43 protein-coding genes and 3 pseudogenes (1 of these 46 cut by a window edge) are annotated in these 57671 nt (G+C 71.6%); 22 read left to right on the forward strand and 24 right to left on the reverse strand.

The features are described from left to right. Window positions 1-56 precede the first annotated feature (56 nt). The 4 genes from C8250_RS27025 to C8250_RS27040 form a co-directional block, all read right to left on the reverse strand. Window positions 57-2387 (reverse strand): SpoIIE family protein phosphatase, encoded by a 2331-nt coding sequence (locus C8250_RS27025; RefSeq protein ID WP_244809378.1) that lies wholly within the window; start codon window positions 2385-2387, stop codon window positions 57-59. Continuing rightward, window positions 2320-2988: a class I SAM-dependent methyltransferase gene (locus C8250_RS27030; RefSeq protein ID WP_138358591.1), complete on the reverse strand. Its 669-nt coding sequence runs from the start codon at window positions 2986-2988 to the stop codon at window positions 2320-2322. The genes C8250_RS27025 and C8250_RS27030 overlap by 68 nt, the downstream gene beginning before the upstream one ends. 133 nt (window positions 2989-3121) lie before the next feature. After that, entirely contained in the window at window positions 3122-3799 is a 678-nt protein-coding gene (locus C8250_RS27035; RefSeq protein WP_138358593.1) for a DUF402 domain-containing protein, read from the reverse strand. A gap of 23 nt (window positions 3800-3822) precedes the next feature. Next, complete coding sequence (locus tag C8250_RS27040) at window positions 3823-5229, reverse strand: class II fumarate hydratase (RefSeq protein WP_138358595.1); 1407 nt, start codon at window positions 5227-5229, stop codon at window positions 3823-3825. Window positions 5230-5349: 120 nt separating this feature from the next. Here C8250_RS27040 and C8250_RS27045 point away from each other — a divergent pair, with 120 nt between their 5' ends. Continuing rightward, on the forward strand, window positions 5350-6873 hold the full coding sequence (locus C8250_RS27045; protein WP_232484660.1) for a ricin-type beta-trefoil lectin domain protein: 1524 nt from the start codon (window positions 5350-5352) through the stop codon (window positions 6871-6873). An 83-nt stretch (window positions 6874-6956) separates the two neighbouring features. On the opposite strand, the gene C8250_RS27050 is transcribed toward C8250_RS27045, so the two are convergent. Then, on the reverse strand, window positions 6957-8600 hold the full coding sequence (locus C8250_RS27050; RefSeq protein WP_138358597.1) for a fumarate hydratase: 1644 nt from the start codon (window positions 8598-8600) through the stop codon (window positions 6957-6959). 189 nt (window positions 8601-8789) lie between these two features. On the opposite strand from C8250_RS27050, the gene C8250_RS27055 reads away from it, so the two are divergent. Both C8250_RS27055 and C8250_RS27060 read left to right on the forward strand, forming a co-directional pair. Next, entirely contained in the window at window positions 8790-9413 is a 624-nt protein-coding gene (locus C8250_RS27055; RefSeq protein ID WP_138358627.1) for a DUF1707 domain-containing protein, read from the forward strand. Between the two features lie 351 nt (window positions 9414-9764). Next, window positions 9765-10115 (forward strand): WhiB family transcriptional regulator, encoded by a 351-nt coding sequence (locus C8250_RS27060; protein WP_138358599.1) that lies wholly within the window; start codon window positions 9765-9767, stop codon window positions 10113-10115. A gap of 157 nt (window positions 10116-10272) precedes the next feature. On the opposite strand, the gene glpX is transcribed toward C8250_RS27060, so the two are convergent. Next, window positions 10273-11304, reverse strand: a complete 1032-nt coding sequence (gene glpX / locus C8250_RS27065) for a class II fructose-bisphosphatase (RefSeq protein ID WP_138358601.1) — start codon at window positions 11302-11304, stop codon at window positions 10273-10275. Between the two features lie 212 nt (window positions 11305-11516). On the opposite strand from glpX, the gene C8250_RS27070 reads away from it, so the two are divergent. Next, window positions 11517-12044, forward strand: a complete 528-nt coding sequence (locus C8250_RS27070; protein ID WP_244809380.1) for a DUF4245 domain-containing protein — start codon at window positions 11517-11519, stop codon at window positions 12042-12044. 130 nt (window positions 12045-12174) lie between these two features. Here the strand turns inward: C8250_RS27070 and C8250_RS27075 are convergent, their stop codons facing one another. From C8250_RS27075 to C8250_RS27090, 4 genes are all read right to left on the reverse strand, one after another. Next, window positions 12175-12771, reverse strand: coding sequence for a malonic semialdehyde reductase (locus tag C8250_RS27075; protein ID WP_138358605.1), 597 nt, complete (start codon window positions 12769-12771; stop codon window positions 12175-12177). A 164-nt stretch (window positions 12772-12935) separates the two neighbouring features. Continuing rightward, window positions 12936-13157, reverse strand: coding sequence for an exodeoxyribonuclease VII small subunit (locus tag C8250_RS27080; protein ID WP_138358607.1), 222 nt, complete (start codon window positions 13155-13157; stop codon window positions 12936-12938). 9 nt (window positions 13158-13166) lie between these two features. After that, window positions 13167-14393, reverse strand: a complete 1227-nt coding sequence (gene xseA, locus C8250_RS27085) for an exodeoxyribonuclease VII large subunit (RefSeq protein WP_138358609.1) — start codon at window positions 14391-14393, stop codon at window positions 13167-13169. An 89-nt stretch (window positions 14394-14482) separates the two neighbouring features. After that, window positions 14483-15865, reverse strand: a complete 1383-nt coding sequence (locus C8250_RS27090) for an APC family permease (protein ID WP_138358611.1) — start codon at window positions 15863-15865, stop codon at window positions 14483-14485. Between the two features lie 112 nt (window positions 15866-15977). On the opposite strand from C8250_RS27090, the gene C8250_RS27095 reads away from it, so the two are divergent. Together C8250_RS27095 and C8250_RS27100 are read left to right on the forward strand one after the other, a co-directional pair. Further along, window positions 15978-16973, forward strand: a complete 996-nt coding sequence (locus C8250_RS27095) for a 4-hydroxy-3-methylbut-2-enyl diphosphate reductase (RefSeq protein WP_138358613.1) — start codon at window positions 15978-15980, stop codon at window positions 16971-16973. A 58-nt stretch (window positions 16974-17031) separates the two neighbouring features. Beyond that, entirely contained in the window at window positions 17032-17769 is a 738-nt protein-coding gene (locus C8250_RS27100) for a polyphosphate--glucose phosphotransferase (protein WP_138358615.1), read from the forward strand. Here C8250_RS27100 and C8250_RS27105 read toward each other — a convergent pair. Beyond that, window positions 17690-18325 (reverse strand): DUF6542 domain-containing protein, encoded by a 636-nt coding sequence (locus C8250_RS27105; RefSeq protein ID WP_232484659.1) that lies wholly within the window; start codon window positions 18323-18325, stop codon window positions 17690-17692. The genes C8250_RS27100 and C8250_RS27105 overlap by 80 nt on opposite strands. Before the next feature lie 174 nt (window positions 18326-18499). On the opposite strand from C8250_RS27105, the gene ychF reads away from it, so the two are divergent. Beyond that, complete coding sequence (gene ychF, locus C8250_RS27110) at window positions 18500-19588, forward strand: redox-regulated ATPase YchF (protein WP_138358617.1); 1089 nt, start codon at window positions 18500-18502, stop codon at window positions 19586-19588. A 512-nt stretch (window positions 19589-20100) separates the two neighbouring features. Here the strand turns inward: ychF and C8250_RS27115 are convergent. Both C8250_RS27115 and C8250_RS27120 read right to left on the reverse strand, forming a co-directional pair. After that, complete coding sequence (locus C8250_RS27115) at window positions 20101-20370, reverse strand: Txe/YoeB family addiction module toxin (protein ID WP_138358619.1); 270 nt, start codon at window positions 20368-20370, stop codon at window positions 20101-20103. Then, window positions 20367-20627 carry a type II toxin-antitoxin system prevent-host-death family antitoxin gene (locus C8250_RS27120; protein ID WP_138358631.1) on the reverse strand — a complete coding sequence of 87 codons (261 nt, stop codon included), beginning with the start codon at window positions 20625-20627 and terminating at the stop codon, window positions 20367-20369. Before C8250_RS27120 ends, C8250_RS27115 begins: the two co-directional genes overlap by 4 nt. 563 nt (window positions 20628-21190) lie before the next feature. Between C8250_RS27120 and C8250_RS27125 the strand changes: the two genes are divergently transcribed. The 3 genes and pseudogenes from C8250_RS27125 to C8250_RS43715 all read left to right on the forward strand — a co-directional run. Then, window positions 21191-24127 (forward strand): DEAD/DEAH box helicase, encoded by a 2937-nt coding sequence (locus C8250_RS27125; protein WP_244809382.1) that lies wholly within the window; start codon window positions 21191-21193, stop codon window positions 24125-24127. After that, on the forward strand, window positions 24124-25521 hold the full coding sequence (locus C8250_RS27130; protein ID WP_138358623.1) for an SWIM zinc finger family protein: 1398 nt from the start codon (window positions 24124-24126) through the stop codon (window positions 25519-25521). Before C8250_RS27125 ends, C8250_RS27130 begins: the two co-directional genes overlap by 4 nt. A gap of 33 nt (window positions 25522-25554) precedes the next feature. Next, window positions 25555-25704: pseudogene (locus C8250_RS43715) on the forward strand (ATP-binding protein); the annotation flags it as partial. Window positions 25705-26284: 580 nt separating this feature from the next. On the opposite strand, the gene C8250_RS27135 reads toward C8250_RS43715, so the two are convergent. Continuing rightward, window positions 26285-27199, reverse strand: a complete 915-nt coding sequence (locus C8250_RS27135; RefSeq protein WP_187144996.1) for a DUF6777 domain-containing protein — start codon at window positions 27197-27199, stop codon at window positions 26285-26287. Between the two features lie 493 nt (window positions 27200-27692). On the opposite strand from C8250_RS27135, the gene C8250_RS27140 reads away from it, so the two are divergent. After that, complete coding sequence (locus tag C8250_RS27140; RefSeq protein WP_244809852.1) at window positions 27693-28889, forward strand: streptophobe family protein; 1197 nt, start codon at window positions 27693-27695, stop codon at window positions 28887-28889. A gap of 46 nt (window positions 28890-28935) precedes the next feature. Here the strand turns inward: C8250_RS27140 and C8250_RS27145 are convergent, their stop codons facing one another. From C8250_RS27145 to C8250_RS27155, 3 genes are all read right to left on the reverse strand, one after another. Then, window positions 28936-29961: a serine/threonine-protein kinase gene (locus C8250_RS27145; RefSeq protein ID WP_138351061.1), complete on the reverse strand. Its 1026-nt coding sequence runs from the start codon at window positions 29959-29961 to the stop codon at window positions 28936-28938. After that, the gene (locus C8250_RS27150) at window positions 29958-30581 is read right to left on the reverse strand and encodes a hypothetical protein (protein WP_244809854.1); all 624 of its coding nucleotides are present in this window, start codon (window positions 30579-30581) and stop codon (window positions 29958-29960) included. Before C8250_RS27150 ends, C8250_RS27145 begins: the two co-directional genes overlap by 4 nt. 129 nt (window positions 30582-30710) lie before the next feature. Next, window positions 30711-33062 carry an FHA domain-containing protein gene (locus C8250_RS27155; protein WP_138351059.1) on the reverse strand — a complete coding sequence of 784 codons (2352 nt, stop codon included), beginning with the start codon at window positions 33060-33062 and terminating at the stop codon, window positions 30711-30713. A gap of 201 nt (window positions 33063-33263) precedes the next feature. Between C8250_RS27155 and C8250_RS27160 the strand changes: the two are divergent. The 3 genes and pseudogenes from C8250_RS27160 to C8250_RS27170 all read left to right on the forward strand — a co-directional run bounded on the left by C8250_RS27160 (window position 33264) and on the right by C8250_RS27170 (window position 37556). After that, window positions 33264-35908 (forward strand): annotated as a pseudogene (locus C8250_RS27160) (BTAD domain-containing putative transcriptional regulator). Window positions 35909-35998: 90 nt separating this feature from the next. Next, window positions 35999-36700: a DUF4232 domain-containing protein gene (locus tag C8250_RS27165; RefSeq protein WP_138351058.1), complete on the forward strand. Its 702-nt coding sequence runs from the start codon at window positions 35999-36001 to the stop codon at window positions 36698-36700. 94 nt (window positions 36701-36794) lie between these two features. After that, window positions 36795-37556 (forward strand): SDR family oxidoreductase, encoded by a 762-nt coding sequence (locus C8250_RS27170; protein ID WP_138351093.1) that lies wholly within the window; start codon window positions 36795-36797, stop codon window positions 37554-37556. Between the two features lie 18 nt (window positions 37557-37574). On the opposite strand, the gene C8250_RS27175 is transcribed toward C8250_RS27170, so the two are convergent. From C8250_RS27175 to C8250_RS27185, 3 genes are all read right to left on the reverse strand, one after another. Further along, a complete protein-coding gene (locus C8250_RS27175) occupies window positions 37575-38096 on the reverse strand; it encodes an ATP-binding protein (protein WP_138351057.1) in 522 nt (173 codons plus the stop codon). Continuing rightward, the gene (locus C8250_RS27180) at window positions 38093-40105 is read right to left on the reverse strand and encodes a SpoIIE family protein phosphatase (RefSeq protein WP_187144997.1); all 2013 of its coding nucleotides are present in this window, start codon (window positions 40103-40105) and stop codon (window positions 38093-38095) included. The genes C8250_RS27175 and C8250_RS27180 overlap by 4 nt, the downstream gene beginning before the upstream one ends. Window positions 40106-40376: 271 nt before the next feature. Continuing rightward, the gene (locus tag C8250_RS27185; RefSeq protein ID WP_138351055.1) at window positions 40377-41729 is read right to left on the reverse strand and encodes a glycoside hydrolase family 18 protein; all 1353 of its coding nucleotides are present in this window, start codon (window positions 41727-41729) and stop codon (window positions 40377-40379) included. A 170-nt stretch (window positions 41730-41899) separates the two neighbouring features. On the opposite strand from C8250_RS27185, the gene C8250_RS27190 reads away from it, so the two are divergent. The 8 genes and pseudogenes from C8250_RS27190 to C8250_RS27225 all read left to right on the forward strand — a co-directional run bounded on the left by C8250_RS27190 (window position 41900) and on the right by C8250_RS27225 (window position 52748). Continuing rightward, on the forward strand, window positions 41900-42925 hold the full coding sequence (locus C8250_RS27190) for a DUF4190 domain-containing protein (RefSeq protein WP_138351054.1): 1026 nt from the start codon (window positions 41900-41902) through the stop codon (window positions 42923-42925). A gap of 77 nt (window positions 42926-43002) precedes the next feature. Next, window positions 43003-43755 carry a GntR family transcriptional regulator gene (locus C8250_RS27195; RefSeq protein WP_138351053.1) on the forward strand — a complete coding sequence of 251 codons (753 nt, stop codon included), beginning with the start codon at window positions 43003-43005 and terminating at the stop codon, window positions 43753-43755. A gap of 133 nt (window positions 43756-43888) precedes the next feature. Beyond that, window positions 43889-45637 (forward strand): hypothetical protein, encoded by a 1749-nt coding sequence (locus C8250_RS27200; protein WP_232484657.1) that lies wholly within the window; start codon window positions 43889-43891, stop codon window positions 45635-45637. A gap of 83 nt (window positions 45638-45720) precedes the next feature. Continuing rightward, window positions 45721-46152: pseudogene (locus tag C8250_RS27205) on the forward strand (RpiB/LacA/LacB family sugar-phosphate isomerase); the annotation flags it as partial. A gap of 110 nt (window positions 46153-46262) precedes the next feature. Beyond that, window positions 46263-46430, forward strand: coding sequence for an SPOR domain-containing protein (locus tag C8250_RS27210; protein ID WP_138351051.1), 168 nt, complete (start codon window positions 46263-46265; stop codon window positions 46428-46430). Window positions 46431-46440: 10 nt separating this feature from the next. Beyond that, on the forward strand, window positions 46441-46839 hold the full coding sequence (locus tag C8250_RS27215; RefSeq protein WP_138351050.1) for a (deoxy)nucleoside triphosphate pyrophosphohydrolase: 399 nt from the start codon (window positions 46441-46443) through the stop codon (window positions 46837-46839). 629 nt (window positions 46840-47468) lie between these two features. Beyond that, window positions 47469-50015 carry a SpoIIE family protein phosphatase gene (locus C8250_RS27220; protein WP_232484656.1) on the forward strand — a complete coding sequence of 849 codons (2547 nt, stop codon included), beginning with the start codon at window positions 47469-47471 and terminating at the stop codon, window positions 50013-50015. 192 nt (window positions 50016-50207) lie between these two features. Further along, window positions 50208-52748 (forward strand): SpoIIE family protein phosphatase, encoded by a 2541-nt coding sequence (locus C8250_RS27225; protein ID WP_244809387.1) that lies wholly within the window; start codon window positions 50208-50210, stop codon window positions 52746-52748. Between the two features lie 198 nt (window positions 52749-52946). Here C8250_RS27225 and C8250_RS27230 read toward each other — a convergent pair whose 3' ends face one another. The 4 genes from C8250_RS27230 to C8250_RS27245 all read right to left on the reverse strand — a co-directional run. Next, window positions 52947-53660 carry a PspA/IM30 family protein gene (locus C8250_RS27230; RefSeq protein ID WP_138351046.1) on the reverse strand — a complete coding sequence of 238 codons (714 nt, stop codon included), beginning with the start codon at window positions 53658-53660 and terminating at the stop codon, window positions 52947-52949. Between the two features lie 44 nt (window positions 53661-53704). Further along, complete coding sequence (locus C8250_RS27235; protein WP_232484711.1) at window positions 53705-55753, reverse strand: TPM domain-containing protein; 2049 nt, start codon at window positions 55751-55753, stop codon at window positions 53705-53707. A 118-nt stretch (window positions 55754-55871) separates the two neighbouring features. Continuing rightward, window positions 55872-56636 carry a succinate dehydrogenase/fumarate reductase iron-sulfur subunit gene (locus C8250_RS27240; protein WP_138351045.1) on the reverse strand — a complete coding sequence of 255 codons (765 nt, stop codon included), beginning with the start codon at window positions 56634-56636 and terminating at the stop codon, window positions 55872-55874. After that, window positions 56633-57671, reverse strand: the 3' portion of a protein-coding gene (locus C8250_RS27245; protein ID WP_138351044.1) for a fumarate reductase/succinate dehydrogenase flavoprotein subunit. The gene runs 905 nt beyond the window's last position; 1039 of the gene's 1944 nt are visible here — the last part of the coding sequence; its start codon lies off the right edge, out of view; it ends in the stop codon at window positions 56633-56635. Before C8250_RS27245 ends, C8250_RS27240 begins: the two co-directional genes overlap by 4 nt.

A 57671-nucleotide genomic window follows, 5' to 3' on the forward strand; every position in this document is an offset into this window, starting at 1 on the left:
ACAGCGGGGCGCCGGAGGCCGCGCGGCCTCCGGCACCCGGGCCCGGGTGCCGGGAACTACGGAATCGCCAGCTCGAACCAGACGACCTTGCCCGCACTCAGTCTTGTGGCCCCCCACCGCTGAGCCATCCGGCTGACGAGATACAGGCCGCGGCCACCCTCGTCCTGCGGCTGGGCGTGCCGCATCTGCGGCAGCAGCGGCGCGTCGTCGCCGACCTCGCAGCGCAGCACGTCGGTGCGCAGCAGCCGCAGCGTGATGGGCCGCTCGGCGTACCGGACGGCGTTGGTGACGATCTCGCTGACCAGGAGTTCGGTCGGCTCGATCAGGTGCTCCAGGTCCCAGCGGCGCAGCGCCTGGCGGGCGAGCCGCCGGGCCCGGCCGGCGGTCTGCGGCTGCGGCTCCAGGTACCAGTAGGCGACGTCGCTCGGCGAGATCCCGTCGAAGCGGGCGGCCAGCAGCGCGATGTCGTCGTCGCGGTCGCCGGGGCCGAGGATCTCCAGGATCTCGTCGCAGAGCGGTTCCAGCGGCGGCGGCGACAGCACGGTCGCGGCGTCGTGCAGCCGCTCGCGCAGCAGCTCGATGCCGCCCCAGACGTCCCGTGTCCGGGACTCGACGAGGCCGTCGGTGTACAGCACGAGGGTCGCGCCGGCCGGCGCCGGCAGCTCGACCGCCTCGAACGGCACCCCGCCGACGCCGATCGGCGCGCCCGGCGGTACCCGCAGCACCTCGGCCAGGCCGTTGGCGTGCAGCAGGATGGGCGGCGGGTGGCCGGCGTTGGCCACCACCAGCCGGTGCGCGATCGGGTCGTAGACCGCGTACACGCAGGTCGCCATGCGGTCGCTGCCGAGCCGCTGGGCCTGCTCGTCCAGGTGGTACAGCACCTCCTGCGGCGCCAGGTCGAGCCCCGCGAGGGTCTGCACCGTGGTGCGCAGCTGGCCCATGATCGCCGCCGAGGTCATGGAGTGGCCCATGACGTCGCCGACGACGAGCGCGACGCGGCTGCCGGGCAGCGGGATCGCGTCGTACCAGTCGCCACCGACCCGGGCCGATTCGGCGGCCGGCAGATAGCGGCTGGCGAGCCGGACCCCGGTGGGCTGCGGCAGGGAGTCGGGCAGCATCTCGCGTTGCAGCGCGTCCGCGATGTACGCCTCGCGTCCGTACAGCACCGCCTTGTCGACGCCCAGCGCCGTGTGGGTGGCGAGCTGGGCGGCGACCAGGAGGTCGTCGGACTCGAACGGCGGCCGGTCGGGGCGGCGCAGCAGTACGGCGGCGCCGATGACCCGGCGGCGGCCGCGCAGCGGGGCGAGTATCGCGCGGCGTCCGGTCGGCAGGACGGGCGGGTGCAGCGGTCTGTCGCTCCTGGCGGCACCCGGCTCGGGGTGTAATCCGGGCCGTTCTCCGGGCCGACCCGCGCCGGCGGAGGCCGAAGGACCCTCGCCGAAGCGCAGCAGTTCCTCCAGTGCGGCGGCGGACTGCGGGTGCTCCGCGAAGACCGGGCGTACGCCGCGCAGCACCTCGGCGAGCGGGCCGTCCAGCCGGACGAGGGTGCTCTCGGCGGCGCCGCCGTAGGCGGGCTCCGCGGGCACCGGGGCCAGCACGGTGCCGACGTAGGACTGCCCGCTGGGCTCGTCGAGGCCGCCGTCGGCGCGCCGCAGCCGGAGCACGAGCGGCCCTGACGGCCGTTCGTCGCCGACCGGCAGCGGGTCGCGGAGGTAGACCAGGATCGCGTCGGCGAACGCGGGGACGGCGGAGCGGCACAGGCCCAGCAGGATCTCGTCGAGGTCCAGACCGCGGGCGATCCGCCGGGTGGCCGCCCCGACGTACCGCAGCCGCTCGGCCTCCGAGCCCGAGGAAACCGCCGTACGGGTGCCGAGGGTGCCGGAGGCGCCGGGCGGGGTGGGCGGCGTGGAGAGGGGGGCGCGGGCGCCGCGGGGGGTGCGAGCGCCGCCGCGGGCTCCTCGTGGCGCGGATGGCTTGGCGGGCTCCATGGCGGCACCCCGCCCCTGGGTCCCGCGCGGCGGGGTGCTGGAGAACGACGCGTCGGCGGCGGCTTCGCGCCGGGGCGTGCCCGCGGCCTGCGCCGCCTGCCGGTCCCGTGCGGAACGGTCGTCGGGGAGCGCCTGGGGCGGCGAGGGCTGGTCCTCCCGGTCGGAGCCCGGGGGCAGGCGGAAGCCGCCGCGCGGGTCCGGCAGCGGTGCCGGCAGGGCGGCATCCGGTCCCGGTTGCCGCGCCGGGGGCGGGGGCGTGCGATCCGTGGTCACGCGAGTCGTTCCATCCGGTTGTGCGCCACGCGCTGGCCGCGGCGGGGATTGGGCCGTGTCAGGCGCGTCGTCGGCAGTAGAGGAAGAGCTGCTCCTCCGGCGGCACGTCGGTGCTCGCCGGTGCATAGGCGTACGACTCCTCCTCGATCACCTCGAAGCCCGCGTCCGCCACTACCTGGTGCAAATCATCCCGTAGATAACCGGATACCCGGATGGTGTTACCAAGGAACGGGATGGCGAAGTCGTCCACATCCGCTTCGACCATCGAGAGGATGAAGAGACCCGCGGGCTCCAGCAGATCATGGATGGCGCGCAATGCGTAGGGAATCTCCGCGCGCGGCAGCATCAGCAGCGAGAAGAAGGCCGCGACGCCGTCGAAACGTCCGAGGTCGAGGGGGCCGCCGGGGCGCAGGTCCGCGATGTCGCCCTGGTGGAACTCGGCCTCCGGCACGTACTGCGCGGCCAGCGCGAGCATGCCGGCGGACAGATCGACGCCGACGACCCGGTGTCCGGCCCCGGCGAGCTGCCGGGTGCTGGGCAGGCCGGTGCCGCAGCCCAGGTCGAGCACCCGCGATCCGGCGGGCAGCGTCTCCGCGAGCCACCGGCCCGCGGTGAGCTGGCCGTCCTTGTGGGGGAACGCCTCGTCGTACCGGTCGCCGATCGCGTCGAACGCTTCGGCCTGGCCGCCGCGGTCCCGCTTTATGTCCTCGTAGCCGCCGGTTCCCACTGCCTCGGTCCTCCTTGGTGCGCGTGGCTTGATGACTTGGCGTCAGGCTCTGGGTGCTGGTTGGGAATTGCGCGGTGTTGCGGAGCACGATCCTACGTTTGACGACCCGGGGCGCATCAAGGGGCTCACGAGGTCACTTTGCCGGACGGTTCCAGTCGTCCGGGAGTGACGGTACCGGCCAGCCGGGATCCGGGCGCCAGTCCTCCCAGCCGTCCCGGAAGGGCCGGCCCCAGGACCTGATGACCCCGGCCGCCTCCAGTCCGGCCGACCGTACCCGCTCGGCGCGTTCGGCGGGCATAAGGCCCGCGAGCTGCGCCTGGGCGAACTCGTCCTCGTCCAGCCAGTGCCAGCTGCGGTCCGGGCGGACCGCGATGTCGAGGAAGTGGTCCTCGGAGTCCAGACCGCCGGACCAGCGCCGGCGCGGCTCCTCCAGGTTCACGTACCAGTTCTTCAAATGCCACCTTTTGTCCCAGAAGAGCCAGACCGACCAGGGCTCGCCAGGGTGTGCGATTTTCAGCACACCCGCCCCCCACCACTGCTCGACGCGCGTAGTGCGCGGCTTGAGATAGCGGGTGGCGAGCGGCTCCCGGTTGATCGGGGAGCCATCGGTGAGCACCGGCTTCACACAGGAGGTACCGGGCGCCATCCAGACCGCGAGCAGCTCGGCGTCATCGCGCACGACGGTCACCGGGCGGCAGATGTGCAGCTCGTCGGTGCCGTTGCCCCGATAACGCCACAACACTTGCTCACCCGGCGACCAGTAGCCGCTGGTACCCGGCCCGTTTCCGTCAAGAAGAGTGTCGGCTGTCATGAACAGATCTTACGGATCAGCCCTTAAGGATGGGTCATGCGCAGCACATCCAACGCCGCGTCCAGCTGCTCCTCGGTCAGTTTTCCCTGTTCGACATAGCCCAGCTCGATCACCACGTCCCGGATGCGCTTGCGCTCCGCGACGGCTTTCTTGGCGACCTTGGCCGCCTCCTCGTAACCGATGTATTTGTTCAGCGGGGTGACCACCGAGGGCGAGGACTCCGCGTACTCACGGGCCCGCTCGACATTGGCGGTGATGCCGTCGACGGTGCGGTCGGCGAGCAGCCGGGAGACGTTGGCGAGCAGCCGGACGGATTCCAGCACATTCCTGGCGATGACCGGGAGCATCACATTGAGCTCGAAGTTCCCGGCGGCGCCGGCCATCGTGATCGTCAGGTCGTTGCCGGCGACCTGGGCCGCGACCATCAGCACGGCCTCCGGGATCACCGGATTGACCTTGCCCGGCATGATCGACGAGCCCGGCTGGAGATCGGGCAGGTTGATCTCGGCCAGTCCGGTCCGCGGTCCCGACGCCATCCAGCGCAGATCGTTGGAGATCTTGGTCAGGCCGACCGCGACCGTCTTGAGCTGCCCCGACGTCTCGACGATGCCGTCCCGGGCGCCCTGCGCCTCGAAGTGGTCGCGCGCCTCGGTCAGCGGCAGCCCGGTGGTCCGCGCCACCTCGGCGATCACCGCGGCCGAGAAACCGGGCGGGGTGTTGATGCCGGTGCCGACCGCGGTGCCGCCGAGCGGCAGCTCCGCCAGCCGGGGCAGCGCGCCCCGCAGCCGCTCGACGCCGTACCGGACCTGGGCCGCGTAGCCGCCGAACTCCTGGCCCAGCGTGACGGGCGTGGCGTCCATCAGATGCGTACGGCCGGACTTCACGACGTCCGCGAACTCGGCCGCCTTGCGCTCCAGGGACTCCGCGAGGTGCTCCAGCGCGGGCACGAGGTCGCGGGTGACGGCGGCGGTGGCCGCGATGTGGATGGACGACGGGAACACGTCGTTGGACGACTGTGACGCGTTGACGTGGTCGTTCGGATGCACGTCACGGCCCAGCCGCTCGGTGGCCAGCGTCGCGATGACCTCGTTGGCGTTCATGTTGGAGGACGTGCCGGAGCCGGTCTGGAAGACGTCGATGGGGAACTGGTCGTCCCAGCGGCCGTCCACCACCTCGGCCGCCGCCTCCTGGATCGCCTCGGCGATGTCCTTGTCCAGGACGCCGAGTCCGGCGTTCACCTTGGCGGCGGCCGCCTTGATCCGGGCCAGCGCCTCGATGTGCGCGCGCTCGATCCGCTGGCCGGAGATCGGGAAGTTCTCCACCGCCCGCTGGGTCTGGGCCCGCCATTTCGCGTCCGCGGGCACCCGTACCTCGCCCATCGAATCGTGCTCGATCCGGAAAGGCCGGTCCTGGGACTGCTCCTCGGGCATGGCTGGATTCCTCTCCTCGGCAACTCCTCGACAACATTCCCATTGTCGTACTACTTCCAAGTAACACCCATCAGTAGGACAGTGCCGTAGCCCATTTCATTCCTGTGGAAGGAGCGACGTATGCGCATGTCGAGAAAGAGACGTTGTCGTGCCGCCGGGACGGTACTGGCCGTCCTCGCGACCGTCCTCGCGGGCGGTGCCGGTCTGACCACCACGGCCTCCGCGGCCCCGCAGAACAGCACCGTCAAGCCGCTCTCCGCCGACCTCGAGCAGGTCCGCGCCGCCGAGGCGACGGCGCTGTACGGGAGTCCGGCGATCCGGCCGATGGCCGACCGCAAGACCGGGCTGATCTCGCTGGGGGACAGCGAGATCTCCGGCGAGGGCGTCGGCACCTACGAGGCGGGCACGGACGGCCCCACGAACTGGTGCCACCGCTCCCCGGACTCCGCGATCCACCGCACCGGCATCCCGGCCGACGAGACGTACAACGTCGCCTGCTCGGGCGCGTACACCGGCAACATCAGGATCGGCGGCAGCAAGCAGTACGCGGACGAGCTGGTGCAGAGCGACAGCCTCGCCATCAAGGCCCGCAACACGAAGATCAAGATGGTGGTGCTGGTCGCGGGGGCCAATGACGACCTGCAGTTCGGACCGGTCATCACCGACTGCGTGGAGCGCTGGTTCCTGCTCCAGGGCAGCTGCGACTCCAAGTACGCGCCCGGCTGGCAGGCCCGCGTCGACGGACTGGTGCCCAAGGTCGAGGGGACCGTGCAGGACCTGCGGACGGTCATGCGCGACGCCGGCTACGCGGACGCCGACTACAAGCTCGTGGTGATGGGCTACCCCAGCCCGATGAGCCCCGACATCTACGACAACCCCGGCTTCCCCGGCAAGATCCCGGGCGGCTGCACCGGCTACGACACGGACCTCGCCTGGGGCCGCAACTCCGCGGTGCCCGCCTTCGAGCTCGGCATGCGCCAGGCCGCCGAGGCCACCGGGGCGGTGTACCTCGACAACTCCCGGCTCTTCCACGGGCATGAGGCGTGCACGGACAACACCTGGGCGCGCGGCCTGGTCGTGAACATCACCAACCCGTTCCCGCCCGACGCCAACTCCGTACGCCAGTCCTTCCACCCGAACGCCCGCGGCCACGGCGCCTTCGCGTCGTGCCTGACCCAGCTCTACAACTCCGGCTACCAGGAAGCCGGTTGCGCCGACCCGGCCAGCACCGGCACTCCGGTGCTCCACCAGGGCGCCTGGGACGACGCGTTCAAGCCGGTCACCAACGCGGCCACCGGCCAGTGCATGGACGCCAACGGCGGCTCGTCGCGCAACAACACCGCGCTGCTCGGCTGGAGCTGCCACGGGGGCCGCAACCAGTCCTTCGCGTACGACACCCAGTACCAGTCGCTGCACATCGCGCTCAGCCAGGACCGGTGCATGGACGTGCCGGCCTCGAACTACAGTGCCGGGACCGGCCTCATCCTGTGGGACTGCCACGGCGGCACCAACCAGCGGTTCACCATGACGGCGGGCACCATCCGCCCGGTGGCGGCCACCGGCCTGTGCGTGACCCAGAGCGCCGCGAGTTCGCCGCTGAAACTGGCGGCTTGCGACGGCTCCGCGAGCCAGCGCTTCGCGTAACGGCTCGCGACGGAACACGAACGGGCCCCGCCGATGGAGCGCCGGGGCCCGTTCGTGCTGCTGTTGTTCCCAGGGTCGGAGGATCAGCCCCGGCGGCCGATCGAGAGCACCGGGCCCGACGGGTCGGTGAAGAAGTCGTTGCCCTTGTCGTCGACGACGATGAACGCGGGGAAGTCCTCCACCTCGATCTTCCAGACCGCTTCCATGCCCAGCTCCGCGTACTCCAGGACGTCGACCTTCTTGATGCAGTCCTGGGCGAGCCGCGCGGCCGGGCCGCCGATCGAGCCGAGGTAGAAGCCGCCGTGCGCCTTGCACGCGTCGGTCACCTGCTTCGAGCGGTTGCCCTTGGCCAGCATGACGAACGAACCGCCGGCCGCCTGGAACTGCTCGACGTACGCGTCCATCCGGCCCGCCGTGGTCGGGCCGAACGAGCCGGACGCGAAGCCCTCGGGGGTCTTGGCCGGGCCCGCGTAGTAGACGGGGTGGTCGTGCAGGTACTGCGGCATGGACTCGCCCGCGTCCAGCCGCTCCTTGATCTTGGCGTGCGCGATGTCACGGGCCACGACGAGCGTGCCGGACAGCGACAGCCGGGTCTTGACCGGGTACTTGGACAGCTCGGCGCGGATGTCCGCCATCGGCCGGTTCAGATCGACGCGCACGACGTCGTCGTCCAGGTGCTCGTCCGTGGTCTCCGGGAGGAAGCGCGCCGGGTCGGTCTCCAGCTGCTCCAGGAAGACGCCCTCGGCGGTGATCTTCGCGACGGCCTGCCGGTCGGCCGAGCAGGACACCGCGATGGCGACGGGCAGCGACGCGCCGTGCCGGGGCAGCCGCACCACGCGCACGTCGTGGCAGAAGTACTTGCCGCCGAACTGCGCGCCGATGCCGATCTTCTGCGTCAGCTCGAAGACCTTCTCCTCCAGGCCCTTGTCCCGGAAGCCGTGCCCGTCCGGCGAGCCCTCGCCCGGCAGCTCGTCCAGGTAGTGCGCGGACGCGTACTTGGCGGTCTTCAGCGCGAACTCGGCGCTGGTGCCGCCGACCACGATCGCCAGGTGGTACGGCGGGCAGGCCGCCGTACCGAGCGAGCGGATCTTCTCCTCCAGGAACTTCATCATGGAGGCCTCGTTGAGGACCGCCTTCGTCTCCTGGTAGAGGAACGACTTGTTGGCGCTGCCGCCGCCCTTCGCCATGAACAGGAACTTGTACGCGCCGCCGTCGGTCGCGTACAGCTCGATCTGGGCCGGCAGGTTCGAGCCGGTGTTCTTCTCGTCCCACATGGTCAGCGGGGCCATCTGCGAGTACCGCAGGTTGAGCTTGGTGTACGCGTCGTAGATGCCGTGCGACAGCGCCGCCTCGTCACCGCCGGAGGTCAGCACGTTCTGGCCGCGCTTGCCCATCACGATCGCGGTGCCGGTGTCCTGGCACATCGGGAGCACGCCGGCCGCCGCGATGTTCGCGTTCTTCAGCAGGTCCAGCGCGACGAAGCGGTCGTTCGGCGATGCCTCGGGGTCGTCGAGGATCCGCCGCAGCTGGGTGAGGTGGGCCGGCCGCAGGTAGTGCGAGATGTCGTGCATCGCCTCGGCGGCGAGCGTGCGCAGCGCCTCCGGCTCGACCTTGAGGAAGGTGCGCCCGTCCGCCTCGAAGGTGCTCACACCCTCGGAGGTGATCAGCCGGTACGGCGTCGTGTCCTCGCCGAGCGGGAGGAGATCCGTATAGGAGAACTCGGGCATTTTGGGGGGCTTCCTCACTCGGCTGCGTCATTCGGCTGCGTCGACGAACGGTGTCCAGCGTAGAGCCCGCCGGCCGCTCGATCGGTGTGAGGTGAGGCTCACCCGCACTAGTCGCGATCTATCGCGTTTGTGTACGGTGGGCGGGTGGATGAATCGCAGCTCCAGAAGAAGTCGCAGCAGCCGGTGTCGATGCACAAGCCGACCACCGAAGCGGAGCTGCGCGCGTCCGATGCCGACCGTGACCGCATTTCCGACATTCTCCGCGATGCGCTGGCCGAGGGCCGGTTGAGCGCGGAGGAGCACTCGGAACGCCTCGACCATGTCTATGCCGCCAAGACGCTGGGCGAGCTGGAGCCGCTGGTGCGGGACCTGCCGGCGACCCGGGAGGGCGGGCCGCGGCCGCTCGCGCCGCTGGCCGATCCGTCGTCGCCCGTCGTGGCCGAGAATCTCGTCGCGGTCTTCGGCGGCGCCGCCCGCAAGGGGCGCTGGCTCGTCGGCCGGCGCACCAACGCCTTCGCCTGCTTCGGCGGTGTGGAGATCGATCTGACCGAGGCCGTCTTCCAGCATCAGCAGATCGTCATCCATGCCACCGCGATCTTCGGAGGCGTCGAAGTACGCGTCCCGGAGAACGTCACTCTGCGTGGCAGCGGGACCGGGATCTTCGGTGGTTTCGAGGTCAGGACGTACGAGGCCCCGGATCCGAACGCACCGGTCGTCATCGTCACCGGCACCGCCATCTTCGGCGGCGTCGAGGCGAAGGCGAAGCGCGGGAAGCGCCTCAAGGAATGGATCAACAAGCGCCTCGACGGGTAGGGATGGGGCTGTCGCACTCCCGCATCATGCCGCGCGTTCACGCCATGCATGGTGCGGGTTTACGCCCCGCGCAAGCTGGCTGGTTTTGGCCACTGGCCAGTGTTCATCAGGGGTGTTGTTCGGTGGTCCGGATCGGACGATCGCCCATGCGCGCCCCAGTCGGACAGATGTTCGACTGAGAGGCCCTGGCGGCGAACACGGTCCGCATGAACACGCGCACAGCGGGTAGGGCTCCGACCACGTCACCCGCCTGGTTCCTCCCCGTTGCGACCCCCTGGAACAGCACGCGTGGAGCTCACCCGCGGTGACGGGCAAGGGTGACAAACGCCGAGCCGTCGTCAGGAGTATCCCGTGCTTCAACCGATCGAGCCCGTCAAGGACACTGCCCTCCCGCCGAGTCACCCACGGGATCTGGCAGGCCCATGGCACTCGGAGGCGGCGTGCCGCAGTGATGAGGCGGGATTGTTCTTCGCCCCGTCCAAAGAGCCGACAGCGGCGCGGCTGTCCCGTGAGGAGAACGCGAAGCGGGTGTGCGCCCGCTGCCCGGTGATGCTGGAATGCCGGGAACACGCACTGCGGCAGCCAGAGCCGTACGGCGTGTGGGGTGGTCTGACCGCCGCCGAACGCCGGGTCGTACTCGCCCGCAGGCGCCGCCGCGAGGCGGAACTGCCGCGGACGGACCGGATCGCCGCCGCAGGCTGAACAGGCGAACGGGCCGGGTCCGCCGCGTCAGTCGGCGGGCCCGGCCCGTACGTTTTCCCTGCCGCCCTCGCGCCTGCCCAGGGCGCTCAGCGGCGGTTCAGCGAGTGCTCGGCGCGTGCCGGGTGCCGGCCGCGCGCTCGAGCGGATGCGCCAGGTCTCAGCGCGCGCGGTCGAAGTCGATCGCGCTGTACGCGCGCAGCTTCGACAGCCGGTGCGTGGAGGAGATCTGCCGGATCGTGCCGGACTTGGAGCGCACCACCAGTGATTCGGTGGTGGCGGTCTCGGCGCGGTAGCGGACGCCCTGGAGCAGCTCGCCGTCCGTGATGCCGGTCGCGACGAAGAACACGTTCTCCCCGCTGACCAGGTCGTTGGTGTGCAGCACGCGGTCCAGGTCGTGGCCCGCGTCGAGTGCCCGCTGCCGCTCGGCGTCGTCCTTCGGCCACAGCCGGCCCTGGATCGTGCCGCCGAGGCACTTGATCGCACAGGCGGCGATGATGCCTTCCGGCGTGCCGCCGATGCCCATCAGCATGTCCACGCCGGTGCCGTCGCGTACGGCCATGATGGCGCCCGCGACATCGCCGTCCGCGATGAACTTGATCCGTGCGCCGGTCTCCCGGATCTCCTTGACCAGCCCGTCGTGGCGCGGCCGGTCGAGGATCATGACGGTGACGTCCTCGGGCGCGCTGTGCTTCGCCTTGGCGACCCGGCGGATGTTCACCGCGGCGGGCGCCATGATGTCGACGTAGTCGGCGGCCTCGGGGCCGGTGACCAGCTTGTCCATGTAGAAGACGGCCGACGGGTCGAACATCGTGCCGCGGTCGGCCACGGCGAGCACGGCCACCGCGTTGGACATGCCCTTGGCGGTGAGGGTCGTCCCGTCGACGGGGTCCACGGCGACGTCGCACTCCGCACCGGTGCCGTCGCCGATCCGCTCGCCGTTGTAGAGCATGGGGGCGTCGTCCTTCTCGCCCTCACCGATGACGACGACGCCGTTCATCGAGACGGTGGAGACGAGCGTCCGCATCGCCTTCACCGCGGCGCCGTCCGCGCCGTTCTTGTCACCACGGCCGACCCAGCGACCGGCGGCCATGGCGGCCGCCTCCGTCACCCGGACGAGTTCCAGGGCAAGGTTGCGATCAGGGGCCTCGGGACTCACTTCGAGCTGGGGCGGCAAATGCTGTTCGGTCATCACAGCGCACCTTTCTGTACGAGGACGGCCGGAAAAGAGGGTGCTGTGACCTTATCGGGTCATCGCGAATATGAGCAGGGCGCACGTCACATGAGCGGCGCCCCCACGGGCCTGGTCGGCGTGTCCCGGGCCGGGCCCGCGCGGTGCGCCCCGGCGTCCCGGCGGCCGACCCCCGGGCCGGAGCGCCACCCGGCATGGGGGACCATAGGAGCGTGGCAAACAAGCGTGGCAATCAGACGGTGCGGGACCTGGTCCTGTCGATGGTGGTGCTCGGCGTCGTCGTCGCGTTCATCTACATCTTCATCCCGCACGACACCAACGCGGACCCGGTCAAGCCGATCGGCTTCCAGACCGAGCTGAGCCAGGCGCGGCGCGACGCGCCCTTCCCGGTGGCCGCGCCCGAGGGGCTCGGCCAGGACTGGCGCGCTACGACGGTGACGTACGACGCCAAGGACGCCAAGGCCGTCGAATGGCACCTGGGCTTCGTCGATCCGCAGAACGAGTACGCGGCCGTGGAGCAGGGCAACGGCCCGGCGGCGAAGTTCATCGCGGACAAGAGCAAGCGCGCGGTGCGGGACGGGAACCGTACGGTCACCGTCGCCGGGGTGGCGTGGGACCGGTACAAGGGCCCGAAGTACAACGCGCTGGTGCGGGTGGAGAAGGGTGTCACCACGATGATCACCGGCACCGCCCCCGACGAGCAGCTCGCCGAACTGGCGGCCGCGCTCAAGGCGTCCTGACCCGTTGCCGCGCCGACCCGCTGGCGCGCCGACCCGCTGGCGCACAGGCCCGCGAAACTCACCCTGTCCGGACGCACGAACGCCGGGCGGCCCGTGACGGGCGCCCGGCGTTCGGGAGTGTGCGGGGAGATCAGACGGTCGTGACGACCTCGTCGTAGGCCAGACGGGGGCTGCGGGTCGGGAACCAGGAGTCGGTGCCGGGCTTGCCGATGTTCACCACGGCGAGGACCGAGTGCTCACCGTCGGGGAAGAACTCCTTGTCGATGCCCGCGGCGTCGAAGCCGGTCATCGGGCCGGCGGCCAGGCCGGCGGCGCGGATGCCCAGGATGAAGTAGCCGGCCTGCAGCGAACCGTTGAGGGTGGCGGCCTGCTCGCGCACGGAACGCTCGGAGAAGAAGAGGTCCTTCGCCTGCGGGAAGTGCGGGAACTGGGTCGGCAGCTCCTCGTGGAACTCGTTGTCCGCGGCGAGGATCGCGACCAGCGGGGCGGCGGAGGTCTTCGGCTGGTTGCCCTCGGCCATGTGCTTCACGAGGCGCTCGCGGCCCTCGGCGGAACGCACCAGGACGATACGCAGCGGCTGCTGGTTGAACGCGGTCGGCGCGTACTTGACCAGGTCGTAGATCGCCTGGATCTGCTCGTCGGTCACGGGCTCGTCGGTGAAGGTGTTGGCCGTGCGGGCCTCACGGAAGAGCAGGTCCTGGGCGGAGGCGTCGAGTACGAGAGACATGGGAACCTCTTACGGAATCGTGGCAATTTGCGCCGATCGGGCACGTCGCGAACACTCTCATCAACCTGTGTGAAAGTTCAACGATTCCTGGGTCCGGGGTGACGCTCGTCACATCCATGCCGGTTCGACCGTCGCTCGAGCCGTCAAGTGACCGCCCCGCCACGTCACTCGGCGGCGGACTCCTCGTCCGGCGCCTCGGCGAGCGCCGCGTCCAGCCGGGCCCGCGCGCCCTCCAGCCAGCGCCGGCACACCCGCGCGAGTTCCTCGCCGCGCTCCCAGAGCGCCAGCGACTCCTCCAGCGTCGAGCCGCCGGCCTCCAACCGCCGTACGACATCGACGAGCTCGTCCCGCGCCTGCTCGTATCCCAGCGTGTCCTGTTCTGCCATGGTCACAGCCTAGGCCGGAGGTACGACAGTGCCGGTGACCTTCACCAGGAACGCACCGCCGGAGACCCGGGCGCGCAACTCCTCGTCCGCCGCCACCTCGTCGGGGCCGCGCACCACGGAACCGTCCTCGCGCTGCAGCACCGCGTAGCCGCGCTGCAGGGTCGCGGCGGGGGAGAGGGCCACCACCCGCGCCCGGGTGTGCTCCAGCTCGTCGTCGGCCCGGTCCAGCAGATGCCGCAGCGTCCGGCGGCTGCGGTCCAGCAGCGCGTCGACCTGCTCCTCGCGGTGCTCGACCATCGTGTGCGGCCGGGCCATCGACGGCCGGCTGAGCGCCGCGTCCAGACCGCGCTGCTCACGGTCGAGCAGACCGGTCACGACGCGCAGCGCCCGCAGCCCCAGATGCTCCACCCGGGTCAGTTCCTCGCCCACGTCCGGGACCACCCGCTTCGCCGCGTCCGTCGGGGTGGACGCCCGCAGGTCCGCCACCAGGTCCAGCAGCGGGGAGTCCGGCTCGTGCCCGATCGCCGACACGACCGGGGTGACGCACGCGGCCACCGCCCGCACCAGCTGCTCGTCGGAGAACGGCAGCAGGTCCTCCACGCTGCCGCCGCCGCGCGCCACGATGATCACGTCGACCTCGGCATGCGCGTCCAGCTCGCGCACCGCCTCCACCACCCGGGGCACCGCCTGCGCGCCCTGCACCGGCACGTTGCGCACCTCGAAGCGGACGGCGGGCCAGCGCAGCCGCGCGTTCTCCAGCACATCGCGCTCCGCCGCCGAGGCGCGGCCGGTCACCAGCCCGATGCACTGCGGAAGGAAGGGCAGCGGGCGCTTGCGGTCCAGCGCGAACAGACCCTCAGCCGCCAGCGCCTTCTTCAGCTGCTCCAGCCGGGCCAGCAGCTCCCCGACGCCGACCGGCCGGATCTCCGTCGCGCGCAGCGACAGCTGCCCGCGCGGGCCGTACCACTCGGGCTTGGCGAACAGCACGACACGGGCGCCCTCGCCGACCACGTCGGCGATCTGGTCGAACACCGCCCGGAAGCACGTCACCGAGATGGACACATCGTGCGACGGGTCGCGCAGCGTCAGGAACACCACGCCCGCACCCGGGCGCCGCGACAGCTGGGTGATCTGCCCCTCCACCCAGACGGCGCCGAGCCGGTCCACCCACCCGCCGATCAGCCGTGACACTTCGCCGACGGGGATCGGCGTATCCGCCGACGTACTCAGAGCCATGTGCCGAGCGTATCGGCCGCCGCCGACAGCGGGATTGCCTTCCGGCCGCGCTGTGGGCCGTGCTGTGTACGGCGACACGAAGGTGACGGTTATCGCTCCGCCGCGGTCCGCCGCCGGGAGAGCTGGGCGGCCAGCACGATCAGTCCCGCGGCCAGCCAGACGGCCCCGACGACCTGGGCCGATCCTGCGGCTTCGACGATCACGGCGATGGTGATGGCGAGGCCGAGCAGCGGTACGACGATGTGGCGCAGCACGCTGGGCGGCCCCCCCTGGCGGCGGACGGCGAACCAGCCGACGACCGACAGGTGCAGCAGCGAGAAGGCGGTGAGCGCGCCGATGTCGACGACGGAGACCAACCGGTCCAGGCCGTCGTCGCGGCGGGCCGCCCAGACCGCGGCGACCAGGGTGACGACCGCCGCGAACAGCAGCGCCCGCCGGGGCACCCCGCTGCCCGCGTCGATCTTGGACAGCGGTCCCGGCAGCCGCCGGTCGCGGGCCATCGCGAAGAGCAGCCGGCCCGCCGCTGCCTGCCCGGCGAGCGCCGCGAAGGCCGCGCCGATGGCCTTGCTGACGGCGACGAGGTCGTGCAGCCAGCCGCCGACGGCCGCGTCCACGGTGTCGTAGAAGGCGGACCCCTGCCCGGCCGGCTTCGCGGCCAGCTCGGCAGCGGACATCGGAGCGAGCAGCGCCGCCAGATACGTCTGCACGATGAACAACACACCCGCCATGACGAGGCAGAACAGCACGGCCCGCGCGACCTTCGCCGAGCCGCCCGCCGCCTCCTCGGCGAAGGAGGCGATGGCGTCGAAGCCCAGATAGGACAGCACCGCGACGGACACGGCGCCCAGCACCGCGCCCAGGGAGAACGCGCCCTGGCCGGAGAAGGGCGAGGCCCAGCCGCGCTGCGCCCCGTCCGTGCCGAGGACGACGACCGCGGACACCACGAAGATCAGCAGCACCACGATCTCCAGGGCGAGCACGAGGAAGCCGACCGCCGCCGCGGCCCGCACCCCCCACAGGTTGAGCCCGGTCGTCACCACGACCGCGATCGTCGTCCACACCCACTGCGACACCGACGGCACCAGCGCGTGCAGCGCGATCCCGGAGAAGAGATAGGCCACCGCGGGGATCAGCAGATAGTCGAGCATCGCCATCCAGCCGGCGATGAAGCCGGGCCCCTCACCGAGCCCGGCCCGCGCGTAAGCGAAGACCGAACCGGCCTGCGGGACGACCCGCACCATCTGCGCGTAGCTGAACGCGGTGAACGCCATCGCGACCGTCGCGAACACATAGACCAGCGCGACCGCCCCGTGCGATCTGGCGTCCAGCGCGCCGAACACGCCGACGGGTGCCATGGGGGCGATGAAGAGCATCCCGTAGACCACGAGGTCGCGGAAGCCGAGGTTGCGCCGCAGGGTGCCTTCGGCGGCGCGGGCCGTGTCGTCCGGGGGAGCGGGGGTCGGTGCGCTCATGCCCCTCAGCTTGCGCGAAGGGTGCCGTGCCCACGAACGGAGCGGAGCCGGGCGGACACGTCCCCCGGCGCCGCCGGGCGGCCTTCTTCGGACCGGACGGCTGCCCCGTACCATGGCTGACATGACTGCTACGACTGCCCGACGCGTCCTGCTCGCAGCCCCCCGCGGATACTGCGCAGGCGTGGACCGCGCCGTGATCACCGTCGAGAAGGCACTGGAGCAGTACGGAGCGCCGATCTATGTGCGCAAGGAGATCGTGCACAACAAGTACGTGGTGCAGACCCTGCAGAAGAAGGGCGCGATCTTCGTCGACGAGACGGAGGAGGTGCCCGAGAACGCCATCGTGATCTTCTCGGCGCACGGCGTCGCCCCCGTCGTCCACGAGGAGGCCGCGCAGCGCAGCCTGGCCTCGATCGACGCGACCTGCCCCCTGGTCACCAAGGTGCACAAGGAAGCCGTCCGGTTCGCGAACGAGGACTACGACATCCTGCTGATCGGCCATGAGGGCCATGAAGAGGTCGTCGGCACCATGGGCGAGGCCCCGGAGCGCATGACGCTCGTCGACGGCCCCGCCGACGTGGCGAACGTCGAGGTCCGCGACGAGAGCAAGGTCGTCTGGCTCTCCCAGACCACGCTCTCCGTCGACGAGACGATGGAGACCGTCGACGCCCTCAAGGAGCGTTTCCCCAACCTGATCAGCCCCCCGAGCGACGACATCTGCTACGCCACGCAGAACCGCCAGGTCGCGGTGAAGCAGATCGGCGCGGAGGCGGAGCTGGTCATCGTCGTCGGCTCCAAGAACTCGTCGAACTCCGTTCGGCTGGTCGAGGTCGCCCTGCAGGCCGGTTCCAAGGCCTCGTACCTGGTGGACTTCGCCGACGAGTGCGACGAGGCGTGGCTGGAGGGCGTGACCACGGTCGGCGTCACCTCGGGCGCCTCCGTCCCGGAGATCCTCGTCGAAGGTGTGCTGGACTGGCTGGCCGAGCGCGGCTTCGGCGATGTGGAGATCCTCCGGTCGGCGGAAGAGAGCATCGTTTTCTCGCTGCCGAAGGAATTGCGGCGTGACCTGCGTGCGGAGACCGCCCCCGGGGCATCTGCCCAGGGGTGAGCCGAACGGCTCACGTGCCGAGGGGTGAGCCGAACGGTTCACGCTTAGCGTGGAGGTCATGAACGTGTTCGGCGTGGACATCGGTGGCACAGGCATCAAGGGCGCTCCGGTCGATCTGGAGCGCGGCGATCTGGCGGAAGTGCGCTGCAAGGTGTCGACCCCGCATCCGGCCACCCCGGACGCCGTGCTCGACGGCGTCCAGCAGGTCGTGGAGCATTTCGGCTGGTCGGGGCCGGTCGGCGTGACCTTCCCCGGGGTCGTGGTGGACGGGGTGACCCGGACCGCGGCCAATGTCGACTCCGACTGGATCGGCAAGGACGCCCGCGCCCTGATCTCGGAGCGGCTGGGCATGCCGGTGGCCGTCCTGAACGACGCGGACGCGGCCGGCATGGCCGAGATGACCTTCGGCGCCGGCCGGGGCCGCGGCGGGACGGTGATCCTGCTGACGCTGGGCACCGGCATCGGCAGCGCGGTCTTCGTCGACGGGCACCTGCTGCCCAACACCGAGCTGGGCCATCTGGAGCTGCACGGCCATGACGCGGAGAAGCGCGCGTCGGTCAAGGCCCGCGAGGAGGACGACCTCAGCTGGGAGCACTGGGCGCACCGGCTGACGAAGTACCTCGCCCATGTGGAGATGCTGTTCTCGCCCGAACTGTTCGTGATCGGCGGCGGGGTGAGCCGCAAGGCGGAGAAGTTCCTGCCGCTGATCGAGGGGATCAGCGCCGAGATCGTCCCTGCTGGTCTGCAGAACAACGCGGGGATCGTCGGAGCCGCCATGAACGCTGCAAAGCTCTGACGCCGACGATGCCGGCGGCCAGCAGCGTGCCGGTGTAGAGCCAGCCGGTCAGCAGGGCCAGACCGGTGAACATGCCCAGCAGATGGCCGACGAAGCCGCCGCCGTTGTCGTCACCGGTCAGCGCGATGGCGGTGGCGAACGCGATGGGGGCGGCGATCGGCGCCGCCACCAGGTCGTACGGCCGGACGTACAGCCCCGCCGTGACGCACACCGCGATGAACACCAGCCCGAAGAAGACCCCGGGCCCGTCGAAGAGCAGGGCGTCCAGCGCACCGCCGGTCACCGTGACCACGACGGTCAGCAGCCCCGTCCCCAGCCCGGTGAGCTTCGGCTGGGCCTGTGGCAGTCGCACCACCCTGGCGAGCGCCGTGATCGTGGGCGCGAGCGAGGCCAGCGGCCCGCGACGTGCCGACCGGTAGACCACCGAACCCCCCACCGTGCCCGTGGGGCGGGCCGGCCTGGGCAGCCGGGGCCTGCCCTGGGCGTCTCTGCTGCCGTTCCCGGTGTCGTTTTTGGTGCCGTTCCTGGTGCCGGTGCGCGCACTGTGTTGCTCCACCCACTCAAAGTAGGCGGATGACCCCGGTCATACCCTGGCAGGACACGCCTTTGCCCGGTCCTTGGCCTTCTGTTCGACGGCGACGGGTCGGGCCCGCGCTCGCCCCGTAGACTGGTGGATCGGTCCCTGGACCACTCCACTCTCCTCGCTCCTCTCGTTACGGGAAGTCGCCACGTGTCGCTCACGATCGGAATCGTCGGTCTGCCGAATGTCGGCAAGTCGACCCTTTTCAACGCCCTGACCAAGAACGACGTGCTGGCGGCCAACTACCCGTTCGCCACCATCGAGCCGAACGTGGGCGTCGTCGGCGTCCCCGACCCGCGCCTCGCCCAGCTCGCCAAGATCTTCGGCTCGCAGAAGCTGCTCCCCGCCACGGTCGACTTCGTCGACATCGCGGGCATCGTGCGCGGTGCGAGCGAGGGTGAGGGCCTGGGCAACAAGTTCCTGGCGAACATCCGCGAGTCGGATGCGATCTGCCAGGTCATCCGGGCCTTCAAGGACGAGAACGTCGTGCACGTCGACGGCAAGGTCTCGCCCAAGGACGACATCGAGACGATCAACACCGAGCTGATCCTCGCGGACATGCAGTCCGTCGAGAAGGCCGTCCCGCGCCTCACCAAGGAGGCCCGCCTCCAGAAGGAGAAGGCCGCCGTCCTGGCCGCGGTCCTGGACGCCCAGAAGATCCTCGAAGAGGGCCGCACTCTCTACGCCGCCGGCATCCACGCCGGCACCGAGCAGGGCCGCCTCCTCCACGAGCTGCACCTGCTCACCGTCAAGCCGTTCCTCTACGTCTTCAACGTGGACGAGGACGAGCTGACCGACGAGGACTTCAAGAACGAGCAGCGCGCGCTCGTCGCCCCCGCCGAGGCGATCTTCCTGAACGCCAAGATCGAGGCCGAGCTGATCGAACTCGACGACGAGGAGGCCCTCGAGCTCCTGCAGTCCATGGGCCAGGAGGAGCCCGGCATGGCCGTCCTCGGCCGCGTCGGCTTCGACACCCTCGGCCTGCAGACGTACCTCACCGCCGGCCCCAAGGAAACCCGCGCCTGGACCATCAAGAAGGGCGCCACGGCCCCCGAGGCGGCCGGTGTGATCCACACCGACTTCCAGCGCGGCTTCATCAAGGCCGAGATCGTCTCCTTCGACGACCTCGTCGCCTGCGGCTCCATCCCCGAGGCCCGCGCCAAGGGCAAGGCCCGCATGGAGGGCAAGGACTACGTGATGCAGGACGGCGACGTGGTCGAGTTCCGCTTCAACGTGTAGCCGGTGACATACCACCACGTCACTGATCTGACAAACATGCAGGTCAGAAGGGGTCCGGCCTTCCGGGGTCGGGCCCTTTGTTTTTTCCCGTGCTGGGATGATGCTGGGATAGCTGACCCCTCGTCACCTGTCATCACCCCTGCTCATCCCTACCGTGCTGGGATCGTGCTGGGATGGCGTGCGGCGCCCGTGCTGGGTTGTGGGCCGGTGCTGGGTGAGTGTGCGGGTGGGGCTCATTGCGGGCGGGGCCCGTACGGACTCCAGCCGCGGAGGAAGGGTTCAAGGTCGGCGGCGCCGGGTTTGGACGGCGTGGGGAGCTTTGGCGCTGAGGCGGTCTCGATGAGGCGTTGGAGGTGCGTGGTTGCGAACGCGAGCCACTCCTCGATGACCGGAACGGGAACCTTCGGTGAAACGGGCCCAGATCCAGTCGCGCAGCGTCTCGGTGTTGAGAAGCCGTATTCCTATCGATCGTGAAGGCGGTACCGCACGGTGCGCGATCCGGGGCTGACCCGCTAGCGGTCGGTGTAGTGGCCGTAGACGCGGGCGATCTCCAGTACGTCACCACTCACCCGGTACACGAGGCGGTGTTCCTCGGTGATACGCCGCGAGCACCAGCCCTTGAGTGCGCCTTTCAGCATCTCGGGCTTTCCGATGCCGTTGCCGTCATCGGGGTTGCGCTGGATGTCCGCGATCAGGACGTTGATGCGCTTGAGGCTGCGCCGGTCGATCATGGCCCACTGCGCGTACTGCTCCCATGCGCGGGTGGAGAACATGACCTTCACTCCGCCGCCTCCGGGTCGATCAGGTCGCGCACAGTGCCGCGTCCGGCGTCCAGCTCAGCAACAGACTCCATCAGCTCAGCGGCGGTGCGCGCGTTGCCGAGCAGGTACATGGTCTCCGTCCACGCTTCGTAGTCGGACTCTGCCATGAGGACGGCGTTTCCCTGTTTGGAGGCGATCCGCACCGGTGCGTGATCGTCGTTGACCTTCTTCAGCAGCGGGAAGAAGTCCCTCCGCGCCTCGGTTCCAGTGATCGTCATTGCTGTTGTCCCTTTCGCTCCGGCCGCCCTCGAATGGTACTGAAAACTGTACATCACCAGTACGGATTTCGGTACCAGAGAGCCTAGCGGCTGCTCATCCCAGCCAAGATCACCCAACCAGGCACCCTGTTCGATCAGATGCCTCGTTGAGGCGCACAGGGAGACGATGCTGGATGTCGAGGTCGACATCGGCGTGTCCCGGGGCCAACTCTGGGCGATTGTCAAGGGGGCGCGACCGGGCCCGGTAGGCTTGCCTGTCCGGGGTGGGCGGGGTGGATCCGGGTGGGCCACCGTCTGCCGGCAGGCGAAGGGATCGGCGCATGGCCACCGTATTTCGGGTGGTGACCGTGGATGACGAGGACGGCCATGAGGTTCGGACGCAGTACTACGACGAGGCGGGGGGCGAGATCCCTGCCCCCCGGCTGTCTGTCGTGCGCGGGTCGGCCCGTGGCGCCGTATCCCGTGTTGCCGTACCCCCTGTTGCCGTAGCTCATGCGGCTGTTGAGCCCGCGGGGGGTCGGGAAAGGGTTTCGTCCCCGGCGTTCGCCGGGGAGCAGTGGGCGGTGTTGTCCGGGTGTGTGGCGGTGTTTCTGCCGGCGGATCCACCGCGCAGTGGGCGCGTCGCGTTTCATGTCGCGGGGAGCGGTCGGCTTCCCGTGGGTTTGCCGGCCGAGGACGTGGAGATCGTTACCGCGCATGGGCGTGGTGCGCGTCGGCGTACGGTGTCGGCGGTGGTGCGGCCGTTGGCCGAGGTGCTGCCCTGGGTCTTGTCCGTGGACGTGGAGGCGGATGCGCCGTGCGGTGAGACGGCGGCAGTCTGGCGGCATGCTGCTCTGTACGCCCTGCACCTGGCGGGGCGCGGGCTGCTGCTGCCGGGGCTCAGCGCCGGTGACCATGATGCCTGGCGGCTTGGCCCTTATGCGGAGGCGGACGCGACCTGGGTGCGAGCGCTGGCCGAGGTCATGCCGCCCGCCGCGTACGCCGTACCGCTGGAGTCCGCGGGGGAGGGGAGTGCGCGTACGCCGCTGCAACTCACCGATCCTTACGCCCGGTTGAGGGAGTTCATGGACGCGGTGGCGGATCTGCTGCCGCGTACCCCTGCCGCATCGGCGGCCGCGGGGATGCGGCCGTTCGCCTCGCGGGATGCGCAGCACCTGCCGGGGCTGCGGGCGTGGGCCGCGCAGGTGGCCGACGGCCGGGATGCCGGTGTACGCGTCTCGCTGCGGCTCGAACTGCCGGGCGGCGCGATGCGTGAATATGCGGACGACGAGGGCGACGCGTACGACGAGGACGCGTACGACGCTGCTCTGGAGGTGGCCGGTGCATCAGTGCGGGCCGTCGTGCAGGTGCACTCGCTCGCCGATCCGCTGCTCCTCGCGGACGCGGCCGGCGTCTTCAGTGGCGAGAGCGGCGGTTTCGGTCCGCGTACCCGCGTCCAGGTGGAGGACGTTCTGCGCCGGGCCGCCGCTGCGTGGCCGCCGCTGCACCGGATCCTCTCGCTGCCGGTTCCAGATGAACTCGCCCTGGACGACCAGGAGTTCATTGGACTCCTGGCAGGCGGGGCGGCCTCGCTGTCGGCCGCCGGGGTGGCCGTCCACCTCCCCAAGGAGCTGGCGCGGGAGATGACGGCCCGCGCGGTGATCGAGCCCGACAAGGAGGCCGAGCGCGAGAAGGATGCCGAGACCCCCGCGTTCTTCTCGCCCGAGCAACTCCTCTCCTTCCGCTGGGAGTTCGCGGTCGGCGACCGTACGCTGACGCAAGGCGAGCTGGACCGGCTCGCGCAGGCCCGCCGCCCCCTGGTGCGGCTGCGTGACCAGTGGGTCGTGGTGGACGCGGAGCTGCTGCGCAAGGCGCGCAGGGCCCGCAAGGAACTGGGCGCCCTCGATGCGCTGGCCGCCGCGCTCACCGGCAGCGTGGAGGACCCCGACGGTGTTCTCGTTCCCGTACGGGCAGGAGGGTGGCTGGCCGCGCTGCGCGACAGGCTCGCCGCTCCCGAGCGGGCCAGTGCGGCCGAGTTGGCCGCGCCAGCCGCCCTGGACGCCACCCTGCGCGGCTATCAGCTGCGCGGACTTGCCTGGCTGGACCGGATGACCAGGCTGGGGCTCGGCGCCTGCCTCGCCGACGACATGGGCCTGGGCAAGACGATCACCACGATCGCCCTGCATCTGCGCCGCCAGGAGGATCCGGCGACCGCGGGCAGGCCGGCTCTGGTGGTCTGTCCGGCATCCCTGCTCGGCAACTGGGGCCGGGAGATCGACAGGTTCGCGCCCGGCACCCCCTGGCGCCGCCACCATGGACCGGGGCGCGATCTGGGCGGCCTCAAGCCGGGCGAGATCGTCCTCACCACATACGGAACCATGCGCCGCGACGCCCAGGCGCTCGCCGAAGCCGGGCCGTGGGGGCTCCTCGTCGCGGACGAGGCGCAGCACGTGAAGAACCCGGCAGGGGCCACCGCGAAAGCGCTGCGCACCCTGCCGAGTTCGGCGCGCGTAGCCCTGTCGGGCACGCCGGTGGAGAACAACCTCAGTGAACTGTGGGCGCTCCTGGACTGGGGCACCCCCGGGCTGCTCGGCTCCCTGAAGACCTTCAGGCAGCGGTACGGGCGGGCCGCCGAGCGTGCCGCGCGCGGCGGTGCGGCCGGCGAGGAGGACAGTGCGGCGGCCGAGCGCCTCGGCCGGCTCATCCGCCCCTTCGTGCTGCGCCGCCGCAAGGCCGACCCGGGCATCGCGCCCGAGCTGCCACCGAAGACAGAGACCGATGAGCGGGTGCTGCTGAGTAGGGAGCAGACCGTGCTCTACGAGGCGCAGGTACGCGAGTCGCTCGCCGCGATCCGGGAGGCGAAGGGCATCGCCCGGCACGGCCTCGTACTCAAACTCCTCACCGCGCTCAAGCAGATCTGCAACCACCCCGCCCAATATCTGAAGGAGCCCGACGCGACCCGGCTGACCGGCCGCAGTGGCAAACTGGAACTCCTCGACGAACTCCTCGATGTGATCGTCGCCGAGGACGCGTCCGTGCTGCTGTTCACCCAGTACACGCAGATGGCCCGCCTCCTCGAACACCATCTGACCGCGCGCGGCATCAACTCCCTTTATCTGCACGGCGGTACGCCGGTGAAGCGGCGCGAGGAGATGGTCGACGCCTTCCAGCACGGCGAGGCCCCGGTCTTCCTGCTCTCCCTGAAGGCCGCGGGCACCGGCCTCAATCTCACCCGCGCCGGGCACGTCATCCACTACGACCGGTGGTGGAACCCGGCCGTGGAAGATCAGGCCACCGACCGCGCGTACCGCATCGGCCAGACCCAGCCCGTCCAGGTCCACCGCCTGATCTCCGAGGGTACGGTGGAGGACCGGATCGCCCAACTCCTCAGCAGTAAGCGTGACTTGGCGGACTCCGTGCTCGGGGGGCAGGGCGAGGCCGCCCTCACCGACCTGAGCGACGATGAACTCGCCGATCTGGTCTCCCTGCACTCCGCCCACGGCGACAGGAGCCGCCGATGAGACGCCGCACCGGTACCCTCGCCCTCCCGGCGCCGCAACTGGCGCGCGGGCAGCGGGAGATGGCGAGCAGCTGGTGGGGCGAGGAGTGGATCGACTCCCTTCAGACGCCTTCCTCGTCGTTCGGGTACGGATTCTCCGCGGGCCACGACAGCCGCCTGGCCCGCGCCCGCACCTACGCACGCAAGGGGGCGGTCGGCGAGATCACGGTGCGGCCGGGGTCGGTGGCCGCCCGCGTCAAGGGCAGCCGCCGTACCCCCTACCGCTGCGAGATCCACGTACCCGAACTGTCCGAGGCGCAGTGGGACAAGCTCTTCGAGGAGTGGACCGCCGCCGGGCGGGAGCTGCTGCTCGAACTCGCCCAGGGTCGGCTCGGCGTACACGCGGTCGATGCCGCGGTGCGGGCGGAGACGGATCTGGTCCCACCGCCGGACGCGTTCGTCTACCACTGCTCCTGTCCCGACTGGGGCGACCCGTGCAAGCACGCCGCCGCGCTGTCGTACGCGTTCGCGCGGGCCCTGGACACCCGCGCCGAGGCGCTGCTCGTACTGCGCGGACGCGACCTTGTCGAGGCAGCCACCGAGATCTCGGTACGCCACAGAGCGCGGGAGCAGTCCGCGGCGCACGAGGAGGCCGTACGGGCGGCGCGGCCCAGTGGGGTCCCGGCGGGTGAGGCGTTCGCGCGGGCCCGGGCCCGCGCGGCGGACGGTCCTGCCGTACTGCCGGTGCTGCCCGCGCCCCTCCTTGTTCCCGTCCCGGCTCCTGTCGTGGGCCAGGAGAGGGCCGCGGCGATGACGCCGGTGCTGCTCGTGGGCGAGTCCGTCGCCCCGGAAGCGCTGCACCTGCTGGCTGTCGATGCCGCCCGGCGTGCTTCGGCGGTCTATGTGTGGGCGGTTGACCAGCGGGATGTCACCGATACAACGGCGGCTGCCGGGGCCGCGCAGACGCAGGCGGCCGATCTTCTGATGCTGGACGGCGACCCCTGGCACGACACCGTGCGCCGGGCTGCTGCCGCCGACGGCGACCTGCCGGTGGTCTCCCGCCTCCTGAACAGCTCGGGCCGGGCCCGCACCCAGCTCGCCCGGGCGAGCGTCGCCTGGCGCTACGGCGGCCCGGCGGCGCTGAGCGCCCTGGACGGCACACTCGTACCGCCGCCCGAGACTGAGGCCGCGGCACGCGAGCGGCTGCTGCAGGTACGGATTCCAGGCCGGTCAGGACCGCCCAGGCCGCGCCGGACCCGTGGCCGCCTGCAGCTGGTCGGCGAGGAAGTCGAGCTGCGCTGGGGCTCGGACGGGTGCTGGTACCCGTACCAGAAGGAGCGCGGCCAGTGGTGGGCGGCGGGCCCGCCCGCCACCGACGCCGACGAGGCGCTGTACGGAGCCCTCGGCGCACAGTGACCTTGGGGCGAATGGACGGGTGCGGCGAATGGACGGCACGACCTGGCAGCTCTCCATCGACAAAGGGGCGCCCTCACCGACGAACCCGTCCCAGTCGTGGCGGTCTCCCGCCGCAGAGTCGACGGCCCGAGGCCCGATGCCGCCTACGGCCCCGGCGGCTTGCTGAACGCTTGGCCGCTGTGAGGGGCGGATCGCAGGCGAGACACGGGAGTTGGCGAGCGCGATCAGGTCGAAGACGATGCGGAAACGCCCCGCAGACCTCAGCCCCTTGCCGACGCTGTTGTGTACCGTTGGCGACCCCGGGTCTTGTATTTTGTCGCGCATCCTGTGCTGGGATGGTGCTGGAATGCTCCCACATACCCGCAGGTCAGAGCGTTGTGGGGTAGTTCCGCTTCAACGTCTGATCGGTTCGTTACCGCAAGCTGGGTTGTTCGTCAGGTTCGCAGATGGCAAGGGGTCGACTCTTTCGGGAGTCGACCCCTTGCCGGTTCCCGTGCTGGCATCGCCCTCTTCTCCACAAGGCCCTCGGGGCCCAGCGGTCGGATGGCGGCGCGCGAGCGTGGCCAGCGTTGCCAGGTCGCCAGCGGTGGTGGGGGCGAAGCCGTGCACGACGACCGGTGGTCCGCCGTGATCGGACAGACTCCGTGCCCAGCTCGCCCAACTCGACCGGCGTGCGGACGAGTTGGGCCACGCCCGGCAGACCCTGCGGCGGGCGATCGCGACCACCGAACAGGCCGGATGACCACACGCCGTCCGGACGACGTCAGGACGTGAGGGGCTCGGGTGCCGGGGCTGAGGTGGTGGGTGCGGTGGTGGTCGGGGTGGGTGTGGGGGTGGGCGTCGTCGACGGCGAGTGGGTCGGGGTCGGCGAGGGGGAGTGGGTCGTTGTCGAGGAGTGCGGCGACGGGGTGGCCGAATGCGTGGTCGTCGGCGGGGTGGAGGTGACGCTGCCCGGACGGTTCGTCAGGGTGTCCGTGGCGCCCGTGTCGCCCCTCGGGCGCTTGAACCACTGGTCCGTCTGCGCGTCGTAGAGGACGAACGCGTCCACGTCCTTCTTCGCGTCCGCCACGGTCACCACCTTGGCCGGGTCGTAGGACGGCCATGCCTGCCCGGTCGTCTTCGCGTTCTGCGCGGGTGCCGGCGACTGGAGCGGGTTGCCGCAGGCGCAGCGCACGCGCGGCTCCCCGCGGTCACCGACCAGGACGGCGGTGCCGGTCTGCAGCACGGACTGGAAGGCGGTGGCCTTGCCGTCCTTGAAGCCGTGATTGGTGACGCTGGTGTCCATGCGCAGCTGTACGGGCGTCAGGGAGCGCAGATAGGCGGGGATTTCGGACGGCTCGATGCCTTCGACGCCGGCGAAGGCCTTGGCTTTCGCCGCGTCGCCCGTCAGGAAGTCGATCTGCCGTTCGACGTCACAGCTCGACACCTTGAGCGTGCCGCCGTACAGGCCGGGCGCCGAGCCGTCCGCGGTGCTGGTGCCGTCCGTCCCGCTGGACAGCAGGCTGGGCATCGGGCTGGCGGAGGCGGGCTCCGAGGAGTCCTTCGCCGTTGACTGGGTGAAGGGGGCGGTGCCCGCGGCGGCTGCCGGCTGGAGCAACAGCTCGGGGCCCGTGCTGTCGGAACCGCTCGTGTCGGCGGACTTCTTGTCCGGACGGGTGAGGAAGACGACCAGAGCCACGGCCGCGACCAGGACGACCGCGATCAGGGCGACCCGGGGCGCGGACCGCCACCAGGGCCGGTGGTCTCCCGGGCCCCCGCTCCCCGTCCCCGCCGCCTCCGCCGCCCCGGCCGCCGCTCCCGTCCTCGGGGCCGCCCGGCGAGCCGCCCCTGCCCCGACGGGGCGGGCTGCTGCCGGGGCATGGCCTGCGTCGGGTCCGACGGGCGCGGCGCGGCGAGCGGGCCCGACGGTGGGCCGGTCGGGTGGCTTTCGGGGGGCGGTGCAGATGTCACGAGTCCCTCTTCCGGCGCGCGGATCGTCCGGCGCAGTGAGAAATTTGCCCAGTAATCATCAGTTTTGGTCCATTGTGTGATCCGGTGCACTGTCGCCCGCAAGTTCTGCATCGCCTCCGTTCCCGGCAGGAGACAGCGTGAGTCAGCCGCGAAGCCCCGTTCCCAGCGCCCTCCGGGCCTGGGGAGAGGCCCTCGCCACAGCCGTGGCGGGGACCGCCGTCATGCTCGTCGTGGCCGCCCTCGGCCTGTGGGCGGCGGGCGCGGGCGACCTTCCCGGCGGCGCGTTCCCCCCGGTGGTCGCGGCCGTGGTCGTCATGGCGGTCGGCGGCTCGGTCGAACTGTCAGGTGACGCCGGGTTCCTCGCCCGGACGGACGCCGCCATCGACGTCATTCCGCTGTCGGTGACGCTGGCCGGCTCCCTCGTGACCGCCGTCGTCTTCCTGCTGCCGCTGCGCGCGAGGGCGGTGACCGACGTCGGAGAGCTGCTCGGCCGGGTCGCCCGAACGGCCGTGCTCTGGCTGCTGCTGCTCCTGCTGCTCGCCCTCGCGGCCCGCCACACCTTCAGCATCCCGGTGGGCAACGGCATCGAGCAGGACCTCGGCGAGGCGCTCGGCGCGACGCCACAGGTCGGATTCCGCGCGGACGTCCCCCCGACCCTCGGATTCGGCCTCCTCTGGGTGCTGGCCGTGCTCGCGCTCGCCTTCCTCGTCTCCCGGAAGGCACCGCTGCCCTCCCGGCTGCTGCACTTCCAGAACTCCGTCCGGCCGCCGGCCTTCGCGATGCTGCTGGTGCTGCTCGGCTATGTGGTGATCGGCCTGATCGCCGGGCTGGTCACCCTGATCACGCGGGGCCATCCGGCTGAGACCGTCGCCGTCCTGCTCCTCGGCCTGCCGAACCTGGTCTGGATCGCACTCGGCCTCGGCATGGGCGGAACGTGGGAGGGGCACGTGGACCAGGCCATCGGGCTGCCCATGCCGCACATGCTCGACCAGGTGCTCCGCAGCAAGGGCGTGGACCGGACGCTCGACATGAGCTCGCTCGCCCAGTACGACGGCCGGGCCTGGCTTCTGGTGGCCGTGGCCGCCGTGGCGCTGCTCGGCGCCGGGTTCGTCGCGGCGGTACGTTCCCCGGTCCGGACGCCGGCGTGGCGGCACGCCGTCGACATGGCCGTGGCCTCGGCCGTCGCCCTGCTCCTCGTCGGACTGACCACCCGGATCTCCGCGCGCTACGGGCTGTCCCTGATCGGCATCGGAGACCTCGGCGGCGGTCTGGGCGGAGAGGTCTCCCTGGAACCGCACCTCTTCCTGCTGGTCGTCCTGGCGGCGCTCTGGGGGCTGGTCACCGGGTTCCTCGGCAGCCTGCTGGCCCGGCACGTAGGCCATCGTCCGGGCGACGTGAAGGACGCGACGGCGGACTGAGACGGGCAGGGGGCGGTCGTGGCCGCGAGGTGACGGGCGGTGAACGTCAGCCGGGGCGGGCCGGGAACACCGGCGCGGCCCAGCCCGGTGGTGGCGGCGGAGCCGCGGTCCGCTGCCGCCGGCCGTCCGCCTCCGCGCCGCCACCCGAGTTCACCCGGGTGGCGGCATGCTCGGCCGGCGGACTCCCCGCCGTCCCCGGCCGGCCGCTCCGGCCGGCGGTCCGCAGCGCCGTGACGAACCCCCGGCAGGTCTCGTAACGGTTCTCGGGGGCCTTGGCCAGGGCCTTGCCCAGCACCGCGTCGACGGCCTGCGGCAGGCCCGGCCGCAGCTCGGACAGGCCCGGCGGCGAGTCGTACTGGTGCGCCCAGAGCAGGGCCATGTCGTCGTCGCGGCGGAACGGCGGCGCCCCGGTCAGCATCTCGAAGACCACACAGCCCAGGCTGTAGACGTCGCACCGGCCGTCCACCGGCCGGCCCGAGATCTGCTCGGGCGCCACGTAGTCCAGCGTGCCCACGAACTGCCCGACGCTGGTGAAGCCGGTCAGTGACAGCGACTTCTTCGTCAGGCCGAAGTCCGTCAGATAGGCGTGCTCGGGACGGTCGCTGTCGGTGCCTTCGGCCAACAGGATGTTGCCGGGCTTGACGTCCCGGTGCACGAGGTCGTGCGCGTGCGCGGCGTCCAGCGCCGAGGCCACTTGCAGGGCCACCCGGCAGGTGGCCTCGAGGGACAGCGTCCCTTCGCGGTCGAGCAGCGCCCGCAGGTCCCTGCCCTCGACGTACCGCATGGCGATGTAGAGCACGCCGTCCGTCTCACCGGCCTCGAAGATCGGCACGATGTGCGGATGGTCGATGGCCGCCGCCACCCGTGACTCATGGGCGAAGCGCTTGCGGAAGTTGTCGTTGCGGGCGAGTTCCGGCGCCAGCACCTTCACGGCCACGGTCCGGCCGAGCCGCAGGTCCCGCGCCCGGTAGACGACCGCCATACCGCCCCGGCCGATCTCGTCCTCCAGCTGGTACTCCGCGATCCGGTGCCCGCGCAGTCCGGAGTCGGGTGAGGGGTCCCGGCTGGTCACCGGGGCTCACCGAACCGCGTCGGCGGATGGTCGGCCGACGGGACGACACGGGTCTTCCCGGCGGCCGGGGGCCCATCGGCGAACCTCGTCTTCTCGGCGACCCGGGTCTCGTCGGCGCCGGCGGCCGCCTCTTCAGGAGGTACGGCCCCGCCGCCTCTGTCCGCGTTCCCGTCGCCACCCCCGGCCGACGGCCGTTGCGAGGCGGCGAACGTCCGCAGCGACACCCCGTCGCAGTAGCACCACCGCTCGTGGCGCTGGTCGTAGAGCCAGACCGCTTCGCCGTCCACGACCACACCGACCCGCATGCCGCGCGTGCGCTCCCGGAACTCCTCGCCGTCCAGCTGCCCGGTCCCCAGTTCCTCGACCAGCCGCCGGTAGCGGCCCACCTCGGCCTCGACGGTGGCCAGCAGCGGCCGGGGGTCGGCGGTCCGGGCGGACGGCTGCCCGGCGGCGGGCGGTCCGTGCGGGACCGACAGCAGCAGCCGGCCGTCCACCCACGCCGACCACCCGTTGGAGCACAGCGCCAGCGCCCAGTCCCCCCGGCGGTCGACGACCTGGACGGGCAGCAGCGGGTCCAGCGGGCCGCTCGGCTGCGTCGCGTCCGGTGCCGACCAGGTCATCAGGCCTTCCGGCGGGACGACATGGGTGGGAAGGAAGTCGGGAGCGACAGTCACGGGCAGCTCCTCGGGGCACGGGTACGGGTACGGGTACGGGTGGGGATGGCAGACGAAAGCGCGGGGCGTTCGGCGCTACTTCCGCATGATCGCGGGTTCGTGCCGCCGCAGCAGCCTGGCGACCAGGAACCCCAGCACCGCCGAGAGGACGACCAGCATGCCCATGTTCAGCAGCCAGACCCCGGGCGAGTGCCGGAACAGCGGGTCCGAGGTGAGTTCCTGCGGCACGATCCGGTGCAGGCCCACCGTGCCCGCCATGGCGCCCAGCGCCCAGCGGGACGGCACCAGCCAGGACAGCTGCTCCAGCCCCGGCACGCCGTTCAGCTTCAGCAGCGCACCGCAGAACACGACCTGCACGATCGCGAGGAGGACCAGCAGCGGCATGGTGACCTCCTCCTTCCGCACGAGCGCGGACACGAACAGGCCCAGCATCATCGCGGTGAAGGCCAGCAACGCCACGGCGAGGGTGATTTCGAGGAGTGGTGGCAGGAACACCCCTTTCCCTCCAGGGGCGTTCAGATCCACGCCGAACAGCCCCACCATGGTGAGCACCACGGCCTGCACCACCGTGATCGTCCCGAGCACCACCACCTTCGACATCAGATACGCGGACCGGGACAGCCCGACGGCCCGTTCCCGCTGGTAGATCACCCGCTCCTTGACGAGCTCGCGTACGGCGTTCGCGGCGCCGGTCAGCACGGCTCCGACGCACAGGATCAGCAGCCCGTTCAACGCCGTCTCCTGGGTGAGCTTGCTGCCGGCCAGGGCGTGCGCCATCGCGCCCATCACGAACGGCAGGGCCACCATGATGATCAGGAACGTCCGGTCGGCCGTCAGCGCGGCCGCGTACCGCCGGACCAGCGTGCGCAGTTGCGCGCCCCAGCTCTGCGGCTTCGGCGGGGCGACCGGGACCCGCGCGGGCCCGGGGACGTGCTGCGGCTGCCGGGACTCCGTCGAGATGTACTGCCGGTGCAGCGGCGAGGCGCGGTACAGGCCCGACCAGTCGCGCTCCCCGTCGTTCTCGAACGCCTCGAAGGCCTCCGGCCACTGTTCGAACCCGAAGTACGCCAACGCGTCCTCCGGCGGCCCGTAGTACGCGATCTTCCCGCCCGGCGCGAGCACCAGCAGCCGGTCGCAGACGTCCAGGCTCAGCACGCTGTGCGTGACGACGATGACCGTGCGGCCGTCGTCCGCCAGGCCGCGCAGCATGTGCATCACCGAGCGGTCCATGCCCGGGTCGAGACCGGACGTCGGCTCGTCGAGGAAGAGCAGGGACGGCTTCGTCAGCAGCTCCAGCGCCACGCTCACCCGCTTGCGCTGGCCGCCGGAGAGGCTGTGGATGGGCTGGCCGACCCGCTGGCCGAGTCCCAGCTCCTGGATCACCTCGTCGACCCGCGCCTGCCGCTCCGCCTTGACGGTGTCCTCGGGGAAGCGCAGTTCCGCCGCGTAGCCGAGGGCCCGCCGCACGGTCAGCTGCGAGTGCAGGATGTCGTCCTGCGGTACGAGGCCGATGCGCTGGCGCAGCTCGGCGTAGTCCCGGTACAGGTCCCGGCCGTCGTAGAGGACGGTGCCCTCGTCCGCGGGGCGCTGCCCGGTCAGCGCGTTGAGCAGCGTCGACTTGCCCGCGCCGCTCGGGCCGACCACCGCCAGCAGGCACTTCTCGCCGACCGGGAAGGAGATCCCGTCCAGCAGCGTCCGGTGGCCCTTGTCGATCCGTACCGCCAGGTCCTGCACGTCGAGCGACACCTCGCCGGTGTCGACGAACTCCTGGAGTTCGTCGCCGACGAGGCAGAAGGCGGAGTGACCGATGCCGACGATGTCGCCGGGGATCACCGGGGCGCGGGCCACCGGCTGGCCGTTGAGGTAGGTGCCGTTGTGGCTGCCCAGGTCGACGATCTCGTAGCCGTCAGGACCCGCCCGCAGCTCGGCGTGCCGGCGCGAGACCACCAGCTCGTCGATCACCAGGTCGCTGTCGGGAGCGCGGCCGATCCGCACCGTGCGGGCCGTCGAGGGCAGCGGCCGCACGGAACTCGGCCGGCGGAACGTACGGGTGGCGGCGGGATGCGAGACGGACGACGGCCGCCGGACCTCCGCCGGGTGCACCACCGCCGGTCTGCTGAGGACCGCCAGCGGTCCGTCGTCCGCGTCACCGAACCGGATCACGCTGCCGGGGCCGACCGAGGACAGCCGCACCCGCTGTCCGTCGGCGTACGTGCCGTTGGTGCTGTGGTCGTCCTCCAGCATCCAGTGGCCGACGGCGGGCCGGAGGACCGCGTGGTGCCAGGAGACCCGGTCGTCGCTCAGCACGACGTCGCTCTGCGGATCGCGCCCGATACGGTAGGACCTGCTCGGTTCCATCACCTGAGAGTCGCCGTCAGCTTCGACGACGAGCTCGGGTGCGATGGGAGTGACCGGTCGGTCTTCCATGGTCAAATTTTACGGCGGGGAGCCGGGCCCCGCCCGTCGGCAGGTGCCCGTCGGCAGACGGCCGTCACCGGGCCGCGCCGGTGATCACCGAGGGATCACCAGCCGATCACCTTCGGATCACCGGCCATGGGGTGGCATCGGAGGCCGGCTACCGCTGCGTATCCTCGGTTGCCGGGGCGAAGCGGATCGTGGAGGTATGAGGTGGAATTCCGGCTGCTCGGATCCGTCGCCGTGGTCACGGAGAACGGGGACGTGGCGCTGGGGCCCGCCAAACGCTCCAGCCTGCTGGCCATGATGCTGTTGCGGCCCAATACCCCGGTGAACGTCAGCCAGCTGATCGGCGCCCTCTGGGAGGACGAGCCGCCCGCCCACGCCAAGACCGTCCTGCAGGGCCATGTCTCACGGCTGCGGGCGGTGCTCGCCGAGCACGGAGCGTCGGCGTACGGGGTCGAGCTCGCCACGCAGGGGACGGCGTACACCCTGCACCTGCCGGAATCCCTGGTGGACGCCCATCGCTTCGAAGAGCTCGTCGCGCTTGCCGGGGTGCAGCGGCGGCCCGCCGACGCCGTGCGGATGCTGCGGGAGGCGCTCTCCTTCTGGCAGGGACCCGCGCTCACCGGGACCGTGCAGAGCCGGCCGCTGGAGGCGGCGGCCGGCGGGCTGGAGGAGCGGCGGCTGGCCTCGGTGGAGGCGCTCGCCGACGCGTACGGGCAGCTCGGCGAGCACGGCCGGGCCGCCGCCGTGCTCCGCACCGAAGCCGTCGCGCACCCGCTGCGGGAGACCCTGGCGGCCGCGCTGATGCTGGCGCTGGGCCGCTCGGGGCGCCAGTCGGACCGATCGGCTGGTACCACCGCACCCGGCGGCTGCTCGCCGAGGAGCTCGGCGTTGACCCCGGCGAGGCGCTCGGCGAGGCGTACGCGACGCTCCTGCGTTCCGCGGAACCCATGCCGGCCCAGCGCCCCGCCCTCCACACCGCGGTCGCGGTCCCCGAGCAGCTGCCACGGCCGCCGCGCGGATTCACCGGACGGGGCGCCGAACTGGCGTCGCTCGCCCGGGCCGTCGATGCCGGGGACGCGCCCGTCTGCCTGGTCACCGGGCCCGCCGGCGTCGGCAAGACCGCCTTCGCCGTGCACTGGGCGTACGACCGGCGCGCCGACTTCCCGGACGGACGGCTCTTCGCCGACCTGCGCGGCTTCAGCGACACCCCGGCGCCCGAAGCCGGCGCCGTACTGCGGGAGTTCCTCCTGGCACTCGGTACCCCGGCGCAGCGGATACCGGAGACCGCCGACGCGATGGGCGCAATGTTCCGCTCCCTCACCGCGGACAGCCGGCTCCTCGTCGTCCTCGACAACGCGCGCTCCTCCGAGCAGGTCCGGCCGCTGCTCCCCGGCGGTGACCGCTGCACGACGCTGGTCACCAGCCGAGACCGGCTCGGCGGCCTCATCGCCTCCGACGCGGCCCGGCCGGTACCTCTCGGACACCTTCCGCCGGCCGACTCGGTGGCGCTGCTCCGCAGCGTGCTGGGCGCGGATCGGGTCGCCGCCGAGCCCGGCGCCGCCGCGCGGCTGGCCGGACTCTGCGACGGGCTGCCGCTCGCCCTGCGGGTGACGGCGGCACGGCTGGCCGAGCGGCCGCAGTGGACGCTCGACGCGATGGTCGGCGAACTGGCCGACGAACAGGGCTGTCTGGCCCTGCTGAACATCGAGGACACCGGGGTCTCGGCCGCACTGCGGCTGACGCTGCAGCAACTGCCCGAGCCGGCCGCCCGGATGTTCCGCGCGCTCGGCCTGCACACCGGGTCCGACCTGGACCGTTTCGCGGCGGGCGCGCTCGCCGGGATGTCCCCCGCACAGGCCTCCGCCGACCTGGACCGGCTCGCCGCGGCCCATCTGCTCACCGAGACCGTCCCCGGCCGCTGGACGCCGCACGACCTGGTCCGCCTCTACGCCCGCCATCTCGCCCCGCAGGCGGACCCTCAGGGCCTGCACCGCCTCATCGACCACTACCTCTACACAGGGCTCGCGGCGGACGCCGCCGCCGAACCCGGTTCCCAGCCCTGCTACTCGCTGCCCCCGGACTTCCGACGGCCCCCGGCGACCAGGGAGTTCGAGGACCGTGCGGCGGCGCTGGCCTGGTACGAGGCGGAGCGTCCGGCATTGGAGGGCGCGGTCGCCGCGGCCGTCGCGATGGGCCTGCACGACCGGGCCTGGCGGCTCGCCGTCGTGCAGTGGCCGCTGATGCTGTGGCGGATCAGGGACGGCTGGGTGCCGCTCCTCCGGACCGGGCTCGACTCGGCGGAGCACGTGGGCGACCTGGACGCGCAGTCGCGGGTGCGGGCACTGCTCGGCTGGGTGCTGCACGAGGAGGGCCGGGACGCCGAGGCGCTCGTCCAGCTGGAGCAGGCGCCCGAACTGGCCGCACGGGCGGGCGACGCGATCAGCGAGGCGGTGGCCTACGTCAACCTCGGGGCCGTCCTGGACTCCACCGGTGACCACGTCCGGGCGGGGCAGCTGATGACCCACGCGGTCACGCTCGCCGCACGGACCGGCCATCCCCCCACCCAGGTGCTGACTCTCCAGCATCTGGCGAGGCACTGCCTCACCACGGAGGCGTACGAGGAGGCGCTCGCGCACACGCTGTCCGCGGCGGAACTGGTCTCCCCCGACGCGGTGGTCGGCCGGGCGATGCTGCAGATCGTCCGGGGCGAGGCGCTGGCCGCCCTCGGCCGTCCCGACGAGGCCGCTGACCAGCTGAAAGGGGCTGCGGCAGCAGCCGAAGCGGCCGGGTTCACGGAGGGCTCGGCACGGGCCGCGGAACTGCTCTCACGGCTGTCAGCCGATCGTTAGCGGTACGTAAGCGGGACGGCAGCGCACCACCGGAAGGTTGTATTCAGCACCGAATGCGTGCGCCGACCATCCATTACGGGGAGATCCACCGTGCGTATCCACCGCAAGAACACCATCGCCGCCGCCGTTGTCGTCGCCGCACTCTCGCTGGGCCTGACCGCCTGCGGCGGCAACGACACCGACGCGAAGGCCGCGGGGACCCCGAACGCTTCGCAGACCCCCTCGGACACCGCGTCGAAGCCGGCGGCCGGCACGGCGGGCACCGGGGCGACGGCGGACCCCGCCGCGTCCAAGAGCAAGACGGGCTCCACTTCCGGCACCGGCGGTAAGAACTCGACCGGCTCGACGGACACGTCCAAGGTCCCCGCCTGCGGCTACAAGGACGTGAAGATCACGATGGCGAAGGCGGACGAGACGCCCACCGAGCACATCGTCCTGACCGCCCTCAACACCTCCGGCCGCTCCTGCCGCCTCCTCCAGTACCCGCTGATCGCCTTCGGCGACATCCAGACCGCCAAGGACATCCCGGCCGTCGCGAAGAGCAAGCCCGCGACCCCGATCGTCCTGAAGTCCGGCGAGCCGGCCTACGCGAACGTCCGCGTCGGCCTGGGCGGCGTGCACGAGAACAACAAGGTCGTCACCACCTTCAACGTCAACCTCTTCGCCGCCAACGGCCCCGCCGAAGGCAGCCGCGTCGTCACCGCCCCCTCGGGCGGCCTCTCCGTCGACGAGTCCGCCGCGAAGACCGGCTACTGGACGTACGAGCTCCGCAACGGCGCCGACGAGTTCTGAGCGCCGCGTGCGAGCGCTACGGACCATCAGGTCGACCGGATTCGACGTCTGATTCCCGCCGGACCCCGCGGCGGCAATGGCGCAAGCTCAAGGCATGTCATCTCGCTTTGATTCCAAGGTAATTGTCGTCACCGGGGGAAACTCCGGAATGGGAAGGGCCGTCGCGGAACGCGTCGCGTCCGAAGGGGCCGCTGTGGTGATTGCCGCGCGGCGGAAGGATGTCGGGGAGGAAGTCGCCGCGGGGATTCGCGCCGCCGGTGGGCGGGCGGTGTTCGTGGGGGCCGATGTCACCGTTGAGGAGGAGGCCGCCCGCGTGGTGGAGGTCGCGGTGGCGGAATTCGGGCGGCTGGACGGGGCTTTCAACAATGTCGGCGGGGTGAATGCGTTCGGGCCGGTGCAGTCGATCGACGCCGACGGCTGGCAGGCGGATATCGCGCACAATCTGTCGACCGTGTTCTACGGCCTCAAGTACCAGATTCCGGCGATTGTCGCGGCCGGTGGTGGCGCGATCGTCAACAACGCGTCCAATCTCGGCGTCGTGGGAATGGCCGGGGTCTCGCCGTACGTGGCGGCGAAGCACGGGGTCGTCGGGCTGACGCGGGCGGCGGCGCTGGAGACCGCCGAGCAGGGGGTGCGGGTCAACGCGCTGGTGACCGGGGGAGTGGACACTCCGCTGTTCCGGGCCACGATGGGCGCGACACCGGAGGCGGTGGCGGCGATCGCCGCGATGCACCCGATGGGGCGGATCGCGCTCCCTGAGGAGATCGCCGCGTTCACCGCGTTCCTGCTGAGCGACGAGGCGGCGTTCATCACCGGCGCCGCACTGGCGGTCGACGGCGGCTTCACGGCCCGCTGAGGGCCGCCCCCGGGGGCATCACGGCCGCAGGGTCAGTTCGAACCAGACGGTGCGACCGGCCGGACCGCCCGTGATGCCCCAGTCGGCGGCGAGGACCTCGACGAGGCCGAGGCCGCGGCCGCCCTCCCCGTTGCCGTGCAGCACCCGCGGGACCTCGCGGCTGCCCTGGTCGTGGACGGCGATGCGCACGGTGCCCGCGGGGAAGCCCAGTTCGACGGTGAAGCCGCCGAGCGGATCCCCCGACCTGGTGTGCAGGATCGCGTTGCTCGCCAGTTCGCTCACCAGGAGCACGGCGTCGTCGATGACGTGGCGGTAGCCCGGGTCCGCGAGGAACTGGGTGACGTAGCGGCGGGCGGTGGAGACATGGGCCGGGGTTCCGGGGAAGGTCCGGAAGGCCGTCCCCGGCGGGCTCGGAGCCGGGGCAGGGACCTGCGCGGGGATCGCGGCCGGGACCGGGCCGGAAGGGGCCGTAGGGGCCGCTAAGACGGGGACGGCGGCAGGGAGCGCGTTCCGCCCGAATGCGCCTGGCTGCTGCTTCATGAGCGGTCCTCTTCCTGTGGGACCACCCGCAGCGCGAGCAGCGTCAGATCGTCCTGCGGGGAGCCGCCGGCGAATTCCATGACCTGTTGCTCCACCGCGCTCACCACCGCCTCCGCGGACAGGCCGCGGGTCCCGGCCAGGGCCGTGAGCAGCCGGTCGTCGTCGAAGAACGACCGGTTACGGTCGCGGGCCTCGGTGACGCCGTCCGAATACATCAGCAGGACGTCCCCGCCCCTCAGGACGAGTTCCTCGACCTCGGCCTCCGGGGATGGGCACAGCCCGAGCGGCCGGCCGCCGCCCCGGGCGAACCCGACCGTGCCGTCGGCCCGCAGTACCGCGGCGGGCAGATGCCCGGCGCTGGCCAGCCGCACCCGGGCCAGACCCCGCTCCACCCGGACCTGGGCGACGACGGCGGTCACGAACCGGTCGGTCGGATGCTGCACGGCCATCGCGTGGTTGACCTTCTCCAGCACCACGTCCGGGCGCTCCTCCCAGACGCTCAGGGTGCGGATGCCGTGCCGCACCGCGGCCGTGACGGACGCGGCCTCGACGCCCTTGCCGCAGACATCGCCGACGACCAGGCCCCAGCCGCCGAGGGTGGCGAACGCGTCGTAGAAATCGCCGCCCACCTGCGGGCCGTCGCCCGGCGGCCGGTACAGGCCGGCCACCTCGGTGAACGGGATCTCCGGCAGCTCGGACGGGAGCAGGCTGAACTGGAGCACCTGCGCGGCGTTCTCCTGGCGGCGGTGGTCCCGTTCGGCGAGCAGCGCCATCGCGAGGTGCTGGCCCAGCTCCTCCAGCAGACCGAGATCGGGGAGGGTGAAGCCGTGGGACCCGCCGCGGCGCAGCAGGACCAGCGCGCCCAGCGTCTCGGGACCGCTGCCCAGCGGTACGCCCAGGACCGGGCCCAGGGGGCGCGGAGTGACGCTGTCGACGGGGGGCGCCGGTTCGAGCAGGGCGGCGCCGGAGGCGATGACGGCACGGGCCACGCGCTGCGCCGTGGCCGTCGACGCCTCGCGGCCGGCCCGGGTCCCGGGCCGCGGACCGGGTGCCGGGCGGGCGTAGGGCGGCGCGTCCGCGGGCATCGCGGCGACCTGGTGCGGGGTCCCGGCCCGTACGAGGAAGAAGATGACCCGGGCGGAGAACTCGTTCGCCAGCAGGGTCGCGGCCCGTTCGAGCAGACCGGGCCCCGGCCGCAGCGGTTCGCCGACCAGCAGCCGCGTCATCCTGCAGACGACGTCCAGCCGCCGTACGCCCATGGCGACTTCGTCCCGCTGGGTCGCCGTGTCCGGGCTCCGGTCGCGGATGCTCGTGCGGTTCGAGGTGGCGATCGCACGATGGACGGTGCCGGCGGCGACGTGGTCCGTGCGCGCGGCATCGTCGCGGGGAAGGCGGGGGTCGTGGGCGTCCGGGGATTCGGCGGAGTCCGGGGACAGGACGACGGCGGAGATCAGCTGCCGGGCGCCCGGCGGGGTCCGCAACTGGGCCAGTTGGATCCGCACCGCGCTCGTTCCGTCGGTGCTGGTGAGCAGCAGGGGCAGCGGTCCGGGCCGGGCGCCGCGCTGCGCGGCACCGAGCGCCGACCGGAAGACCCGGCGGTACCCCGCCTGGACCCGCGCCGCCAGCGGCTGCCCGGTCAGCTGCTCGCCGGTGCTGCCGAGCAGCCGGGCCGCCTCGTCGTTGGCGCGGTGGATGGCGCCTTCGGGGCTGAGCAGGAACACCGGGACGGGGAGTTCGCGGAAGGTGGTGTTGAGCATCTGCCACTCGCGGTCGGCGCCCTCGACGCGCTGGGCGATCCGTTCGCCGTGCGCGTGCAGCTCCTCCATGCAGGTCCGCAACTCGTCCTCGGCGACTTCCAGTTCGACGAGTGCCAGGTCGAGTGCGCCGAGGATGTCCGCGGGGCGGCCGTCGCGGCGCCCGCGCAGATCGGAGATCCGCTCGCTGAGCGCGCTCAGTTCCTGATGGAACTCGGCCAGGTCCCAGGATCCTGGACCGTGGGCAGCCGGCATCACTCCGCTGTTCCGGGGCTGGACAGAAGCGCCCCCGGGCCCGGTGCGCGCTGGGTGAGCTGTCATTAACTCAACGTAACGCAACCCGTATCGGACTCGGGCAGAATCGCTGAGCGGCTTGACGTGTTGAGGTGGAACCGGTATTGCGGAAGCCGCCCGGTCCGCCGCCGGTGAGGGCGGTGGACCGGGCGGCGCTACCGGTCGGATCAGCGGTTCAGTTGCTCAGTTGCTCAGCGGTTCAGCGGTTCAGCGGTTCAGCAGTCCCCGCGGTTCAGCGGTGGCCGAGGCCGCGGTCGATGGCGGCTATCAGTTCACCGTCGGCGGTGTCGCCGTCCAGGGACCAGACCATGGCGCCGCCCAGTCCGTGGTCGCGGATCCAGGACGTCTTCGCCTTGAGGACCTGGGGGTCGTCGTAGGTCCAGAAGTTGGTGCCGTCGTAGAGCCACGCGAAGCCGTTACGGGTATCGCGGTACACGTGGTAAGTGCCCGAGGCCGCAAGGGCCTTGAGGGCGTGGTAGTCCTCGTTGCCGGGCTGCCAGGTGGCGGGGGCCGGGCCGGTGGACGGTTGGTAGAGGCCGTGCGTGCCGCCGTCGGGGACGCCGGTCCAGCCCTGGCCGTAGAAGGGCACGCCGAGGACGAGCTGCCGGGCGGGCGCGCCGCGCTTCAGCCAGTCGCCGACGGCCTGCGCGTCACTGAACTCGTTCGGAACAGGGGAGTTCCGGGGAGTGGTGAGCGCCGACTGCTGGTTGGTGGTGGCCTCGTAGGGCCCGTGGAAGTCGTAGCCCTGGACGGTGCCGAAGTCCAGGTAGTTGAAGATCTTGCGGGCCTCGAAGCCGGCGTCGATCTTGGCCGGGGCGGCCGGGAGGAACGCCGACAGGTCGTAGTGCCGGTGCGTCCGGCGGCCGTACGCGTCGAGCTGGCGGCGGAACTCGGCGGTGAGCGCCGTGAAGTTCTTCTTGTCCTCGGGGCGGTAGACGGTGCCGGTGTTGCCGGCCGAACCCGGCCACTCCCAGTCGATGTCGATGCCGTCGAACAGGCCCGCGGCGGACCCGGGGCCGCCCTTGCCGTCGAGCAGTGGCAGGTTGCCCTTGATGAAGACGTCGATGCAGGACGCGACGAAGGCGCTCCGCGAGGCGGGCGTGAGCGCCGCGTCGGAGAAGTTCGTGGACCAGCCCCAGCCGCCGATCGAGATCATCGTCCTGAGGCGCGGGTTGGCCTTCTTGAGCTCGCGCAGTTGGTTGAAGTTGCCCGCCAGCGGCTGCTCCGCGGTGTCGGCGGTGCCGTCCACGGAACTCGCGGCGTCGAGCGGGCGCTGGTAGTCGGCCCAGGCGTCGCCCTGGCCGGGCACGTTCGCCTCGAAGCACTTGCCGTCGGTGCCGATGTTGGCGAAGGCGTAGTTGAGGTGGGTCAGCTTGGCGGCGGTACCGCTGGTCTGCAGATTCTTGACCTGGTAGTTGCGGCCGTAGATGCCCCACTGGGTGAAGTAGCCGACCCGCTTGTACTCCGGGCCTTGGTGATGCCCGGGCTGGTGCGCGCTGGCGGCGGTGGTGAGCGCGGGCAGCCCCACCACCAGGGACAAGGAGCAGGCGGCGACGGCCAGCCTGCCGAGAAATCTTCGACGCATGGGGCTCTTTCCTGTGCGTGAGCCGGGAATGTAGCCGTGCTGTGCGGGGAGCGCTGTGCGGGAGTGCTGTGCCGGGACATGCGGAGATGTGCAGAACAGGAAAGTATTGGCCTAGACCAATACGGTCAAGGGGGTACGGCAAGGTTCCGGGGAGTCCGTAGGATCCCCGGGTGGACATACCGCCGCCCCATCCGCCGTCAGAAGACCAGCCCCAGCCGCAGCCCGAGGACCAGCCCCGGCCGCCGCAGGACGATGAGCCGCAGCCGGAAGACGCACCGCCGCCGGCGAACGACGGGCCGAGCCTGGTGAAGTCGGCCGAGCCGACCGCGTCCGAGCCGACCACGCCTGAGTGGGCCGCGCCCACCGGGCCCGCGCCGGACCCGACCGCCTCGAGCCTGCCGTCGTACCCGCAGCCCCCGGCCGGGCCGCAGCCGCCGTACGGTCAGGCGCCGCACGGCCAGCCGCCGTTCCCGCCGCCGGGTCCGTACGGGCAGCCTCCGTACGGTCAGCCGCCCTACGCCCAGGGCCCGTACCCGCCGCCCCCGTACCAGCAGTACTGGTACCCGCCGCCGCCCCCGCAGTCGATGAACGGCATGGCCATCGCGTCCTTCGTGCTGGCCGTGAGCTGCATCCCCGTGTTCGGGGTGGTGTTCGGGATCGTCGCGCTCGCCCAGATCCGCAAGCGGGGGCAGCAGGGCAAGGCGCTGGCCATCTCGGGCATCGCGGTCTCCGGCGTGGCGACGCTCTTCCTCGCGGTGGTGATCACCCTCGGGGTGGTCGGCGCCCTGAACAGCGGCACGCGCACGGACGACCTGCGGACGGGCCAGTGCTTCAACCTGCACGGTGATTCGCTCAGCGAATCCAGCGGCGAGTCCAAGGGTGTCGACGTGGTGCCGTGCGCCGAGGAGCACGACGCGGAGACCTTCGGCGTCACCTCCCTCTCGGACGCGTCCTCGGACTACCCCGGCGACGACGCGGTGCAGACGATGGCCGACACCAAGTGCAATGTGCTCGCGGAGGACTACCTCGACGGCTCCGGCCGGTCGGTCGACTCGCTCAGCATCTACTACTCGCTGCCGCGCGAGAGCGGTTGGTCCAACGGCGACCGCAGGGTGACCTGCTTCTTCGGCGACGGCGGCCGGAAGATGACCGGCTCGGTCAAGGCGTCCTCGGGGGACTCGGGAACCAACGCGTAAACCTTTGGGCATGGCTTGCGGTCAACCACCCAGGGTTGTCAAGCTGTCGCAGATAGTCAACCTGAGGGAGGGGCACCGTGCCTTTCGGTGAGCAGCCCGCATATCTTCGTGTGGCCGACGACCTGCGCCAGAAGATCCTCGACGGGACGCTCGCGCCGCACACCCGGCTGCCCTCCCAGGCGCGCATCCGTACCGAGTACGGGGTGTCCGACACCGTCGCGCTGGAGGCCCGCAAGGTGCTGATGGCCGAGGGGTTCGTCGAGGGACGCTCCGGCTCGGGGACCTATGTGCGCGAGCGTGCGGAACCGCGCCGCATCATCCGCTCGGGCTACCGCCCGGCGAGCCCGCCCAGCCCGTTCCGCCAGGAGCAGGGCGACGAGGGCGTGAAGGGCACCTGGGAGTCGAGCAGCAACCAGGACCTGGCGACGCAGCCGGTGGCCGAGCGGCTGCGGATCGAGCCGGGGGACCGCGTCATGCGTACGCGTTACCTCTACCGGACCGACGGCGAGCCGATGATGCTCGCGACCTCATGGGAGCCGCTGGCCGTCACCGGCCGCACCCCGGTGATGCTGCCGGAGGAGGGGCCGCTCGGTGGGCAGGGCGTCGTCGAGCGGATGGCGGGCATCGAGTTCGTGGTCGACAACATGGTCGAGGAGGTCGGCGCGCGGCCCGGTCTCGCGGACGAGACGGCGGCGCTCGGCGGAGTGCCCGGCCACATCGTGATGGAGGTCAGGCGGACGTACTACGCGTCCGGCCGTCCGGTGGAGACCGCGGACATCATCGTGCCGGCCGAGCGGTACCGCGTTGCATACCACCTGCCGGTGAAGTGACCGGTGAAGTGATCGATAGCCGGACATCGGGGTCCGGGCCTGTCATGCGGACGTAACGCGAGGCCGACGGCCTTAACCGGCGGGCAATCGAGCTCCGCCACCACTTGTCATGTCCGGAACCTACTTTGCGGCGATGACGGACACCGCGACACCCACGGACAAGGCGGTACCCGAGGCGCCGGCAGTGCCCGGCACCCCCGAGCCGCCCGGCGCACCTGGCGCACTCGGCGCGCCCAAGAGGAACTACGCCAAGCTCGCGGCCGACGAGAGCCGTGAGGACTACTCGCTGCGCTACGCGCCGCACTCCTTCCGCCGCTGGTCGCCGACGATGGTGGCGTCCACCGCCCTCGGCGGGATCGCCTATCTCGCGGACTTCGCGATCGGCGCGTCGATCGTCTTCACCTACGGCTTCACCAGCGGACTCGCCTCGATCCTGTGCGCCGCGGCGATCATCTTCCTCACCGGCATCCCCATCGCCCGCGCCTGCGCCACCTACGGCCTGGACATGGACCTCGTCACGCGCGGTGCGGGCTTCGGCTACTTCGGCTCCACCCTCACCTCGCTGATCTACGCGAGCTTCACGTTCATCTTCTTCGCGCTCGAAGGCTCGATCATGGCGCAGGCGCTGCACTCGGCCCTGCACATCCCGGTGGCGGTCGGCTATCTGATCACCACGCTCATCGTCATCCCGTTCGTCTTCCGGGGGATGGGCGCGCTCGCCAGGCTCCAGGCGTGGACACAGCCGGTCTGGCTGATCGGCCTGGTGCTGCCGTTCCTCGTCCTGGCCTTCCAGTCGCCCGACTCCTGGGGCGCGTTCGGGTCCTTCGGCGGCACCGAGGGGGCGGGCTCCGGCTTCCACTGGCTCGGCTTCGGACTCGGTACGGGCGTGGCGCTCTCGCTCATCGCGCAGATCGGCGAACAGGCCGACTACCTGCGGTTCATGCCCGCCAAGACCGAGCAGAACAAGCGCCGTTGGAACCTCGCGGTGCTCGCCGCCGGGCCCGGCTGGGTGATCATCGGCGCGGCCAAGCAGCTGGGCGGCGCGTTCCTCGCCTTCTGCGCGCTCGCGGCCGTCGGCAAGACGCACGCGCTGGAGCCGATCGCGCCGCAGATCGAGGCGCTCAAGCCCTGGCTGGGGTCGGTGGCGCTGCCCGCGGCCGCGGTCTTCGTCGTGGTCTCACAGATCAAGATCAACACGACCAATGCCTACAGCGGGTCGCTGTCCTGGTCGAACTTCTTCTCCCGGATCACCCACAAGCACCCGGGCCGTGTCTGGTACATCTTCCTGAACCTCGGCATCGCGCTGACGCTGATGGAGATGAACATGTTCTCCATGCTCGGCAAGTTGCTGGGCTTCTACTCCAACGTCGGCATCGCGTGGATCGCGGCGGTCACCGCCGACCTCGTCATCAACAAGCCGCTCGGGCTGAGCCCGAAGTACATCGAGTTCAAGCGCGCCTATCTGCACGCGGTGAACCCGGCCGGCTTCGGCGCGATGGCCATCGCCTCCACGGTCTCGATCCTCGCTTTCTTCGGTCTCTTCGGCGAGTACGCGGAGGCGTTCAGCACCTTCATCGCCCTCGGGCTCGCCATGACCCTCAGCCCCCTGCTGGCCTGGGCGACCAAAGGCCGCTACTACCTGGCCCGGCCGAATCCGGTCAATGGTCCGGGGGTTGAAGTAGCGGATGTGACGGCCACCCACACCTGCACGGTGTGCGCGACCGCGTACGAACTGCCGGACGTCGCCGACTGTCCCGTCCAGTCGGGGCCGATCTGCTCGCTGTGCTGCAGTCTCGACGCCGGGTGCGGTGATGTCTGCAAGGACGCCGACGGCGGCGGCGGACCGGTGCTGATGCCGCTGCCCACCGTTCGAACCAGCTGATCCAGTCGTACAGTTGGCCGAATCGGTACCTCTTCCTGGCAACTCGTCCCCGAGCCGTGAAGCTCGGGCGTAGTGTCGGGCATATGCGGATTGCCGTTTCCTCGGACATGGATGAACCGGTGGCGCGGCTGGTCGTCGACGAGCTGCGCCACCGCGGCCACACCGTGCTCGCCTTCGGGGCGCTGCGGGCCGGAGATCGTAAGGACTGGGCGTGGTGCGCCGAGGCGGCCGCGCGGGAAGTGGCGGCCGGGCGTACCGAGCAGGCCGTGGTCTGCTGCTGGACGGGTACGGGTGTGTCCATCGCCGCCAACAAGGTGGCGGGCGTGCGCGCCGCCCTGTGCGGTGACGCCTACACGGCGCGTGGCGCGCGCAAATGGAACGACGCGAACGTGCTGGCCCTCAGCCTGCGGCTGACCAGCGGGGCGCTGCTCTCCGAGATCCTGGACGGGTGGTTCGACGCGGTCCCGAGCGGCCACGCGGACGTCCAGGCCAACATCGAGCACGTCGATTCCATCGGGGTTCCCGACGGGGTCTCGGACGGGGGCTCCGGCGGGGTTTCCGACGCTGCGTCCGACGCTGCGCCCGATGAGGCTGACGACGGGGCTCCGGTCGGGGAGACGGTCCGATGACCGAGCTCCCGTGGGTCGTCGTACGCCAGGACGACAACGGCAACCGCTACCGCGTCGGCCGCTACGCGACGCGTGAGGAGGCCGAACGCGTCTCCGACATGCTGGACGCGCGCGGCCACAAGCAGCTCTATCTCGTCGAGCGGATCGACCGCCAGGCGTCGTAGGGTTCCGCGCATGACATTGCGCGTGGTCGTGGGCGGAGCCGTACTGGACCAGGGCCGGCTCCTCGCCGCCCGCCGCAGCGCCCCGCCCGCGCTCGCCGGCCGCTGGGAGCTGCCGGGCGGCAAGGTCGAGCCGGGTGAGACCCACGAGCAGGCCCTCGTGCGCGAGCTGCGCGAGGAGCTCGGGGTGGAGGTCGAGCCGATCGCCCGGATCCCGGGGGAGTGGCAGCTGAGCGCGGGGCTGGTCCTGCACGCGTGGACGGCGCGGCTGGTGTCGGGAACGCCGGCGCCGCTGGAGGACCACGACGAGCTGCGGTGGCTGTTGCCCGACCGTGTCCACGAGGTCGACTGGCTCGACCAGGACCGACCGGCGGTCGCCTGGACCGCCGCCCACCTCCTCGCCTCCGGCTGAGGTTCCCCTGCTACCTGTGCTGCCATGTGCGCCTTGACGCCGGGCGAGGCGGGGGTGGCCTCAAACGCCGGCCGGGCTGAGCGGACTCCCTTGCGCATCAGGTGGCCTCGAGCGCCGGCCGGGCTGATGGGCTCGCTCACCCGCCGAGTGGCCAAACGTGGGCCGTTCGGTGGTAGCCGCAGGCGTCCGTTCGGCCGCGAGCACCCAACCGTCCGACGTTCGCCCCGCCGGGCGCGTAAGCCGCGGTCGGGCCGGTCGATGGCCCGCGCCCCCGCCCCGGGGCCTGGGCCTGGGCCGGGGCGGTCAGGTCCGGCTGAGCGGCAGCGACCAGGCGGACCGCGCACCGCGGCTCCTGGCCGCGGCCGTACCTACCGGTGCCGCGGGCCCCACGCCCGCCACCGCAGGCGGACCTCGCGCCGCAGCGTCCCTCCCGGCTGGGGCCGTACTCGCCTACCGCGCCGCAGGCGCGCTTCGCGTCGGGGCGGCATCCGCACCCACCTCCCGCCGTACTCCCCCCACCGCGCCGGAGGCGTCGCGGTACGGAGGGGGAGATATCGGGTATGTGGGGGTTGATCCCTCTTCATAGCCGGGCGATCCGGCCCAATTCGGTCAGGGACGATGTGGACGGCTTGAGCAGCAGCGATGAGGCGGCGGGGGCGCGGAGGCGCGGCGGGCTGCAGCCGGGGCCGGCGGCCGAGGTCGCGGACAGCCCGACGGGCACGTTGCTGGACACGCTGCGGGTGGCCGTCGTCATGCTGGACACGTCGGGCCGGGTGTTGCTGTGGAGCCCCCTCGCAGAGGAAATGCTGGGGTGGGCGGGCGAGCACATCGTCGGGCGCCGCGTCGGCGGCCTCTTCGACATGGGCGAGGCGTCCGGCGGTGCCCGCCGGATGGCTGCGGTGCCCGAGCCGGGCAGGGCCGAGCGGATCCTGGCCGACCTGCTGCGCAACGGCCGCTGGGACGGAATCCTGTCGCTGCGGCACCGCGACGGCCACAGCGTGCAGGTCGAGGCGCGCGCCTCGCTGCTGGTGGACGGGGACGGCCGGCCGTTCGTCCTCGCCTCGGTCGCCGAGACGGCCCGGCTGCGCACCCTGGAGCACGACCTCGCCGCGCTGGACGCGCTCTACGACTCGTCACCGCTGGGCGTCGCGGTCTTCGACACGGAGCTGCGCTACGTACGGGTCAACGAGGCGCTGGCCCGGATGAACGGGCTGTCCTCCGCGGAACACATCGGCCGGACCGTCAGCGAGATCGTCGACGACCCGGGGGCGGCCGCCGAGCTGACCACGTTGCAGCGTGCGGTGCTGGCCACCGGCCGCCCCGTCATCGACCTGATGATGCTGGCCCCGCGCGGCCTCGGCCACCGCTCCATCTCCTACCACCGCCTGGAGGACCGGGCGGGCCGGGTGCTGGGCATCAGCGCGACGGTGATGGACGTGACCGAGCGGAAGGAGGCGGCCGACAAGGTCGAGCGGGCCCGCAGCCGGCTGGCGCTGCTCAACGACGTCGGTGCGCGGATCGGCGGCCTGCTGGACGTACGCCGGGGCGCGGAGGAGCTGGCGCGGGCGCTGGTGCCGAGGTTCAGCGACTACTCGGGGGTGATCCTGCACGCGGCGGTCGCCGACGGCGGGGAGCTGCCGACGGTGCAGTACAGCGAGAGCACGCCGATGCGGCAGCTGGGCGTGGGCGCGATCCGGCAGGGTCCCGAGGTGGACCGGATGATCAAGCTGGGCTCGGTCGTCTCGTTCACCCGCAAGTCCATCTTCGGCACGGTGCTGGCCACCGGGCGGCCGCAGTTGGTGGAGAACAACGAGCAGTTGCTCGCGACGACGTTCCCCGGTGACCCCAAGGTGCGGGCCACCATGGAGCTGGGCATCCACTCGCTGCTGGTGCTGCCGCTGCGGGCGCGCGGCGTCGTGCTGGGGCTGCTGGTGGTCAGCCGGGCGGACAGCAGGGAGGCGTTCGACCGCGACGACCTGGCCCTGGCGATGGAGCTCGCCGACCGGGCGGGCTCCGGGCTCGACAACGCGCGGCTGTACGTCCGGGAGCGCGAGGGCGCCCTGATGCTGCAGCGCAGCCTGCTGCCGCAGAGCGTTCCGCAGCCGCAGGGCGTCGAGGTCGCCTTCCGGTACGTGCCCGGCAGCAGCGGCACCGAGGTGGGCGGCGACTGGTTCGACGTGATCCCGCTGGCCGGCGGCCGGGTCGCGTTCGTCATCGGCGATGTGATGGGGCACGGGCTCGGCGCCGCCGCGACCATGGGACGGCTGCGTACCGCCGTCCGGACCCTCGCCGGACTCGACATGCCGCCGCACGAGTTGCTGCGCCGCGTCAACGACCTCGGCGACGACCTCGCCCAGGACCAGGACGAGGGCTGGATGGCCACCGTCGTGTACGCCGTCTACGACCCGGCGACCCGGCGCTGCACCCTGGCGAAGGCCGGGCATCTGCCGCCGGTGCTGGTCTATCCGGGGGAGGAGTGCGGTTTCGCGGGGTGCGGCGCGACCCTGCTGGAGATGCCGTCGGGAGCGCCGCTCGGTGTCGAGGGTGTGGAGTTCGAGTCCGTGGAGCTGGACGTACCGGACGGCACGGTGCTGGTGCTCTACACCGACGGGCTGGTCGAGGCGCGCGGCGAGGACATCACCGACGGTCTGGACCGGCTCTCCACGGTGCTGTCCCGACCTCTCTCCTCGCTGGAGGACGCCTGTGACGATCTGCTCGCGACGATGGTGCCGGGCCGGGAACCGGACGACGTGGCCCTGCTGATGGCCCGGCTCGGCGGTCTCCCCGAGGGCAGCACCGCCTCGTGGACCTTCCCGGCCGAGCCCAGTGCCGTGCGGCGGGCCCGCCGCCATGTCCGCGAGACCCTCGCCGACTGGCACCTCGAATCGCTGACCGATGTGACGGTGCTGCTCGTCAGCGAACTGGTCACCAACTCCCTGCGGTACGCGCACGGTCCGATCGGCGTACGGATGGTGCGCGGCGGCTCGCTGCTCGTCGAGGTCTCCGACCCGCTCCCCGATCCGCCGCTGGAACGCGAGGCCACCACCGAGGACGAGGGCGGCCGCGGTCTGCAACTCGTGGCGCGTGCCTCACGGCGCTGGGGCACCCGGCACGGGCGGCTCGGCAAGACGGTGTGGTTCGAGCTCGCGATGCCTCCCGCCGTGTCCGGCACCTGACAGAGTGGTTCAGCGACTCCCCACCGGGTAGCGAGTAGAGGCGAACGGGAACCAGTGGGAGCCGAGATGATGCTGTGATCGTCAAGACCGTGTGCGGGACGGTCGTGATGCTGAATACTCGGCTCCAAACCGGTCCATGTGTGCTGAGCTGGAGGGGTCGGGCTAGTGAACGACGTGCCAGCGGGGGCCGATGTGTCTGATGAGCGGGGCGGGACCACTTCTCCCCGGGCCACGGTCTGGCAGTCCAGCCCGCCGGGTTCGATCTACGACTACATCCGCGTGGCCTCCTTCTCGATCGGCCCCGACGGGCGGATCGACCAGTGGAGCGACCGGGCCGCCGAGTTCTTCGGGGTGCCGGCCGCGCAGGCGCTCGGCAAGGACCCCATCACCGCGTTCGCGCCGCCGGACACATGGGACCGCGGCCATGAGCGGGTGGCGGAGATCCTGGACGGCCGGGAGTGGATAGGTCTCGCGCCCTACCGTGACGCCGCCGGTACCGAGGGCATCGCCGAGATCTATGTGATGCCCGCCGACCGGGGGGCGCTGTGCATCGCCGTCGACGTCTCGTCGCTGCGGCAGATAGAGACCGACCTGGCAGCATCGCAGGCCGTCTTCGGGCAGTCCCCGATGGGCTTCGTCCTCTTCGACACCCATCTGCGGCTGCTGCGCGTCAACGAACGTTTCGCGACCGTCTTCGGCCGCACCGCCGAGGAGCACCGCGGCCGCGGCCCGCACGACTTCCTGTCCCGGGTCGAGGCCGACCGGCTCACCGCCGCGCTGCGCCAGGTGCTGGAGAGCGGGGATCCGGTCCTGGACATGCCGCTGGTCGGCACCGTGCCGGGGGAGAGCGGGCGCCGCCGCTGGGCGATCTCGCTGTACCGGCTGCACAGCGGCAGCGGGCGGCCGATAGGGGTCGCCGGGCTCGCCATGGATGTCACCGGGCGGCAGCGGGCCGAGCGCGAGGCCGCGCACGCCCGCCGCAATCTCGCCCTGCTCAACGAGGCCGGGGTGCGGATCGGCAACTCGCTGGACCTGGAGACCACCGCCCGCGAACTGCTCGACGTCGCCGTGCCGCACTTCTGCGATCTGGCGTCCGTCGACCTGTACCAGGCGCTGCTCGTCGGCGAGGAGGACCTCGGGGGCACGTCGGACGGCAGTGGCGAGGTGCGCCGGGTGGCGTTCGCCAGTGCCGTCTCGAACGCGCCCTCCGCGATCCTGGGCGGTGACGGCGAGGACGGCTCGGTGCCCGTCGGATCCGTCCACCGCCACCCGTTCAACTCGCCCTGCGCCAGCGCGCTCAGGACCGCCCAGACGCAGATGGTCGGAGTGGACCCCGAGCCGGACCTGGGCGGCGCGCTCGTCCAGTCCACGCTGATCGTCCCGATGGTCGCCCGTGACACCGTCCTCGGCCTGGTGCAGTTCTCCCGGGCCAAGGGCAGCGAGCCGTTCTCGGAGCGGGACCGGATGCTCGCGGAGGAGCTGGCCGCGCGCGCCGCGGTCTGTATCGACAACGCGCGGCTGTACCGGCGCGAGCACGAGCGGGCGCTGATACTGCAGCGCAGCCTGCTGCCACCGGGCAATCCGGAGGCGGCCGGGCTGGACATCGCCTGTCGCTATCTGCCGGGCAACATGGAGACCGAGGTCGGCGGCGACTGGTTCGACGTCATCGAGCTGCCGGGGCACCGCACCGCGCTCGTCGTCGGCGACGTGATGGGCCGGGGGCTGCGCGCCGCCGTGGCGATGGGTGAACTCCGCACCGCCGTACGGACGCTGGCCCTGCTCGACCTGGAACCGGCCGAGGTGCTCACCGCACTCGACGAGGTGGCCCGCGGCCTCGGCGCCCCGCCGGAGACCCGCAGCCGGCGCGGCAAGGACCGCGGCGGCACGGACCTCACCGAGGTCTACCTCGCCACCTGCGTCTACGCCGTGTACGACGCGGTCACCCGGCGGTGCACGATCGCCAACGCCGGGCATCTGCCGCCGGTGGTCGTCGAGCCGGGTGAGCCCGCGCTCATGCTGGAGGTCCCCACCGGGATGCCGCTCGGGGTGGGCGGCGAGCCCTTCGAGGAGGTCGACGTCGAGCTCCCGGACGGCGCGCTCCTCGGGCTCTACACCGACGGCCTCGTCGAGTCCCGCAACCACCCGCTGGACGAGGGCCTCGAAGCGCTCCGCGCCGCGTTCGACGATCCGCAGCGTCCCCTGGAGGACGTCTGCGACCACATCCTCGCGACACTGGACACCGCCCACGGCGAGGACGACATCGCCCTCCTGATGGCCCGCGTCCACGGTCTGCCGGCCGACTCCGTCGGGGACTGGACGCTGGAGCCGCACCCCGCCTCGGTCGCCCGCGCCCGCGAGTACGCCCGCGAACGGCTGCTCTCCTGGGGTCTGGAAGAGCTCGTCGACACCACGGAACTACTGGTCAGCGAGCTCGTCACCAACGCCCTGCGGCATGGCGACGGCGACATCCGGCTCCGGCTGCTGCGCGACCGCACCCTCGTCTGCGAGGTCTGGGACGGCGCGCTGGTGCAGCCCAGGCGGCGGCGCGCCCGCGACACCGACGAGGGGGGCCGCGGCCTCCAGCTCGTCAGCCTGCTCAGCGAGAGCTGGGGCAGCCGCCGCACCCACCGCGGGAAGACCGTCTGGTTCGAGCTCGCCCTGCCGGGCGACGGCGGCCCCGGCGGAGGACCGGGGCGGGAACCAACCGTGGACGAGCTGCTGAGCATGTACTAGGGCGTGTTGCGAAAGGAGCGCCGTTCGCCCGGAGGGCGTGGTCCACGGCGTCCGGTGCGTGCGCTCGCAAGGCGGAGGGTCGTCCTCGTACTGGACGTACTCGGACGAGCCCGACAACGCGGCGAGGGCGCGTGCCAGGCGTCGTGGGCCAGGCGGGACTTTCGCAACACGCCCTGGACACGGGGGCCGCCGGGCGGGCTACTTGACGGCCTTGAGGGCGGCGAGGCGAGCCTCGACCTCCGCGCTGTCGGAGAGGGTGTCGAGGCTCTCGAACTGGGCGTCCAGCGAGGACGCGGCCAGCTCCTCCTTGCCCTTGGCCTTGGCCTCCTCGCGCCGGACCTTGTCCTCGAAGCGGCCCAGCTCGCTGGTCGGGTCGAGCACGTTGATGTTCTTGGCCGCGTCCATCATCTGGTTCTGCGCCTGCGCGGACTTGGCCCGCGCCACCAGCGAGTCCCGCCTGCTCTGCAGTTCACCCAGCTTGGTGCGCATCTGGTCGAGACCGGACTTGAGCTTGTCGACGATCTCGGTCTGGCCCGCGATGACCGGCTCCGCGGTCCTCGCCTCCTTCTCCGACGTGACCTGGCGGCCCAGCGCGACCTTCGCGAGGTTGTCGAAGCGGTCGGCGTCCGCGGTGCTTCCGGCGGCCCGCAGCTCATCGGCCTTCTTGCTGGCGGCGAGGGCCTTGCCGCCCCATTCCGCGGCGGCCGCCACGTCCTCGTCGTGGTCCTGCTCCATCAGCCGGAGATTGCCGATGGTGGCGGCGACCGCCTCCTCGGCCTCGGAGATGTTGTTGCTGTAGTCGCGGATGAGCTGGTCGAGCATCTTCTGCGGGTCCTCGGCCTGGTCGAGGAGCGCGTTGACGTTGGCCTTCGCGAGCTGGGTCACCCGGCCGAGGATCGTCTGCTTCGTCATGGCTGGAGCTCCTTTGCAGGTAGGTAGGAGAAGCGAGGAGCTGGTCAGAAGCGGCCGCCGCCGCCCATCCGGCCACGGGTGCCGCCTCCGCCGAAGCTCCCGGGACCCCCGCCCCCGCCGAATCCGCCACCGCCGCCGAATCCGCCCCCGCCGCCGTTCAGGATTCCGCCGAGGATGATCCCGCCCAGCACGGCGCCGCTCATCCCTCCGCCGCCGCGCCCGCCGCCTCCGAAGCCGCCGCCGCTCACATCCTGCTGGGCGAACTGCTGTGCCTGACACGCCAGTTGGTCCGCCTGCTGCGCCTCGGAGAGCGCGCCCGCCGCATCGGTGGCGGCCAGCGACTCGGCCTGCTCCAGCCGCCGTTCGGCCTCGGCGAGCCGGGTACGGGCCTGGCTGCCGATCGCGCCGCGATGTGTGGTGATGACGTCCCGGGCCGCGGCCACCTCGCTGCGGGCCGCCAGCAGGGCCTGGCCCAGCAGACCGCGGGCCCGCTGCTCGTTCACCGCTCCCTCGCGGGCGCCGGTCAGTGCCGCGTCGAGAGCGGCGTCCGCCTCCTCGATCCGGCGCAGCCCCGAGATCGGGTCGTGGCGGCCGGCCGTCAGCTCCTGCCGTACGTCGCCGAGCACGGACTCGGCGCGGGCTATCCGGCCCCGCAGATCCGCCGTCGGCGCCCCGTCGGCGGTCCCGCTGAGCAACCCCTTGGCATCGGCCAGGTCGGTGTCGGTCCCGGTCAGCGCGTCCTGGAGCCTGGCATCGGCCTGCTCCAGTTCCTCCGCCCGGCGTACGACCGACTCGGCGAGCGTCCCGGCCTGGTCGAGGGCGCCTTCGGCGGCCCGTACGAACACCGCCGCCCGGGACATGTCGCCCGCGTCGATCGCCTTCCTGGCCCCGTCGATCGCGGTCCCGGCGAACACCAGCCGGTCCCGCGCCTCGGCCGGATGGCCGGTGACCGGTTCGACGGCCGCGTCCGCGTACGTCCGGGTGAGGGTGCCGATCGCGGTCTCGGCGGCGGTCACATGCGTGTCGAGCGCCGCCGCGGTCGCCTCGGCCTGCGCGAGCGCCTGCGGGGCGTTGGACTCCAGCGCCCGCAGCCGGTCGAACGCGTCGGACTCGGCGTCCAGCCGGCGGTTCGCCTGGGTGCAGCGGCTCAGGATCTCGTCGAGCATCAGCCGCCGGGTCGCCTCGTCCTCGGGAAAGGCGTCGTCGAGCTTCTGCCGCAGCCGGAAGGCGGCGGTCAGCTCACCGCGCGCGTACGAGACCGCCTCGGTGAACGGCTGGGCCGCCTCGTCACCGAACTGCGCCGCCGCGAACCCGAGCTCCTCCTGGCTGGTGCGCACGGCGTCGTCCGTCTCCACCAGCAGCTGCTTCGCCTGGGCGTCGAGCTCCGGGAGCGGCGTGACCCGCGGCCGCTCGGCGGCGCCACCCCGGCCCCAGCCGCCGCCCTGCGGCGGCGCGCCCCGGCTGCCCCGTTTGCGCCGCGAGTACACGAGCGCGCCCAGCACGCCGGCGCTGCCGACCGCTGCGACCGGGATCCACAGGCTGCTCGACCCGTTCCCGCCCGAGCCGCCGCCCGGATCCTCGGTCCCCGGCGTGATCGCGGGCGCCACGACCGGCTGTCCGCCGAGCACCGCCCCGAACCCGTTCGCGGCGCCGATGGCGGCGCCCGCCCAGTCGTTCTGCTTCAGCGCGGGCTCGATCGCCGAGCGGTTCACCTCGTCCAGCTGGCTCTGGGTGAACCCCGAACTCTGGTCGGCGGAGACGGCGTACTGCCGGTCGTGCGTCGCGACGGCCAGCAGCACGTCGTTCTGCCCGAGGCCGTTGCGCTGCGCGGTGGCGTTGGCCCACTCCTGGGCGTCCCGCCCGGAGAAGCCGTTCACATAGGCGACGAAGAGCTGGATCCGATGGCCGGCGTAGAGCTTCTCCAGCGCGTCCGCCACCTGCTGCTTACGGTCACCCAGCGCGCCGACCTTGTCGGTGATCTGGCCGGTGCGCGACAGGGTGATCGGGTCGTCGGCGTGCGCGGTACCGGCGGCGCCGGCGAGCGGCAGCAGCAGGGCGCCGAGGAGCGCCACGATTCCGCCGAGTCGCCGCATCAGCCGCATCCGATCCGCCACGCGCCTGCGGCATGGCTCTGTTCGGGAGCGTATGCGCGGTTTGTACGGCTCGCGACCGTACGGCCTCCGGCCGAGTGCCGGAGGCCGTACGGTGCGGTTACGGCCGCCGCAGGATCTTGTTGCCCAGCCAGACCAGTGGGTCGTACTTGCGGTCGACCGCCCGCTCCTTGAGCGGGATGAGTGCGTTGTCGGTGATCTTGATGTGTTCCGGGCAGACCTCGGTGCAGCACTTGGTGATGTTGCAGTAGCCGAGTCCGTGGTCGTCCTGGGCCGACACCTTGCGGTCCAGGCCCTCCTCGGCGGCCGCGTCCAGCGGATGCATGTCGAGCTCGGCGATCCGCATCAGGAAGCGCGGCCCGGAGAAGGCGATCTTGTTCTCCTCGTGGTCGCGGACCACGTGGCAGGTGTCCTGGCACAGGAAGCACTCGATGCACTTGCGGAACTCCTGGGAGCGTTCCACGTCCTGCTGCTGCATCCGGTACTCGCCCGGCTTGAGGCCGGCCGGCGGCACGAACGCCGGCACCTCGCGCGCCTTCGCGTAGTTGAAGGACACGTCCGTCACCAGGTCACGGATGACGGGGAACGCGCGCATCGGGGTGACGGTGACGGTCTCGTCGGCCGTGAAGACCGACATCCGCGTCATGCACAGCAGGCTCGGCCTGCCGTTGATCTCGGCGCTGCACGATCCGCACTTGCCGGCCTTGCAGTTCCAGCGGACCGCGAGGTCGGACGCCTGGGTGGCCTGCAGTCGGTGGATGATGTCGAGGACGACCTCGCCCTCGTTCACTTCCACCTGGTAGTCGTTCAGGTCCCCGCCGTCGGCGTCGCCCCGCCACACCTTGAAGTGTGCTGTGTACGTCACGGGGCCAACTCCTCGTCCGTCAGATACTTCAGCAGTTCTTCCTTCTCGAACAGGGCGAGGAGGTCGTCCCGCATCGGGTCCATGTCGCGGCGCCGGAGCGTGACCTGGCCGCGCTCCGGGTCGGTGTCGGCGAGCCCGCCGCTGGGGTCGGACAGCTCGCAGACGAGATTGACCTTCCGCCAGGTCCGGTCCATGCCGGGATGGTCCTCGCGGGTGTGGCCGCCGCGGCTCTCGGTGCGCTCCAGCGCGGCACGCGCCACGCACTCGCTGACCAGCAGCATGTTGCGCAGGTCGATCGCCAGGTGCCAGCCGGGGTTGAACTGCCGGTGGCCCTCGACGCCGGCCCGCCGCGAGCGCATCCGCAGATCGGTGAGGCGGCTGAGCGCCTCCTCCATCTCCGGGGCCCGGCGGATGATGCCGACCAGGTCGTTCATGGCCTGCTGCAGTTCCTGGTGGAGGGTGTACGGGTTCTCCGCGACCTGCCCCTGCGGCAGGTCGGGGTCGGAGGCCTCAGCGCTGAACGGGCGCAGCGCCTCGGCGGCCGCGCTGTCGATCTGGTCCTCGGGGACGGCGGGCCGCCCGGTGCCGAGCGCGGCCACGTACTCCGAGGCGTGCAGTCCGGCCCGGCGGCCGAAGACCAGCAGGTCGGAGAGGGAATTGCCGCCCAGCCGGTTCGAGCCGTGCATTCCTCCGGCCACCTCGCCCGCCGCGTACAGTCCCGGCACGCCGCGGGCCGCCGCGGTGTCGGGCTCCACGTCGACGCCGCCCATCATGTAGTGGCAGGTCGGGCCGACCTCCATGGGTTCGGCGGTGATGTCGACGTCGGCGAGTTCCTTGAACTGGTGGTGCATCGACGGCAGCCGCCGTTTGATCTCCTCGGCCGGGAGCCGGGTCGAGACGTCGAGGAAGACCCCGCCGTGCGGAGTGCCGCGGCCCGCCTTGACCTCGGAGTTGATGGCGCGGGCCACCTCGTCGCGGGGGAGCAGCTCCGGCGGCCGGCGGAATGTGGCCGGGTCGGCGTACCAGCCGTCGGCC

The organism is Streptomyces sp. So13.3 (assembly GCF_005860785.2).
Lineage (GTDB): Bacteria > Actinomycetota > Actinomycetes > Streptomycetales > Streptomycetaceae > Actinacidiphila > Actinacidiphila fildesensis.

Bases quoted from the DNA above. Each gene is read 5' to 3' on its own strand.
- C8250_RS27025 (WP_244809378.1), bottom strand. From the start codon at position 2,387: ATGCACCGGCGAGCACCGACGTGCCGCCGGAGGAGCAGCTCTTCCTCT.
- C8250_RS27035 (WP_138358593.1), bottom strand. From the start codon at position 3,799: ATGACAGCCGACACTCTTCTTGACGGAAACGGGCCGGGTACCAGCGGC.
- C8250_RS27040 (WP_138358595.1), bottom strand. From the start codon at position 5,229: ATGCCCGAGGAGCAGTCCCAGGACCGGCCTTTCCGGATCGAGCACGAT.
- C8250_RS27045 (WP_232484660.1), top strand. From the start codon at position 5,350: ATGCGCATGTCGAGAAAGAGACGTTGTCGTGCCGCCGGGACGGTACTG.
- C8250_RS27050 (WP_138358597.1), bottom strand. From the start codon at position 8,600: ATGCCCGAGTTCTCCTATACGGATCTCCTCCCGCTCGGCGAGGACACG.
- C8250_RS27055 (WP_138358627.1), top strand. From the start codon at position 8,790: ATGCACAAGCCGACCACCGAAGCGGAGCTGCGCGCGTCCGATGCCGAC.
- glpX (WP_138358601.1), bottom strand. From the start codon at position 11,304: ATGACCGAACAGCATTTGCCGCCCCAGCTCGAAGTGAGTCCCGAGGCC.
- C8250_RS27075 (WP_138358605.1), bottom strand. From the start codon at position 12,771: ATGTCTCTCGTACTCGACGCCTCCGCCCAGGACCTGCTCTTCCGTGAG.
- C8250_RS27080 (WP_138358607.1), bottom strand. From the start codon at position 13,157: ATGGCAGAACAGGACACGCTGGGATACGAGCAGGCGCGGGACGAGCTC.
- xseA (WP_138358609.1), bottom strand. From the start codon at position 14,393: ATGGCTCTGAGTACGTCGGCGGATACGCCGATCCCCGTCGGCGAAGTG.
- C8250_RS27090 (WP_138358611.1), bottom strand. From the start codon at position 15,865: ATGAGCGCACCGACCCCCGCTCCCCCGGACGACACGGCCCGCGCCGCC.
- C8250_RS27095 (WP_138358613.1), top strand. From the start codon at position 15,978: ATGGCTGACATGACTGCTACGACTGCCCGACGCGTCCTGCTCGCAGCC.
- C8250_RS27100 (WP_138358615.1), top strand. From the start codon at position 17,032: ATGAACGTGTTCGGCGTGGACATCGGTGGCACAGGCATCAAGGGCGCT.
- C8250_RS27120 (WP_138358631.1), bottom strand. From the start codon at position 20,627: ATGACGATCACTGGAACCGAGGCGCGGAGGGACTTCTTCCCGCTGCTG.
- C8250_RS27130 (WP_138358623.1), top strand. From the start codon at position 24,124: ATGAGACGCCGCACCGGTACCCTCGCCCTCCCGGCGCCGCAACTGGCG.
- C8250_RS27140 (WP_244809852.1), top strand. From the start codon at position 27,693: ATGCTCGTCGTGGCCGCCCTCGGCCTGTGGGCGGCGGGCGCGGGCGAC.
- C8250_RS27150 (WP_244809854.1), bottom strand. From the start codon at position 30,581: ATGACCTGGTCGGCACCGGACGCGACGCAGCCGAGCGGCCCGCTGGAC.
- C8250_RS27155 (WP_138351059.1), bottom strand. From the start codon at position 33,062: ATGGAAGACCGACCGGTCACTCCCATCGCACCCGAGCTCGTCGTCGAA.
- C8250_RS27170 (WP_138351093.1), top strand. From the start codon at position 36,795: ATGTCATCTCGCTTTGATTCCAAGGTAATTGTCGTCACCGGGGGAAAC.
- C8250_RS27175 (WP_138351057.1), bottom strand. From the start codon at position 38,096: ATGAAGCAGCAGCCAGGCGCATTCGGGCGGAACGCGCTCCCTGCCGCC.
- C8250_RS27180 (WP_187144997.1), bottom strand. From the start codon at position 40,105: ATGCCGGCTGCCCACGGTCCAGGATCCTGGGACCTGGCCGAGTTCCAT.
- C8250_RS27185 (WP_138351055.1), bottom strand. From the start codon at position 41,729: ATGCGTCGAAGATTTCTCGGCAGGCTGGCCGTCGCCGCCTGCTCCTTG.
- C8250_RS27200 (WP_232484657.1), top strand. From the start codon at position 43,889: ATGACGGACACCGCGACACCCACGGACAAGGCGGTACCCGAGGCGCCG.
- C8250_RS27210 (WP_138351051.1), top strand. From the start codon at position 46,263: ATGACCGAGCTCCCGTGGGTCGTCGTACGCCAGGACGACAACGGCAAC.
- C8250_RS27215 (WP_138351050.1), top strand. From the start codon at position 46,441: ATGACATTGCGCGTGGTCGTGGGCGGAGCCGTACTGGACCAGGGCCGG.
- C8250_RS27230 (WP_138351046.1), bottom strand. From the start codon at position 53,660: ATGACGAAGCAGACGATCCTCGGCCGGGTGACCCAGCTCGCGAAGGCC.
- C8250_RS27235 (WP_232484711.1), bottom strand. From the start codon at position 55,753: ATGCGGCGACTCGGCGGAATCGTGGCGCTCCTCGGCGCCCTGCTGCTG.